Consider the following 57,671-nt stretch of genomic DNA (forward strand, 5'->3'; position numbering starts at 1 on the left):
TCATCTCGATCGAGGACGGCATGGCGGAAGACGACTGGGAAGGCTGGAAGGCGCTGACCGACGCCATCGGCAACAAGGTTCAGCTGGTCGGCGACGACCTGTTCGTCACCAACCCCAAGCGTCTGGCCCAGGGCATCCGCCAAGGCGTCGCCAACTCGATCCTGGTGAAGGTGAACCAGATCGGCACGCTGTCGGAGACGCTGGAAGCGGTCGATATGGCGCACAAGGCCGGCTACACCGCCGTGCTGTCGCACCGCTCGGGCGAGACCGAGGACAGCACCATCGCCGATCTGGCGGTCGCCACCAACTGCGGCCAGATCAAGACCGGCTCTCTCAGCCGTTCGGACCGTCTGGCCAAGTACAACCAGCTGATCCGCATCGAGGAGCAGCTCGGCGTCGCCGCCCGCTTTGCCGGCCGCGGCATCCTGAAGGCCTGATCGCCCCGAGGTAAGGGAGAGCCCCTCTCCGGTCCGCCGGAGAGGGGCTTTTTTATGGGAAGCGGACGGTCACTCCCCGGCAAGCGCCCCGATCATCTTGCGCACGGCGGTCATCTGGAAGCCGCTCTTGCGGGCGAAATCGTAGCCGGTGTAGCCGAACCAGTCCCAGCAGGCCTTCGGGTTGGAGGTCGGCTTGGCGGCGCCGTCGATCTGCGGATACAGCACGACGATGTTGTTGACGTCGGCCCAGCGGTTGTAGCCGGCATTCACGGCGAAATGGTCGCCGATCAGGTTGGACGCCATCTGGCAGCCGTGGAAGGCGACATGGATGCGGCAGGTCTGCGCGCCGCCCTCGCAGGCTTCCGGAACATAGATGTAGCCGGTCTTCGCCATGCCGCTGCGGCTGGTGTCGCCGACGAAGGGCGCCTGGTTGAACAGCTGCGGCTGGCGGGCCGCGGCGGGAGCGTTCGGGGTCCTGGCGTCGGCATAGAAGAAGCGGACGATGGCGCCGGCCTGATCGTACTGGCAGTTGTTGATGTATTCGCTCTTCTCACCCTCCTTCGGGATGAAATCGCAGGCTGCGCCATAGCCGTCGGTGATATAGGCATGGGCCGCCTTCGGCAGCTTCACGTAGGACAGGTTGGCTTCCGCCACCCCCAGCGCCCGGTAGAACCCGTCTGTGGCGTCGGCGACCGGCCGCTTCACCGTCACGTCGCCGTCACCGTTGAACAGGTAGATCTTCGACTGCGCCATGTTGGACAGCGGGTCGATCTCCTTCGCCTTTTCGCGCGCCTTGGCGTTGGCGACCAGGGCATCGACATCGGGCGCGCCCATCGCCACGTCCATACAGCGCTTCAGCGCCACGATCGCCGTGGCGACGCCGCCCGTCGACACCTCGGCGCAGTCGTAAGGACCGCCGGCGACGAGCCCGGCCGCCTTGACCAGCCCCGAATAGGCGACCTGGAACTGCCCGGCCATGTAGGCGCCCGACGAAATGCCCGACACCGTGGTCTGGGCCGGGTCGATCTTCAGCTTCAGGTCGGACAGCCTGATCTGGGCGCTGCTTTGGGCAGCCATGGGAAGCGGCGCCAGGACGAGGAGCGCCGCAAACGCGGTCTTGAGAATCGCTTTGTTTGAAATGGTCATGAAAAGGGTCACCTTTGCCCTGAAAGGGTTGTCAACATTGCGTGGACAGCGGCGATCTGCACCCCGCCCTTCGTCGCGTATTCCGTCCCGGTCCTGCCGACCCAGTCCCAGCAGGCAATCGGGTCCGCGGAATTGCGCGGCGACAGCTGCGGGTAGAGCACGATCAGATTGTTGTTGGCCGCCCAGCGGTTGAAACCGGCGCCGGTGGTCACGGCATCGCCGACCTCGGCCGCGGACTGTCGGCATCCGTGAAAGACGATGTGCACGGCACAGGCCGCTCCGCGCCCGCAGGCGGGCGGCACATAGACATAGCCGGCAGGGGCCAGCCCCGTGCGGTCCGGATCGCCGAACGGCGTCTGGTCGAAAGGAACGGCCGCTGGCATGTCGGGAGCCGGCGGGTTCAACCCGCCATAGATGTGCGACAGGATCCGGCCGGCCTGGTCATAGTCGCCGCAGGCATTGACATAAGGGCTGCGGTTGGCGTTGCAGTCGTTGACCCCGCCCGGCGCAATGAAGCCGTTGCCGGCATCCAGCCCGGTTTCCACCCGGATCTGGTTCGCCGGCACATGGGCGGCACGATAGAAGGCCTCCGCCTCCTCCACCGCCTTGCGGTTCACCACCATGTCGGCGCGGCCGCTGAACAGGTAGACCTGTGCCTGCGCCAGCCGGTCGAGCGGGTCGATGGCCCCGGCCGCCGCCAGCGGCTGGGCCGCTTCGTACAGCGGCTGGCCACGCGGCCAGAGCGGATTGCCCTGCATGCAGGCCGCCGCCAGAAGCGGATTCTCGGCTGCGCAGAGATAGGGACCGCCGGCCACCAGACCGACACCGGCCATCTCGCCCGAATGGGCGACGTGGAACTGGAGCGCCATGAAGGCGCCGGCCGCCAGCCCCGACACCGAACTCTTGGCGAGCACCACATTGTGCGGAGCGAGCGGAGGCGCTGTGGCATCGGCACTGGCCGGAGCGGCACCGAAGGGCGACACCAGCGCCAGCACCGCCACGAAACATGCAACCAGAAAACACCGGAGCGGCCGATTCTCTGCCACCTGCTGCACCCCATCCGCCAGAACCTCTGCGGAAGGTAGCAAGAGAACGGTGATTGTCTAACAAAAAGCCCTAATAGATTTCTGATACACGCACATGCACGACCATGCGCAACCCAACCCCGGCGGCGGGCGCCGGCGGGGCTTCGGGCAGCCATGGAAAAGGCCGGCGGAGCCGCCGCTCCGCCGGCCTTGCGCCGTCAGTCCGAGATCATCCCGGCGGCCGGGCCGGCCGGGCGCCGAATCGGGCCGCTCAGCTCCGCAGGAAAGCGAGCACGTTCTCCGGCGAGGATTCGCCGTAGGGATCGCCGTTCTCGCCTTCGTCGTTGATGCCCGGCTCCTCGAACCACTTCTCGACGACACCGTCCTTCACGACCATGGCATAGCGCCAGGAGCGGAAGCCGAAGCCCAGGCTGTCCTTGTCGATCAGCATGCCCATGCGGCGGGTGAAATGGCCCGACCCGTCGGGGATCAGCTTCACCTTCTGCAAATTCAGACTCTTGCCCCACTGGTACATGACGAAGGCATCGTTGACGCTGATGCAATAGACCTCGTCGATGCCGAGAGCCTTGAAGTCGTCATGGAGACGCTCGAAGGCCGGGCACTGCTCGTTGGAGCAGGTCGGCGTGAAGGCGCCGGGCAGGGAGAACACCACCACCCGCTTGCCCTTGAACAGCTCGTCGCTTTGCACGTCCTGCCAGCGGAACGGGTTGGGTCCGCCGACGCTCTCGTCGCGCACGCGGGTCTTGAAAACCACCGAGGGGACCTTGCGCCCTTCCATCGTCATCTCCGGCTTTCGTTGGGAATGGACCGGCGGAATCGCCGCGGGGGAACGATAGCGGTAATGCCTGCCCCCTCCAACCGGCCATAGGTCATGCCCCCTCCGCCAGGCACCGGCACTAAGTCACCCCCGAAGGAACAAACAATACCGAGGTAATTCTGCGCAAAAGTGGTGGCATCCGGTGGCAATCCTGTGACGTCCCCGAATGTTAAGGTCCCATTTACCAAGATCGCGTTCTCTGGTCTCGCCTGCATCCAGTGGGCACTGCGCCGACCGGTGACAATTGGAGGGCTGTTTTATGCCTGTTTCGACCAAGTCCAACTCTATGCGACAGCCCGGCAATGATAAGCCGGAAGCCTCATTCAATCGCGGTTATTTTACCAGGATACTTGTTAGTACATTTATCTTCAGCGCCACCATCAACGCGCTGATGCTGGCCATGCCGCTTTATTCGCTTCAGGTGTTCAGCCGCGCCATCCCGTCCGGCAATTACGATACCCTGGCCATGCTGACGGTCATCGTGGTGATGGCGCTGACGCTGAGCGGTCTTCTGGAGATGGTGCGCTCGCGCCTGCTGGCCCGTGCCGGCAACGCGCTGGAGGTGCGGTGGCGCCGCCGGCTGACCGCCGACGCGCTGGACGCCGCCGGCCGCGGCCGTCCGGACAACGGTCCGCTCGCCGACCTGATCGAGCTGAAGGGCGCCTTCTCGCGTCCGTCGCTGCCGGCGCTGATGGACCTGCCCTGGGCTCCGCTCTACGTCATCGGCATCTACGTCATCCACCCGATGCTGGCGCTGGTGCTGGTCGTGTCGATGCTGATCATGGCGGTGATGGGCTGGATCGGCTATGTGGCCGTCAAGGACATCAACGACGAGAGCAAGCTGCCGGCCGGCCGCGCCCAGAAGCTGTTCGAAGCGCTGGCGTCGCGCTCCGACACCGTGCGCGGCCTGCGCATGGGCAACGCCTCGCTCGACGCCGTCAACCGCGACTTCCTGACCGCCAGCGCCATGCAGGGCCAGGGCTATGAGCGCAGCGCCGCCATCGGCGCCGCGACCAAGTGGGTCCGCATGGTCCTGCAGATCGCCGTGACGGGCATCGGCGCCTGGCTGGTGATCGAGCAGCACCTGTCCTTCGGCGGCATGATCGCCACCTCGATGCTGGTCGGCCGCGGCCTCGCCCCGATCGAGCAGACCGCCGGCGCCTGGGGCGGGCTGGTCCGCTCCGCCCAGGCCGTCCGCCGCCTGCTGCCGCTGCTGAAGCGCCTGTCGCGTGAGCCGGAGCGTCCCTCCGTGCCCGTCGAGAGCGAGCGCCTGACCGTCGAGAACCTGCTGTTCGTCTCTCCCCGCGACCAGAAGCCGATCCTGCGCAGCGTCACCCTGTCGGTCGAGCCCGGCGAGACCGTCTGCATCGCCGGCCCCAACCGGTCGGGCAAGTCGGTCCTGGCCCGCCTGCTGGCCGGCGTCGCCCTTCCCTCGGCCGGCACGGTTCGCCTGGGCGGCCTGTCCGTCGCCACCCTGACCCCCGACAGCCCCGACCAGGGCATCGGCTACCTGCCGCAGCAGGTCGACCTCCTGCCCGGCAGCATCGCCGACAACATCGCCCGTTTCACCACCGCCACCCGCGAACAGGTGGAAGAGGCTGCCAAGGCCGTCGGCCTCCACGAGTGGATCGAAAGCCTCCCCATGGGCTACGAGACCGAGGTCAACGACCCGCTGTCCCCGATCACCGGCGCCAGCGCCCGCCTGATCGGCCTTGCCCGCGCCGCCTTCGGCCAGCCGCCGCTGCTGGTGCTGGACGAGCCGACCGCCGGCCTGGACGAGCTGGGCATCAAGGCGGTCCGCGCCTTCGTCGCGGCCAGCAAGGAGCGCGGGGCGACCACCATCGTCATGACCCACGCCCCGATCTTCGTCGATATGTCCGACCACACCTACGTCCTGAAGAACGGCATGGCGATGGAGCTGCCGCGTCCGGAGCAGCAGCAGGCCCAGCCCGGCGCCGTCAACCTCGCCCGCCTCCGCAATCTCGGCCCTCAGGGTCCGTCCGCCGCCACGGCGGGGGCCGCCGGCTGACCGCCGGCACCGCCCTCCAGTCCTGAGCACCCGGCACGACCCGACAGAGCCAAGGAAGTCCCATGACCACGATGACCACGACCTTCCCCGCCCCGCTCTCCAGCGACAACGGCCCCGAGACCCCCGCTGGCAAGCCGTCGCGCAAGACGGCGACCATCACCTCGATCCATGCGCTGCGGGCGGCGATGCCGGAAACCAATGCCCGCGGCCTGCTGCTGGGCGGCTTCCTGGTCCTGGCGGTCGGCTTCGGCGGCATGACCGGCTGGGCGGCGGTGGCCCCCCTGCACAGCGCGATCAGCGCCTCGGGCTCGCTGGCGCCGGAGACCGGCCGCAAGGTGGTGAAGAACACCGAAGGCGGCGTGATCAGCGCCATCATGGTCAACGAGGGCGACCGGGTCGAGGCCGGCCAGGTCCTGATGCGGCTGGACAGCACCGAGGCGCAGACCCGGCTCGAGATGCTGAACGCCGCCCTGTTCGACACGCTGGCCTCCGAAGCGCGCCTGTCGGCCGAGCTGTTCGAGAAGCCGGCCATCGAATGGCCGGACGCTCTCGCCGCCCGCCGCGCCAGGGAGCCGGCGGTCGAGAACGCCATGGTGAACCAGGAGAAGCTGTTCCAGGTCCGCCGCACCCAGCTGGACACCGAAGCCAAGCTGACCAAGGACCGCATCGCCACGCTGGGCGACGAGGTGCAGAGCCTGGAGAAGCAGCGCGCCTTCCTGGCCCGCGAGATCAAGCTGTCGGACGAGGACATCCAGATCACCCAGGGCCTGCTGGACCGCGGCAACTCCACCCGCACCAAGCTGGTGGCGGCGCAGAAGGAGAACGCGCAGCTCCACGCCCAGGACCATGAGCTGGAAGCCCGCATGTCGCAGTCGCGCCAGCAGGCCGTCGATGCCCAAGGCGATCTGGTCCGCCGCCGCAGCGACTTCCGCGAGAAGGTGCTGGTCGAGCTGGACAAGGCCCGCGGCGACGCCCAGAAGCTGGCCGAGCAGATCCGCGACGCCAAGAACCGCCTGGACAACCGCACCGTCAAGGCGCCGGACGCCGGCAACGTCGTGATGTACGGCCACCCGGCCGTCGGCGGCAGCATCACCGCCAACGAGCCGGTGCTGGACATCGTCCCCGACGACAAGGCCCTGCTGGCCGAGGTCCGCATCCAGCCGAAGGACATCAAGTCGATGGCCGTCGACCTGCCGGTGAAGGTGCAGCTGACCGCCTATGACAGCCGCGTCGTCGGCACCATCGACGGCACCGTGTCCTACGTGTCGGCCGACCGCCTGACCGACAATGCGACCCGCCAGGAATATTACCTGGCCCGCATCCGCCTGAAGGATGCCGACAGCCATGAAGTCCGCCACATGAAGATCAAGGCCGGCATGCCGGTGGAGGCCCGCATCGTGCTGTCCGCCCGCACCCCGCTGGACTACCTGATCCAGCCGCTGCGCCAGTCCTACGTGAAGGCCTTCATCCAGGAGTGACGAGCAGAGGGTGAGGCAGCCCCTCACCCCCGGCAGCCCGTATACAGACAAAAGCCCCCGACCGTCCGGCCGGAGGCTTTTTCTTTGTCCGAAAAGCTCAGCTCCTGCCGGGGCGCAGGTCCGGCTTCGGCGGAACCGCCATCGGCGTTGGCAGCGGCTCCGGCACCTGGATCGCCTCCGTCTGCTCGCGGGTGCGGCGGGATGCCGCGCGGTCCTGGGCCAGACGGTCCATCGCCTGCTGGCGCTGCGCCTCGGTGGTCAGGTCGGTCGGGCGCGGCGGGACGGTGCCCAGGTTGGGGTACTCGCTCCGCTCCCCGCTCATGCTGCGGATGGGCGACGAATTGTCGCTGACCGGCGAAGGCTCGCCGGTGATGGCCCCCAGCGGGCCGGTGTCGAGCATGCGGTCGCTGCAGGCCGACAGCCCGAAAACCATTGGTATCGCTACGATTAGCAGGCTGAACGCCGGCCCGGCCGCCGCGATGCCCCGACCGTTACCCTGACTGCCCGTCACCATCATCCTTCCCCGTGTCTGGCCGATACGCCACACTTGTGCGACGATCCTTGAAATGAAATGTTCACATCTGCGGTGTATGAGAGGTTTCGGATTTCTCCTGCACCGCACCATAAAGCCGGACCGCCGCACGCAACCCACAGCGACGCCAACCACAGCGACATGGTGCAGACCACTCCCAGAGACCGCCCCCAGACACCGCTTCCTGAAGACCATCGCCTGCAAGCCTGTATAGCCGTCCGTCCGCAAGGCCCAAAGCCCAATCTGGCGCAAGCCCGATCCCGCGGGACCACGGTGACACAGGCGACGTGACCGAGACGACGCGACACCCGCCCAAAGAAGAAGGACCGTGCTCATGGCCGAGACCAAGGCCCCCCCTCAGGCTTCCAACCCGGCTTCCCCCCAGGTGCCCGACGTCAAGCTGCCCGATCCGGTCGAAATGTCGCGGGCGATGACCCGCATCGCCGAGCAGAGCCAGCGGCTGGTCTCCGAGTTCCTCGCCCGTCAGGCCGCCGACGGCGCCGGCCCGAAGAGCCCGGACCCGATGGGCGTCGGCCATGCCTTCCTTGAGATGACCACCCGCATGATGGCCGACCCGGCCAAGCTGATGCAGGCGCAGATGTCGCTGTGGCAGGACTACCTGACCCTGTGGCAGCGCACCACCCAGCGCTTCTTCGGGCAGGAAACCCAGCCGGTCATCGCGCCGGCCAAGGACGACCGCCGCTTCAAGGACGCCGCCTGGGACGAGAACACGCTGTTCGACTTCATCAAGCAGTCCTACCTGCTGAGCGCCCGGTGGATGCAGTCGACCGTCAATCAGGTCGAGGGGCTGGACGACCACACCGCCAAGAAGGTCGATTTCTACACCCGCCAGTTCGTCGACGCGATGGCGCCCTCCAACTTCGTCATGACGAACCCGGAGGTGCTGCGCGCGACCATCGAGAGCGGCGGCGAGAATCTGGTCAAGGGCCTGGAGCATCTGCTGAAGGATCTGGAGCGCGGCAAGGGCGAGCTGCGCATCTCGATGACCGACTACGATGCCTTCCAGCTGGGCAAGAACATCGCGGTCACGCCGGGCAAGGTCGTCTTCCAGACCAGCCTGATGCAGCTGATCCAGTACACCCCGACCACGCCGGACGTGAACAAGCGTCCGCTGATGATCGTGCCGCCCTGGATCAACAAGTTCTACATCCTCGACCTGCGCGAGAAGAACAGCTTCATCAAGTGGGCGGTCGACCAGGGCCACACCGTCTTCGTCCTGTCCTGGGTCAACCCGGACGAGACGCTGGCGGCCAAGGGCTTCGAGGACTACATGGTCGAAGGCCCGCTGGCCGCCCTCGACGCCATCGAGAAGGCGACCGGCGAGAAGGACGTGAACGCCATCGGCTATTGCCTGGGCGGCACGCTGCTGGCCTCCACGCTCGCCTACATGGCGGTCAAGAAGGACGACCGCATCAAGTCGGCGACCTTCTTCACCACCATGCTGGACTTCGCCGAGGCCGGCGAGCTGTCGATCTTCATCGACGAGGAACAGCTGACCTTCATCGAAGGGCAGATGGCCGAGCAGGGCTATCTCGACGGCGCCAAGATGGCGACCACCTTCAACATGCTGCGCGCCAACGACCTGATCTGGTCGTTCGTCGTCAACAACTACCTGCTGGGCAAGGATCCCTTCCCCTTCGACCTGCTGTACTGGAACAGCGACAGCACCCGCATGCCGGCGGCGATGCACAGCTTCTATCTGCGCAACATGTACCAGAAGAACATGCTGGCGCAGCCGGGGGCCGTGACGCTGAAGGGCGTTCCGGTCGACCTCGGCAAGGTCAAGGTGCCGGCGCTGTTCCTGTCGGCCCGCGAAGACCACATCGCGCCGTGGAAGAGCACCTACAGCGGTGCCCAGCTGTTCAGCGGCCCGGTCAAGTTCGTGCTGGGTGCGTCCGGCCACATCGCCGGCGTCGTCAACCCGCCGGCGGCCAACAAGTACTGCTACTGGACCAGCGACAAGCTGGCCAAGACCTCCGACGAGTGGCTGGAGAAGGCGACCCAGACCCCCGGCTCCTGGTGGCCGGAATGGAACAAGTGGGTCGGCCAGTACGCCAACGGCAAGGTTCCCGCCCGCCAGCCCGGCGACGGCGCCCTGCCCGCCCTGGAAGACGCACCGGGGTCCTATGTCGCGGTCAAGAACGGGTAACCGAGGCGTCTTGGAGACACCCCCCTCTTCCCTTGCGGACGAGGGGGGACTGATGAAGGGGTCGCTGAAAGGCGACCCTTTCTCTTTTGGATCTTCCGGCCGCGCTGGCAAGATTTACACGGATGTCACGGATTTGGACACGGATTACACGGATTTTCTTGATCTCGGCGACGCTCCGGCTTTTCCCGAAAGCCACCGCCTCGCGACTCCACATCCGTGAAATCCGTGCTTCAATCCGTGAAATCCGTGTAAATCTTGCCACCCGTCCCCGCCCCCTCGCAAAGCTTCAGCGCTCGTCCCGGCGGGGGTTTTCCTTTTCCGTCCAATCCGATAGTGTTACGCACGCGCACGTTAAGGGTTTGTTTGCCCTTTTGACGCCACCTAAGGCCTGCGCACATTCGCACGCCCCGGGGATCCGCCGTTCATGCCATCCGACGCCCAGACAGGTATGATGGGAGCCGCCACGGCAGCGATGGCGAACGCCGAACCGGTCAAGCTCGCCGAACGCTACGAGATCCAGCCGGGCGCGCCGATCCCGCTGCTGAACGCCGTCGGCGGCAATGCCTTCACCGCCAAGGCGCTGCGCGAAAAGCGGATCGAGCCCTTCGCCATCATCTGCCATGCGTCGGTGCTGCCGCGGATGGACATCTGCTCCACCGTCGGCAGCCTCGACAACGCCACCAACATGCGGCTGCTCGACTGGGGGCTGGTGGACTGGCCGCAGGACCGCGGGCGGCGCTTCTGTCTGGTGTTCGAACGGCCGGGCGGCAAGCGGCTGATGGGGTCGCTGACCGACACACTGGATCCGATGCCGGAAGACCAGCTGACCCGGCAGATCGTTCACCCGCTGGTGTCGGCGCTGAAGGAGCTGTCGAGCCGCGGCGTCGTCCATGGCGCGATCCGCCCGACCAACCTGTTCTACCGCGATCTCGCGTCCGGCACGCTGATGCTGGGCGACTGCGTGTCGACCCAGCCCGGCTACGGCCAGCCGGTGCTGCTGGAAACCATCGAGCGGGGCATGGCCAGCCCGGCCGGGCGCGGCACCGGCACCATGGCCGACGACCTCTATTCGCTGGGCGTCACCCTGCTGATCCTGGCGCTCGGCCGCAACCCGCTGGCCGGGCTGGACGACGAGGCGGTGCTGCAGGCGAAGATGGAGCGCGGCTCCTACCCGGCGCTGGTCCAGCAGCAACGGCTGCCGCTGGCGATCAACGAGGTGGTGCGCGGCCTGCTGGTCGACGACCCCAAGCAGCGCTGGACCCTGAACGACCTCGATCTGTGGGTGGCCGGCCGCCGGCTCAGCCCGAAGCAGCCGCAGATTTCCCGCCGCGCCGCCCGTCCGCTGGAATTCCAGGGGTCGGAATACTGGCATTGCCGCACGCTGGCCCGCGCCTTCGCCCGCCATGCCCCCGCCGCCGCCTCCGTCATCGAAAGCGGGGAGCTGGACAAGTGGCTGCGCCGGTCGATGGGCGACGACGTGCGGGCGGAGGCGGTGGGCCACGCCATCCAGACCGCCTCCAGCGGCAAGGGCGGCACGCAGGGCGACCGGCTGGTGGCCCGCGTCTGCATCGCGCTCGACCCTGCCGCCCCCATCCGCTACCGCGGCAGGGCGATGATGCCGGACGGCATCGCCACCATGCTGGCCGACGCCTTCCTGCGCGGCGAATCCCCCCAGGCGGTGGCCGAGGTGATCGCCAACCAGCTGCCGATGTTCTGGGTCAACGTCCAATCCGACTTCAAGCCGGAATTCGTGCCGCTGGTGCAGAGTTTCGACCAGCTGCGCGGCTATCTCGACCGCTCCAGCCATGGGCTGGGGGTCGAACGCCTGCTCTACGAGATGAACCCGACCATGCCCTGCATGAGCGGTCTGGTCGCCAAGCAGCTGCCCACCACCCCGGCCGAGCTGCTGCGGGCGCTCGACTGGATCGCCGCCGGGGGCGAGCGGCACAAGGACCCCATCGACCGGCATATCGCCGCCTTCCTCGGCGCCCGTCACAAGCGCGGGGACGAGCTGCTGTTCACCCAGCTCGGCAGCGGGGTGGAGCCGATGCGGCGCATCATCGCCATGCTGACCATCCTGTCGGACATCCAGGCCCGCACCGGCGTCGATGGGCTGACCCATCTGGCCAGCTGGGTGGTGGCGATGCTCGACCCCGCCTTCCGCCGCTTCCACAACCGGCCGCAGCAGCAGGAGGTGCGCAAGATGGCGGATGCCGCCGCGCACAACGGCCGGCTGACCGAACTGCTGAAGGTGGTCGACGATCCCGACGCGCTGCGCCGCGACCGGCTGGAATTCGAAGCGGCGCAGATCGCCTACCGCGAGGCCGACGCCGAGATGGACAAGATCCGCCACACCATCGCCGACCGCAATTCCATCATCGAGACATCGGGCCGGCAGGTCGCCGCCATCGTGTCCAGCCTGCTGTCGACCCTGCTGGTCGCCGGCATCATCCTGTTCTTCGCCTTCTGACCGGATAACGGGGGACCGCCATGGCGCGCAAGAAGAAGAAAAAGGGTGGCGCCCTCACGCTGATCCTGCTGATCGTGCCGGCGGCGCTGATCGTGCTGCCGACCACCATCCTGTTCGGCATCGGCATGATCCCGACCATCGTCGCCTATGTCGTCGACCGCGATCCCGACAAATCGGCGCCGATCACCGTCGGCGGGCTGAATTTCTGCGGCTGCATGCCCTTCGCCATCGATTTGTGGAAGCACCAGCACACCATCGGCGCCGCCGCGAAGATCTTCGCCGATCCGCTGGCCTGGATGGTGATGTACAGCGCCGCCGCCGTCGGCTGGGGCATTTATTACGGCATCCCGCCGATGGTCGCCGGGATGGAAGTCAGCCGAGCCGAAAAGCGGGTCGAGGTGCTGAAGCAGAAAAAGGTGGCGCTGGTCCAGGAATGGGGACCGGACGTGGCCGGCGATTACTTCGACGAGTCCGGCGGCATGGAGCCGGACGCCGAAATGGAAAATGCCTGATCGGGCGACGACTCCACTGCCGGACTTGCAACCGGACTCTCCGTCAGGGCATGATCCATGCCGAGGGCCGCCGGGTCGGCCATGAGGTTGGAATGTTCAGCGTCAGCGAGAATGAAGCCGCCGCGATCCAGAGGGCGTTTCACGAAAGCGGCGAATGGGCGGCCGTCGTCGAGCTGCGGCGGCATTTCCACATTCAGGACAATGTGAACGCCCTGAATGCCGTCCGCTCCATCGTCAGATGGGCGGGGGCGGTGCCACCGCATCCGCAGCCCACCTCCCCTCTCTGAGCCCCTTCTCTAAATCTGCCTCAGCCGATCATCCCGGCCACCGCCCGCGCCACATCGGCATGGATGGCGTCCTGCTGCTTGAAGTCCTTCGCGGTATGAGTCAGGTAGCTGGCGACCAGCAGCGGCGCGCGGCCCTCCGGCCACAGGATGGCGATGTCGTTGGCGGTGCCGTTGGTGCCGGTCCCCGTCTTGTCGCCGACCCGCCAGCCGGCCGGCAGCCCGGCGCGCAGACGCTTGTCGCCGGTCTTGTTGGCGACCATCCAGTCGGTCAGCTGCTTGCGCGAGTCCGGCCGCAGCACGTCGCCGACCAGCAGGCGTTCCATGCTGCGCACCATGGCTGCCGGCGTGGTGGTGTCGCGCGGGTCGCCGGGGATGGCGGTGTTCAGCGCAGGCTCGTTGCGGTCCAGCCGCGTGATCTTGTCACCGATGCCGCGCAGGAAGGCGGTGAGGCCGGCCGGGTTGCCGACGCCGGGCAGCAGCAGGTTCGCCGCGACATTGTCGCTGAGCGTCATCGCCGCCTCGCACAGTTCGGCCACCGTCGGCGGCGTGCCGTTCAGCCGGGTCTCCGAGAAGGGTGCGTAGGGGACCAGATCGGCCTTGGTCACCGGAATCCGCCGGTCCAGCCGGTCCTTGCCCTGGTCCACCGTCTTCAGGACGGCGGCAGCCAAAAGAAATTTGAAGGTGCTGCACATCGGGAACCGCTCGTCCCCGCGCCAGCCATGCAGCCGGCCGTTTGCGCTGTCGAGCACCGCAACGCCCAGACGGCCGCCGGTGCGCCCCTCCAGCTCGGTCATGCGCGATGCGAACGCATCGCTTCCCGTGGCTTTACCGCCTTTGTTCCTGCCGGTTTCCGCAGCCCGCGCCCCGGCCGCCGACAGCAGCAGAACCCCGCCCGTCGCCGCCAGGAACCCCCGCCTTCCGATCATTCCAACCTCCCTCTGCATCGTTGCGATGGCCGGACGATAGAAATCCCAGCGCGGGCCGGCAAACGAGCTTTCCTCGCGGAAGACCCAAATTAAACTTATGCCTCGCCGGGGCATCGCCATGGCAGGCTATGGGGCGCCGCGGCAAGAGGCGGACAGGGCGTGGACAGCGGAAGGAAGCAGGCCGATGCCGATGCGTCAGGAGATGGAGACGGACCGTTTCGAGGCGACGGCCGAGGATGGCAGCGTCCATGCCGTGGTCGAGACGACCAGCTTTATCCAGATGGTGACCTTCCGCGGCCCCGCCGGCTGGGTGCCGGAGGGCAAGAGCTATCGCCTGGACGGCGGCGACGCGGTGGAGCAGGCGGCGGACGGCGGGTTCCGCATCGCCGCGTCGGGGCTGGCGATCCGGCGGATGGCCTGAGTGCACCCTTGGGTGAGGCCGCCCGCGCTTTCCGCTGGCGTGGCCGGGGCGGTTGAGGCCATCCTCCCGGCAACACCGGTCCCGACCCGTTCGGGCCGGCAAATCAGGGAGACAGAGATCGTGACCGCGCCCTTCATCCTCTACGGCAACGTGAATTCCCAGCCCGCGACCCGCATCGCACTGTTCTTCCGGCTGGCCGGGGTTCCCTTCCAGTACCGTCACCTCGATCTGCGCGCCGGTCAGCAGAAGTCGCCGGAGTATCAGGCGATCAACCGCTTCGGCCGGGTGCCGACGCTGGTGCATGGCGACCATTCGATCTCGGAATCCAGCGTGATCCTGACCTATCTGGCCGAACAGACCGGCCAGTTCGGCGGCCGCGACGAGGCCGAGAAACTGCGCCTCGCCGAATGGCTGAGCTGGCTGGCCGACGTGCTGCTGCCGGTCCAGCGCGCCCGCGCCGTGCGCAAGTTCAACGGCGATGCCAACGCCCTGCCCTGGCTCGACGGCGCGGCGGCCAGCGGGTTGAAGCTGTTCGACCAGCATCTGGCCGGCCACAGCTACATCCAGAGCGAACGCCTGACCATCGCCGACATCTTCGCCTTCCCCTGGATCGACCTGCTGAGCGAATCCGGGATCGAGGAGAAGGACTATCCGAACGTCAAGGCCTGGGCCGACCGCATCCGCGCGCAGCCGGGCTACAAGCAGCAGTATGAGCTGGTGCCGCAGGCCGACGCGGAGTGCTGAGGTAGGAAGACGGATGGTTGCGGCGGTTCCCCGCCGCGACCGTTCAGCCCCGCGCAGTCACACCCGCACAGTCACACCCGCGTGTCGTCGATCACCTTGCCGTCGTTGGGCAGGCTTGCCGGCGCCACGAACTCCACCGCGCCCTTCAGCTTCGTCACCGACGCCAAGGTCTCGCGGATGGCGGCGGCGAGACCCTCTCCGCTCTCCTCCGCCTCGCAGCGCAGGGTCATGGTGTCGCTGGCGTCCTGGCGGCCGACGACCAGACGGGCGCGGGCGATCTGGGGATGGCGGCGCACCACCTCGGCCACCTGACTCGGGTGGACGAACATGCCCTTGACCTTGGTGGTCTGGTCGGCACGGCCCATCCAGCCCTTCAGCCGCATGTTGGTCCGGCCGCAGGGGCTGCTGCCCGGCAGCACCGCCGACAGGTCGCCGGTGGCGAAGCGGATCAGCGGATAGGCCGGGTTGAAGATGGTCACCACCACCTCGCCGACCTCGCCGTCGGGAACCGGGTCGCCGGTGCCGGGACGGACGATCTCGACGATGCAGCCCTCGTTCACCACCAGACCGGAGCGCGCCCGGGTTTCGTAGGCGACGATGCCGAGATCGGCGGTGCCGTAGCACTGGGTGACGTCCAGCCCGCGCGCCTCATAGAAGGCGCGGGCATCGGGCAGATAGGGGCCGCCCGACACGGCGGCGATGCGGATGGAGGAGACGTCCAGCCCCAGCGCGTCGCCCTTCTCCAGGATGATCTTCAGGAAGTCGGGCGTGCCGATGTAGCCGCGTGGCTTCAGGCTGGCGACGACCTGGGCCTGCATCTCGGTGTTGCCGGTGCCGGCGGGAATGACGGCGCAGCCGAGGGCATGCGCCCCCGTCTCGAACATCGAGCCGGCGGGGGTCAGGTGATAGGCGAAGCAGTTGTGGGCGAGGTCGCCGCCGCGAAAGCCGGCGGCGAACAGCGCGCGGGCGCTGCGCCAGGGATCGACGCCATGCGGCTCCGGATCGTGGATTGGGCCGGGAGAGGCGAAGACGCGGGCCAGCTGGCCGATCTCCACCGCCGCCAGACCGCCGAAGGGCGGGTTCGCCTGCTGCAACGCGATCAGGTCGGATTTCCGCGTCACCGGCAGGGTGGCCAGCGCGTTGCGGTCATGAATCGACGCCGGGTCGATCCCGGCCAGCAACTGGCGGAAATAGGGGGCCGCGTCCTTGGCGTGGTGCAGATGGGCAGGCAGCGCCGCGAACTGCTCGGCCTCGCGCCGGTCGGAGGAACGGGTTTCGAGGTCGTCGTAGAAATCGGTCATGGTCGTTCGTCCGTTCAGGGGTCGGCCGATCAGGTGGCGGGCATCGGCGGTGGGGCATCGGCACGCCGACGCCCCGCCACTCCCCTCAAATCCAGCGCTTGCGGCGCTTGAAGCTCTTCAGGTTCTTGAAGCTCTTGCGCTCTTCATTGCCGCCGCCGAGGTAGAATTCCTTCACGTCCTCGTTGTTGCGCAGCTCTTCGGCGGTGCCGTCCAGCACGACCTTGCCGTTCTCCATGATGTAGCCGCGGGTCGCGGCCTGGAGGGCCATGCGGGCGTTCTGCTCCACCAGCAGGATGGTGACGCCAAGGTCCTTGTTGATCTGCTGGACGATGCTGAACACCTCCTTCACCATCAGCGGCGACAGGCCCATGCTCGGCTCGTCCATCAGGATCAGCTTCGGCCGGGCCATCATCGCGCGGCCGATGGCCAGCATCTGCTGCTCGCCGCCGGACAGGTAGCCGGCGAGGCCGGTGCGCTCCTTCAGCCGGGGGAAATAGCTGAAGACCATGTCCAGGTCGTCCTTCACCCCGTTGTCGCGGCGGGTGTAGGCGCCCAGGCGCAGATTCTCCAGGCAGGTCATGTCGGCGATGATGCGCCGGCCCTCCATCACCTGGAAGATGCCCTTGCGGACGATCTGGTCGGGGTCGATGCCGTTGATGCGCTCGCCGTTGAAGGTGATGTCGCCACGGGTGACCTCGCCGTCCTCGGTCTTCAGCAGGCCGGAGATTGCCTTCAGCGTCGTCGATTTGCCGGCGCCGTTGGCGCCGAGCAGGGCCACGATCTCGCCCTCCGGCACCTCCAGGCTGAGGCCGCGGAGCACGAGGATCACGTCGTTGTAGACGACCTCGATGTTGTTGACGGACAGCATCAGCTTCTTCGCGGCCGTGACCGGCGGTGCGACTGGAGCGTTGGTCGAAGCGGCCGTGGCGGTGTTCAGCATGCGGCACCTGAACTGTTCATAAAGATCGGGGGCGCCCCCGCCCGAAGAGAGGCGGAGGCGCCGCTTGCTTATCGGCTTACCAGCCCAGCCATTCCGGCTTGCGCGGAACGTCGACGGTGGTCAGCTTCTCCAGCTTGATGGTGCCGGCCTTGACCAGATCGTCCACACCGGCGCCGGTGTCGCCGGTCACCTGGGCGCGGTAGATGTTGACCGCCGTCATGCCGCGATGATCGTTCTCCGCCCAGGTCGAGGGGACGCAGACGCCCTCCAGCCCGGCCGGGACCCAGTCTTTCTTCTGGTACATCGCCTTGCGGATGTTCGGGCCGGTGACGCCGCCGTTCTTCGACGCCCAGTCCATTGCTTCCTTCATGTAGAAGGCGGTGCAGACGCCGGCCATGTAATGCACCGGGCGGTAGGCGTTGCCCGACGCGTCGGAGATCTTGGAAATGTCCTTCAGCGTCTTCATGCCCGGCGCGTCGCCGTTCCAGGTCACCGCGGTGCGCATCGGGAACACCACGCCGTTGGCGGCCGAGCCGGCGGCCTTGGCGGCGTTCTCGTCCATGCCCCAGACGTTGCCCATGAACTGAACCTTGGCGCCGACCGTCTGGCAGGCCTTCAGCACCGAGATGTTGGAGCCGGCGGTGTTGCCGAGATAGGCGTAGTTGGCGCCGGCCTCCTTCAGGGTCAGGCACTGGGCGGTGTAGTCGCCGGGGGTCAGGGCGAACTGCACGGCCGGCAGCACGTCGAAGCCCAGCTCCTTGGCCAGCTGTTCGCCGGCATCCTTGGGCGCGTTGGGATAGGGGTGGTTGGCGCCCATGTGGACGTATTTCGGCTTGCCCTGGCCGCCCTGCTTCTTCCAGTCATCCGCCGCCCACATCAGCATGCCGCGCAGCGCGTCGGAGTAGGAGGGACCGTAGAAGAAGTTGTAGGGCGCCGGCTTGGAGCCGTGCGGACCCTTGCCGGTCGGATCGGTCAGGTGACCGGAGTAGGAACCGGAATAGGCCGGGATCTCGTCCTTGCCGACGAAGCCGGTCAGCGCCTCGGTGTCGGCGGTGCCCCAGCCCTGGAGCGCGGCGATCTTGTCGCTGCCCGACGACCACTTCTTGTACTGGCTGATGGCGCGCGGCGCCTGATAACCGTAGTCGACGGTGTCGACCGCCAGCTTGGTGCCGTTGATGCCGCCCTTGGCGTTGATGTAGGCCAGCGCGTCCGCGACGCCCTGCGCATAGGGCACGCCGACGTCCGACGTGGCGCCGGACTGGTCCGCCAGATGGCCGACCGGGATGTCAGCATAAGCGGTGGCCGAGGTCGCCAGCAGGAGCGCCGAAGTGGCGAAGAGCGCGGTCTTGATCGACATGGTGCGTTGACTCCCCAGTCTGTTCTGTTTGTTGATCGGCAAAAGCGTACGCATCAGTGCGAGAAGGGATAGAGCTTCCAGTAGGCCTTGATCTGCTTCCAGCGGTGGGCCAGCCCGTCGGGCTCGAACACCAGAAACAGGATGATGACGAGGCCGATGGACATCTCGCGCAGGAAGGCGATGTTGTCCTTCAGGTTCAGCGCGGTATCGAGCGCGGTGCCGCTCACCAGCTTGGTCAGCGCCTGCATCGCTTCGGGCAGGAAGACCATGAAGGCGGTGCCCATCAGCGTGCCCATGATCGAGCCCAGCCCGCCGATGATGATCATCCCCAGGAACTGGATCGAGAAGAGGATGGTGAAGCCCTCGACAGACACGAACTGGAGGTAATGGGCGTAGAGGGCGCCGCCGATGCCGGCATAGAAGGCGGAGATGCCGAAGGACATCGTCCGGTACTTCGTCAGGTTGATGCCCATGATCTCGGCGGAGAGATAATGGTCGCGCACCGCCACCAGGGCACGGCCGTCGCGGGTCCGCATCAGGTTGGTGGCGAGGATGTACATCACCACCAGGGCCACCAGCGCGACGTAGAAGAAGCGCTCGTCGGTATCGAAGGCGAAGCCGAAGATGGTCAGCGGCTCGGCGATGGTGCCGGCGGTGCCGCCGGTGAACCAGTCGGCCCGCGCGAAGAAGTCCTGCAGGATGTACTGCGCCGCCAGCGTGGCGATGGCGAGATACAGCCCCTTCAGCCGCGCCGCCGGCATGCCGAACAGCAGGCCGACCAACGTGGTGATCACGCCCGCCAGCGGAATGGCCAGCGCCACCGGGACGCCGACGCTGTTGCTGAGCCAGGCCGAGGCGAAGGCGCCGAAGCCGAAGAAGGCGGAATGGCCGATGGAGATCTGGCCGGTGAAGCCGACCAGGATGTTCAGGCCGAGCGCCGCGATGCCGAGATAGCTGATCTGGATCAGCAGGCTGAGCCAGTAGCGGTCCATGAAGGCCGGGCAGGCCAGCAGCAGGACCACGCCCAGGATCGCGAAGTTGCGGCTGGTTCTGGTCGGGAAGATGGTGGTGTCGGACCCGTAGGACGTCTTGTAATCGCCGCTCGGGATGATGCTGACAGATGCCATGGGGGCCTCACACGCGCTCGATGTCTTTGGTGCCGAACAGGCCGTAGGGCTTGATCATCAGGATGGCGATCAGGACGTAGAAGGGTGCGATCTCGTACATGTTGCCCCAGTTCAGCCACTGGCTGTCCAGGTAGTGCGCCATGTTCTCCAGCACGCCGACGATCAGCCCGCCGACCACAGCGCCGATGACGCTGTCCAGCCCGCCGAGGATCACCGCCGGGAACACCTTGATGCCGAAGAAGGACAGTGCCGACGACACGCCGTTGACCACGCCCACCGTGACGCCGGCCACCGCCGACACCATGGCGGAGATCGCCCAGCTCATCGCGAACATGTGGCGGACCGAGATGCCCAGCGACTGCGCCACCTGCTGGTCGAAGGCGGTGGCCCGCATGGCGAGACCGGTCCGCGAGTATTTGAAGAACCAGCCGAAGCCCGCCATGATCAGGATCGAGATGAGCAGCGACATGACGTAGACGGTCTGCACCTCCAGCCCGAACAGGTTGACGGTGGGGCTGGCGAAGATCTGCGGGAAGGGTTTGGCGAAGACGCCGAACATCCACTTCATCGCCGCCTGGAAGACGATGGACAGGCCGATCGTCACCATGATGACGGAGATGATCGGCTCGCCGATCATCGGCCGCAGCACGACGATCTGCAGGATGACGCCGAAGGCCAGCATGAAGGCCAGCGTGATCGGGAAGCCGATCCAGAAGGGCAGTTGCCAGTGGGTCAGCAGCCACCAGCAGGTCCAGGCGCCGATCAGCAGGAATTCGCCCTGCGCGAAGTTGACGATGCGGCTGGCCTTGTAGATCAGCACGAAGGACATGGCGACCACGCCATACAGCGCGCCGACGATCAGGCCGTTGACGAGAAGCTGAAACAGAAGGGTCATGGCGTTTCCCCTCAGGCGGCCTGCCGCTGCGCGCCCTTCGGCGGCAGCAGGTCGATGACGGTCAGGGTGGTGCGGATGCGCTGCTTGGTGCCGTCCTGGAAGGCAATCGTGGTGTCCACGTCGATCTTCGGCTGGCCGGTATAGATGCTGTCGATGATGGTGCCGTACTTCTCGCCGATGACGCCGCGGCGCACCTTGCGGGTGCGGGTCAGCTCGCCGTCGTCGGCGTCCAGCTCCTTGTAGAGCAGCAGGAACTTCGAGATGCGCTGATACTCAGGCAACGTCTGGTTCACCCGCTCCACCTCCGCCCGCAGCAGGTCGTAGACCTCCTGCTTCGACGACAGGTCAGAGTATGTGGTGAAGGCGATGCGGTTCTTCTCCGCCCACTTCGACACGATGGGGAAGCGGATGCAGATGATCGCCGACAGATAGTCGCGCTTGTCGCCCAGGATCACCGCCTCGGCGACATAGGGCGAGAATTTCAGCTTGTTCTCGATGTATTGCGGGCTGAAGCGGTCGCCCTGGGCGGTGGTGGCGATGTCCTTGATGCGGTCGATGATGACCAGATGGCCCTTCTTGTCGAAGAAGCCGGCATCACCCGTGTGCATCCAGCCGTCGCGCATGTCGGCGACGGTCGCCTTCTCGTTCCGGTAATAGCCGGCGAACATGTTGGGGTGGCGGGTGACGATCTCGCCGACGCCGTTGTGGTCGGGCTCGATCACCTTCACCTCGATGCCGCCGTCGAACGGCACGCCGACCGTGTCGAAATCCACGTCGGTGCCGCGATGGACGGTGTAGGCGCCCATCGTCTCGGTCTGGCCATAGATCTGGCGCAGCGGCACGCCCAGCGCCTGGAAGAACTTGAAGGTGTCGGGGCCGAGCGCCGCGCCGCCGGTCGCCGCCGATTTCAGGTTGGTGAAACCCAGCCGGTCGCGCAGCGCCTTGAACAGGATGGCGTCGGCCATCGCCGAGCGCTGCCCCTTCGCCAGAGCCTCCAGCCCCAGCTTCATGCCGAGATCGTACATCTTCTGCTTGAAGGGCGAGGCGTCCATCATGCGGGCGCGCACGTCGGCGGCGATCTGCTCCCACAGGCGCGGGGCGAACAGCACGAAGCTCGGCCCGATCTCGCGGAAGTCGTGCATCATCGTCTCGGCTTCCTCGACGAAGTTCACGCGCATCCGCGACACCATGCCCATGCCGACCGCATAGACCTGCTCCATGATCCAGGACAGCGGCAGGACGGAGACGTAATCGTCCTCCGGCCCCTTGGGATCGGCGGACAGGTAGCTGGCGACATGGCGGATCAGCCGGCCGGCCGGCAGCATCGCCATCTTCGGGTTCGACGTGGTGCCCGAGGTGGTGCAGAGGATGGCGACCTCCTCACCCTTGGTCGCGGCGACCATGCGGTCGTACAGGTCCGGCTGCTGCGCATGCAGCTCCTCGCCCATCGCCACCAGATCGGTGACCGGCATCAGGCGGGGGTCGTGGTATTTGCGCATGCCGCGCGGGTCGGAATAGATGATGTGCTGAAGCGTCGGCAGCCGCTCGGCGAGGTTCAGCAGCTTGTCGACCTGCTCCTCGTCCTCGGCGAACACCACCTTCACGTCGGCATAGGTGATGAGGTAGGCGACCTCCTCGTCCAGCGCGTCGCGGTAGATGCCCAGGCTGTAGCCGCGCACCGCATGGGTGGCGATCTCGCCCATCACCCAGTCGGGACGGTTGTCGCCGAGAAGACCGACCACCTCGCCCGGCACGACGCCGAGCTTGGTCATGCCCAGCGCGAAGGCGCGGACACGGGCATGGACCTGGCTCCAGGTGAAGGTGCGCCAGATGCCGAAATCCTTCTCGCGCATGGCGATGTCATTGCCATGCTCGCGGGCGTGCAGGGCCAGCAGCTTCGGCAGGGTGTCGTTGACGGCCAGATCGGGCAAACCCGGATTGGGCAAACCCGGATTGGGAAGAGCGGTGCTGGACATCACGCGACCTCCTTGCGCGGCTGGACCGCCGTCGCCGGCGCCTCTTCCTCGTCGTCCTCGCCCAGATAGGCGCGGCGGACGCGGGGATCGGCCAGGACCTCCTCCGGCTTGCCTTCGGCGATCTTCTTGCCGAATTCCAGCACCATTACCCGGTGCGAGATGTCCATGACCACGCCCATGTCGTGTTCGATCATGACCACGGTCATGCCGAACTCCTCGTTGAGGTCGACGATATAGCGGGCCATGTCCTCCTTCTCTTCGAGGTTCATGCCGGCCATCGGCTCGTCCAGCAGGATGAGGTCCGGCTTCAGCGCGATGGCGCGGGCCAGTTCCACCCGCTTGCGCAGGCCGTAGGACAGCGTGCCGGCGGTCGCCTTGCGCACATGCTGAATTTCGAGGAAGTCGATGATCTCCTCCACCTCGCGGCGGTGGGACAGTTCCTCCTTCCTGGCGCCGGTCAGCCAGTAGAGCGACCCGGTCAGGAAGTTGTTCTTCAGCAGGTGGTGGCGACCGACCATGATGTTGTCGAGCACGGTCATGTGCCCGAACAGCGCCAGGTTCTGGAAGGTACGGCCGATGCCGAGCGCGGCGCGGTGGTTCGGGGTCATCCCCGTCACGTCGCGGCCCTTGAAATAGACCTTGCCGTCGGTCGGACGGTAGCGGCCGGAGATGCAGTTGACCATCGAGGTCTTGCCGGCCCCGTTGGGACCGATGATCGAGAACAACTCGCCCTTACGGATGCCGAAACTGACGTCGGTCAGCGCATGGACGCCCCCGAAGCGCAGATTGACGCCCCGAGCCTCGAAAATGGTCTCCGCCTGGGTGGTGGGCGACTTTTGGCCAGGGGAATTTTGGCCAGGGCCGGGGTGTGGTGCGACGGGCGCGCCTGACATTTCCTCCTCCGTTGCTGTTGGTACCGCTTCTTCGGGTCACGATCCGGCTCTTTGGCGGCCGGCGGGGTCCATATTGTGGACCGTTTCATGAGCAACTTCCGCACTATATACCGGGCTGCGGTCTGTTTTCAACACTGACATTCCGCCAGTGCATGTTTTTTGTTGCGATGGATGGCTGCACGGTCCATATGATGGACCTCATGAGCAGTAACGCCGACATCGTCCCCACCCCGGCCGCTTCGCCCTCCACTCCGGGCGCGGCGGGTGGCACGCAAAGCCTGGAACGCGCCATCGCGCTGCTGCGCGCGGTCGCCGAGGCCGAAACCGACGGCGCGCGGCTGGCCGATTTGATGACCGGGGTCGGGCTGTCGAAGGCCACCGCGCACCGGCTGCTGATGGCGCTGGCGCGCGACGGGCTGGTCGAGCAGGACAGCCGCAGCAAGCGCTATCACCTGGGTCCCGATCTGGTGGCGCTGGGCGATCTGGCGGCCCTGCGCCACCGCCCGCCGGCACCGCCGCCGCCACCTCCCCCTGCCCCGCCCCAGCCGCCGGAGGCCGCGGCGCCTGCAGCCGTGCAGCCCTCGCCGCCCGTCCTGATGGTGAGGCCGTCGGCCTTCCTGCGGCCGGAATACCGCGGCGAGTCCATCGCGCTGGCGGCGTTGCTGTGCGACCGCCATGTCCGCGCCGCCGACGGCGCGCGGGCGGCGTTGCTGCATGAAAGCGTGGCCGGACAGACGACGGAGCTGAGCTTCGCCCGGCTGGCCCGCGATTCTGCGCGCTTCGCCGCCGTGCTGGCCGGCATGGGGGTGGGACCGGGCGACCGGGTGGCGGTCCTGCTGCCGAAGGGGCCGGAGCTGCTGATCACCGCGCTGGCGATCTGGCGGCTGGGCGGCGTCTACATGCCGCTGTTCACCACCTACACCGCCTCGGCCGTCGCCTACCGGCTGGCCGACAGCGACGCGCGGGCCATCGTCACCAACGGCTTCCTGCGCCGCAAGGTGCCGCGCGACAACACCCGCCCGGTGGTGACGGTGGAGGGCGACGAGGCCTTCGGTCCCGACGCCGTGCCCTTCTGGTCGTCGCTGCACGAGGCCACGCCGCTGGCCGAGGTGGCGCGCTACCGCGAGGGCGACGCCTTCGCCCTGATCTACACCTCGGAATCCGAGCCGACGCCGCTCGGCGTCTCGCTGCCGGTCAAGGCGCTGTCGGGGATCGAACAGTACATGCGCATCGGCCTCGACCTGCGCGACGACGACATCTACTGGAACATGGCCGATCCCGGCTGGGCCTATGGCGCCTATTACGGGCTGGTCGGGCCGCTGCTGCTGGGACGGACGACGATCTTCTGCGACGGGCCCTACGACGTGCGGCAGGGCTACCGCATGCTGACCAAGTTCGGCGTCACCAACCTGACCGCCGCGCCGTCGCAGATCCGCGCCTGGCACGGCGCCGATCCCGGCGTGTCGCACCAGTTCGCGCTCCGCATCCTGTCGGTGGTGGGCGAACCGCTGCCGCCCGATTTGATCGCCTGGGCCAACCGGACGGTGAAGGTTCCCCTGCTCGACCAGTATGGCCAGCGCGAGACCGGCATCTTCATCGTGAACCGGTACGATCCCGACGGCATCGGCCGCCACGAGTCCGAAGGGCCGGACGGCGGGGATGCGATCCAGCCGGCAAGCGGCTCGCTCGGCCGGCCGATGCCGGGCTTCCGCGTTGTCATCCTCGACCCCGACGGGCGGGAGGCGCCGGTGGGCGGCGCCGGTGAGATCGCCATCGACGTCGACCACTCGCCGCTGTTCTGGTTCGAATCCTACGCCAACAACCCGGACCGCACCGCCCAGCGTTTCCGCCACGGCCGGCGCTATTACCTGACCGGCGACCGGGCTTTCCTGGACGGCGACGGCAACATCCATTACCGCGGCCGGGCGTCCGACGCGATCCAGATGCAGCAGGGCGAATAGTCACGGCCCCCCCTTTTCGGGTATAGAACGCGTTCGGGACTGCGGCTGCGGCAACGGGAAGAGCGCGAAGGACGGGTATGGAATCCAAAACGAAGAACCGCGAATCCTGGCTGGCCGCCGCCTTCGCGGCGCTGGCCGAAGGCGGCGTCGACAAGGTGCGGGTGGAGGTGCTGGCGAAGGCCCTGAAGGTCACCAAGGGCAGCTTCTACTGGCATTTCCGCGACCGCACCGAGCTGATGAGCGCCCTGCTGGACAGCTGGAAGCTGGGCCGCATCGCCGCCATCAAGGAACAGACCCGGCTGGACAGGCGCGAACCGGCGCAGCAACTGCGCGACATGCTGGCGCTCTATGGCGGCAGCAAGCCGCGCGGCATGGCCATCGAACTGGCGGTGCGCGACTGGGCCCGGCGCGCGCCGGAGGCGGAAAGCGTCATCGCCGAGGTCGACCGCGAACGCCTGCACAGCGTCGCCGGCCTGTTCGTCGCGCTCGGGCTGCCCGCCGACCAGGCCTTCGCCCGCGCCTACCTGTTCTACGCCTTCGCCTTCGGCCAGGGCCTGCTCGCCCCCGGCGCCGCGGCCGACCGGGCCGACGTGGTGCGGGCGATCTGCGCCGATGTGCTGGTGCCGGCGGCGCAGCCGCAGTCCTGAGCCGCAGTCCTGAGCCGTCAGGGCATGTAGGCCAGCCGCAGATTGCCCCAGTGGCGGCCGCGCACCATGATCGGCGCATCGACCTCCTTCAGGCGGACCATCTGGCCGCCGCCCATGTCGCGGCGATAGGCCTGCAACAGGAACGACCGGGTGTTGCGCGCCGCGGCGAGGCCGGAGCGGTCGGCGAAGACACGGCGGTTGCGGCAGTGGGCGGCATTCCAGACCGCGTCGCCCGGCCGTTGCGGGTCGGAATAGCGGCTGTTGTGGGTCGGCAGATAGCCGACGGCGTTGACCGCCGCACAGAACTGGATGCGCGGGTTGGAGGCCAGGATCGGCTCCTGGATCACCGGGAACAGGCGGTCGGTCAGGTCGGTGAAGGGGGCGAGGCACTGTTCCGGCTCCGTGCCGGGAATGCTGGACAGCTCGGTCGAGAACAGGGCCTCCTCGCCGATGCCGCCGCTGGCGAGCGCACCCTCCAATGCCTTGCCCAGGGCCGCCGCAGCGTCCTGTGCGGTGGCGATGATGGCGGAATCGGCCTCGACCATCGCATTGTAGACGCTTTCCAGACGGCGGTTCTGGGCATCCGACAGCTCGTCCAACGCCAGATGCAGGCCGAGATCGCTGGTTCCCGCGACGATGGCCGGCAAATCGCCGACCTCGCGCAGGGTCACCGTCAGTTTCGTCTGCTCGGGCAGCTCCGGCAGCCCCTTGCTGTCGATCAGCAGCCCGTCCAGCGACAGGTCGAGCATGGTGACGGTGCGGCGGTCGCCCGCCACGGTCATGGCAATCGGCTCCTCGCAGGGGATGCGGTTGGAGACGCGGCGGTCGCCCGCCACCGACTGGCGCAGCGCGATGACCAGCCGGCGCTTCAGGTCGGCCACCGCGCCCTGGGTGTCGGTCATGCGGCGGCTGACGTCGGTGGCGATGCCGGTGATCTCGTCGGTCTGGTCGCGGATCCGCAGCACGCTGCCCGACACCTGGGAGGCGCCGCCGGCGGAGTTGGTGGCGCTGCGCCCGATCTCGGCATTGGCGGCGGACTGTTCCTCCACCGCGGCGGCGGTGGCGGTGGCCGCCTCGTCGATCTCCTCGATCACCGAGATGACGGTCTGGATGGCCGAGACGCTGCCGCCGACCGCATGCTTCAGCTGCTCGATCTGGCGGGCGATGTCCTCCGTCGCACGCGAGGTCTGGTTGGCGAGCTGCTTGACCTCGCCGGCGACGACGGCGAAGCCCTTGCCGGCCTCCCCCGCCCTGGCGGCTTCGATGGTGGCGTTGAGCGCCAGCAGGTTGGTCTGGCCGGCGATCTCGTTGATGAGGGTGGCGACCTTGGCGATCTCCTCCGTCGCGATCTCCATCCGGCCGATGGCGGAGGCGGAGCCACGGGCGCTGTCCACCGCACGCCGTGCCACCTCGCTGGAGCGCGCCGCCTGCCGGGCGATTTCCTGCCCGGAGGAATTCAGCTCCTCCGTCGCGGCGGCGACCGACTGGGCGTTGGAGCTGGCCTGCTCCGACGCGGCCGACACCACCACGGTGTTCTCGCGCACAACGCCGAGCGCCTCCATCAGGTGCTCGATGCCGTCGCCGGCTCGCCGGCTCGCCAGTTCCACGCCCATCCAGGTGGAGTCCAGGTCACCTTCGATGGATTTGCAGGTTTCCAGCAGGGCCTGGCGGGTCAGCGCCTTCTGGCGCAGCTCGGTCTCATGCTTCTCGTGGATGCCATAGGCCAGCTTCGCCTTCATCGCGTTCAGCTCCGACGCCACGCGCCGGAATTCCGGCACGCCGATGGCCTCCGCCGGGCTGAGGAAATCTCCACGTGAAATGCGGGCGAAGGTTTTTTCAAAGGATTTCAGCGGTCTCCGGAAGGTCAGAAGCAGTCCCCAGGAGATCAGCCCGGACATGATCGCCAGAGCGGACACGATTGCCACCGTCTCCATGAACCGGGCGGAGAAGTCGCCCTGCGCCTCCGAAACCTCTTGCCCGGCGCTTTTCATCTGGAAGTTCAGCAGGTCACGGTTCGCTTCGAAGGCCGTTGCGAACAGCGGCGTGACGACCGTCCGGACATCCCGTTCGACCGCAAGCGAATCGCCGTCCTTGATGTGCTCCATCGTCGGCCGCAATCCGTCCTTCACGTATTTCGAGCGCAATTCGAAGAAACGGTCGGCCAACACCCGTTCTTCGGGCAGTTTCGGCAAGGCGCTGTATTCGGCCCAGACCGCCGTGATGGCCGCGACGTTGCCTTCGATCCGGGACAGCAGCTCCTTGATCGCCGCCGGCTCGGCGCCATCCCGAACCTCGACGATCAGGCTGGTTATGATCTGCCGGTTGTCCGCCATGCGGGTCAGGATATCGTTGCTGATCCGGGCGGCAGCCAGCCGTTGGCTGTAGACGCGCGTCAGGGCGTCGTTCGATGCCGACATGCCCTCCAGCCCCAAGCCACCCACGAAGACCATCGCCGCGATCAGCAGAACGAAGGCACCGAGCAGCCGCCCGGTCATGCTCGTCCATGCAGCATCCAGCCAGCGACGCGGCCCCTTCCGGTACAGTTCGCCACCGCGGAGGTCCACAGCCGCCCGGTTGTCGCGCATCTCCGCATAGAGCCTGTCGGCCGCCGCGATCTCGTCCCGCGACGGCTTGGAGCGGATGGAGATGTAGCCGGTGACGGCACCGTCCTCCATCACCGGCGTGACGTTGGCGCGCACCCAATAGAAATCGCCGCTCTTGGTGCGATTCTTCACCAGCCCTTCCCAGGGCTGCCCCGCCTTCGCCGTCGCCCACAGATCGGCGAAGGCCTCCTTCGGCATGTGGGGGTGGCGGACGATGTTGTGCGGAGCGCCGATCAGCTCATGCTCGTCAAAGCCGCTGATCTCGACGAAAGCCTGGTTCACAAAGGTGATGCGCCCGCCGGTGTCGGTGCGCGACACCAGCGGAATCCCGTCGGTCAGATGAACTTCTCGGTCGGTGATCGGTGTGTTGACGCGCATGTCGCGGTTCCGCTCCAGCCATAGCCTCGAACAAGTTGGTCGGGCATGGTGGCGAACCGATAGCAGCAGCATGAAAGCATCGGTCGGCCTCCAGGACCGGAGCTTGCGCTGCAAGCGGCATGCCGCATTATTTTGTCGGTAAGCGAACAAACCCCGCGTTCGGGCGCAACGGCAACGCGAAACCGGCGGTTATCGCCCGTCGCAAAATGCCTCCGGAAAAGCGGACCGGTCCCAAAGTATTATGCAATTTGGAAAAAGCTATATTGTCTGACCGTTCAGCCGCGCAACGGCCCGTTGGACAGCCCGTCCAGTGGGATGGCGGTGACGCTCTTCACCTCTTCCATCACGGCGTAGGTGTGGGTTTCCCGCACGCCGCGGGCGGTGGACAGCAGTTCGCCCAGGAACAGGCGGTATTCGTTCATGTCGCGCACACGGGCCTTGACCAGATAATCGAAGCCGCCCGCCACCATATGGCATTCCATGATCTGCGGCATGCGCAGGACGGTGGCCTTGAAATCGTCGAAATTGTCCGGCGTCGTGCGGTCCAGCACCACCTCGACGAAGACCAGCATCCCCGCCTCCAGCCGATGCGGGTCGAGCAGCGCGACATAGCGCTGGATGATGCCCTCGGATTGCAGGCGCTTCACCCGCTCCAGGCAGGCGGCCGGGCTGAGGTTGATGCGGCGGGCCAGTTCCACATTGCTGAGGCGTCCGTCATCCTGCAACTCGCGCAGGATCTTGATGTCGGTGGAATCGAGGCTGCGGTCCATCGGCGGCTCGGAATGCTGTTCGGCTGGCGGCCCCGATCCTAGCGGAAAAATTGGCGCCAAGCCATGCCGGACCGTAGCCGCAGCGGTTGGAACGATGCGGCTCCGAAGCCTGTTTGCCGCCGGTGGGTTCTTTCAGGCCGCCAGCGGCAGGGTCACCGTCATGCGCAGGCCGCCGGTCGGCCGGTTTTCGGCCCGCACACGGCCGCCGAAGGCTTCGATGTTGCGCCGGACGATCCACAGGCCGATGCCGAAATGCGCCGCCCCGGCCTGATGCGCCGCCGCCTCGTCCTCCGGCATGCCGCGGCCGGGCTCGCGGTGGGAGAAGTAGCGCTCGAAGATGCGTTCCAGATTGGCGGGATCGACCCCCGGCCCCTCGTCGTCCACCACAAGCTCGGCGCAGGATCCGACACGGGTCAGGCGGACGCTGACCGTCCCGTCGGCGGGCGAGAAGCTGACGGCGTTCTCCACCAGATTCTCGACGATGGTCTCCAGCGTCTCCTCGCTGGCCCGCACCACCAGCCCGGCGTCGATGCGCGAGCGCATGTGCAGGCGGCGTTCAGCCAGCAGCCCGGTGTAGCCGCCGGCCATCCGTTCCACCAGCGACGACAGATCGACGCGGCGCCGGGCCGGGGCCAGCAGGTCGGCAGCCGCCTCGTCCATCCGGCGGGCGAAGGAGACGAGGCCGTCCAGCTTGTCCAACGACTTCTCGATCATCGTCAGGGCGCGCTGGCTGCGGGCGTTCTCCGCCGGCAGGGCGCGGCGCAGCGGTTCCACCGACTGGCGGATCACGGCGATCGGCGTCTTGAAGGCGTGGGCGTTGTCCTCCGCCGCGCGGCGCAGCGACTGGGCGCTGTCGCGCAGGGTGGAGACCAGCCGGTCGAAATCCTCCGCCACGCCGGCCAGTTCCGGCACGGTGTTGCGGGCGGCGAAGGAGGCGTTGCCGCTCTCCTGGTCGGGCACATCCTCGCCGCCGACGATGCGGCGGGCCAGATCGCCGAAGCGGTTCAGGTTGCGCCAGATGCCGGCCAGCACGGCCAGCACCAGGGCGGCCATCGCCAGATAGATCGCCGCGGCGGCCTGCACCGCCGGCGTGCTCCAATAGGGGCGGCCGATGGAAGAGGAGATGTAGGCTTCGGTCGCGTGGCTGGTCACCAGCGCCCAGCAGCCGAAGCTGGTCTTGATCGGGGTGATGGAGGACAGCACCTCCTCCCCGCCTTCGGCATGGGGGACGCGCATCGCCAGCGTCGCGTTGCCGGCGCAGCTCGATCCCAGACGGTCCAGCACGCCCTGTTCGAGCAGCAGGCGCCGTTCGGCGTCGATGTCGGCGGTCGACAGGCTGGGCGCCGCGGCGACGTAGAAGAAGGGTTCCGGCCCGGCCTTGGCGCCGGACGCGCTGGCCGCCACCCGCGGGCGCACCAGCAGCTTCAGCCGCGTGCGGTCGTCGCCGTAGCGGGCAAGGGCGATGCTCAGGCTGGGAAGGGCCGTGCGGTCGACGCCCAGCAGTTCGGGCTCCAGCGCGCGGGCGATCAGTTCGCCCTGGCGCTGGGCGCTTTTCAGCAGAAGCTGCTGCGACGCCTCGTCGGCCCGCTGGAACTGGTCGTAGAGCAGGACCGGCACGGCGACGAAGACGAGGGTGAGCAGCACCAGGCGGCTCGCCATCGAGCGCCAGAGCCAGAGCAGGCGGGCGGACGCCCGTCGGGGCGCCCGCATCGCAAGGTCAATCGGCAGCAGCGCCATCGATCAGCATATCCTCGCCCATACCATCCTCGTCACGGCCCTGGTTGGCCGCGTTCTCACCCTTGCCCCAGCGGTAGCCGAAGCCCGGATAGTTCTCGATGCAGGCGAAGCTGGCGTCGACCGAGCGGAACTTCTGACGGATGCGCTTGATGAAGGCACGGACGTTGGCGCGGTAGCCCGACGGGCCATAGCCGGCGACGAAGCCCTTGCCGTGGACGAGGTCGTAGATCTCGCGGTAGGAGACGTCCTCTTCCGGGCGGGTCGACATCAGCTTGACGATGTTGAACTCGGTCAGCGTCAGGTCGATGCGCTTACCCTTCCAGAAGGCGCGGCTGTTGTCCAGGCGCAGCTCCAGCTCGCCCAGGCGGTGGCTGGTGGCGCTGCCGCCGGCCTCCCCGTCCTCCGAGCCCTTGGCGCCGTCGCCCTTGATGCCGTCCAGGATCAGGCGCATACGCTTCAGCAGGATCGACAGGCTGCGCGACTTCTCCACGAAGTCCAGCGCACCGCCGGCCAGCGCCGCCTCTTCATAAATCTGGTCGGACAGCACGGTCAGGAAGATGACCGGCGTGGCGATGCCGCGGGCGCGCATCTGGCGCAGCACGTCGATGCCGTCCAGCTTGGGCATGCGCCAGTCCAGCAGGACGATGTCGACCGACCCGCCCTCGGCGAAGAAATCGAGCGCCGGTTCGCCGCGGTCGAAGGTGATGACCTCGTAGCCCTCGTCGCCGAGGTTGAGGCTGAGCGACTCACGGAACAGATCGTCGTCGTCCACCAGAGCGATGCGGGCAATGGTCGGATCGGTCATCGCGGACATTCCCTTGTTCGACTCCGGCTTACTGAAACCCGGGGCGGACAGGGCGCCCTGCGTCAGCTTGAGCGAGGAGTTGGGCGAAGCATCGGTGGTCGGCGTCAGGGACATTTTGGCTGCTCTTCATGTCGTAGGAGAGGGCGCGGAAGTCCTGGGACGAGGTCATATCCATGAAGAAGAAGACCTTGAGGGTACAATCGCCCTTGGCATACCGCCAGATCTTGGCGGGAGGCGCCTCTTCCCGTGCAACGGGGGACCCCAGGAGTTTGAGAGTCTGGACTTCGTCCAGCCCGACAAGGCTGTCGGGGTCGGCGTTGGGGGTTGCGGGTGGGGTGGACATGCCCCCCATGGCCGGCACCGTCGTCGGCACCGCAGCGGCGTTCGCCGCCTGGGGAGTTGTATCGGGTGCGATGGCCGCCAGCTGGGTGGAGGCCTGGGTGGATGACTGGGCGGACGCCGCGGCGGTCGCCACGTCGCCGGTGGTCACCGGCGGGCCGGGCTGCGGCATCGGCAGGGCCGGCGCCAGCGCGGCGGCGTCGGGAACCTTGCGAGCCGGCTTCTGCCTGGGCACCGGCGGGGTTGCCGCGCGGGCGTTCGGGTTGGCCGACGTCACATCCGCCCCACCCCATCCCGGCCCGGCCGTGTTGGCCGGGCAGCCGGCCAGCAGCAGGACCGCGACCAGCAGGCCCGCATGTCGGCCCCGGCCGGCGGCGTAGGCGCCGAACTGCGCCACATCGCGGAGGACTGCCGGCACGGTCATGGGGGCGGGCCTTTCAAATCCAGGAGGAACGGACATAACGGGATTAACACGGGACGAACCATTTCCATCTAGCCTGGAAGTCAACTTCGCGTGCTGGTTGGAGTTGGCCGCGTCTGATGTCCCTAAACTCAATCCAGTCTGGTTAATGGCGCGTTAAAGCCACAGCCCTTACCCCCATTTTGCGAAAGCGCATCAATATTTTTCGAAGTTTCGTTTGATTTTCGAGCGAATCCAGGGGGGATCTCGCGGCTCTTTGCTCAAAAGTGGTATGAAAACCGGTCAAATCCATTGCTCGCCAGCCGCTTCGTTGAAGATTTGCGGGGCGATAGGACGTGACAGAAATGAGGCGGGAGGATGGCCGGAACGGGTCGGGACCGTGGCGATTGCCCAAAAAACAATCTGCACAAAAACAATCGGCGGCGGAGCCACCCGGGTATGGCTCCGCCGCCGTTCAGCCGGACGGGCAACAGGTCATGAAGCGGCGCGCGCGAAGCGGCCGTGGGTCGTTGCCACTAGAACTCCAGCCGTGGTTCCAGCCGGCCGTCAGGCCGGTCGGCGTCGTGGGAACGCTGCGTTTTCGGCACCATCCATCACGAAGATCATGATGCGCCGACCGGGTGGCAGCGTCAAGTTTGTAGCACGTACAATTTAGGATACCGCATATCCAGCCGATGGGGGAGGCGAGCGACCGGGACGGTTCCGGTCAAGGCGCATAGAGGTTGTTGATCTGCCGGGCATGGCCGACCGACACCAGGATGTCGAGCAGTTCCCGGACCCGCGGCGACTTGGCACCCTTGAACTGGCGGGCGAGGCTTTCGGCTTCGACGGCACGGCCGCAACGGCTCAGCGCCGCCATCAGGCTGTGGACCTGTTCGGTCGGCGCCTTCGGCCAGACGATCCGCTTCGCCGTGTCCGCCGCGATGTCGAGCGTCGCCGCGATCTGGACGGCAGCCCCCTGCCCCTTCGGGTTCTGGTAGTCCGGCCGCAGCCAGCGGACGAGCCCGTCGCGTTCCTCGCGGTGGCGCTCGGCGTTCAGCGCCACGAGGTTTTCCAGAATCCGCGCTTCCTCCAGATCGGCGGGCCAGCCATAGGCGTCGGCCACCGCATGGTCGATCCGGCCGTGGAGGTCCAGCATCACGCCGACCTGCCCCAGCTGGTAGATCTCCCTCTCGCGCGCGGTCAGTTCCTCCCGGCTCCGCCCCTTTTCCAAGACATTGTAAAGCTCGGTCAGCGTCAGCCGGTCGGGATGCTCGGCCAGCACCCGCTTGCGATGGGCGTCGAGTTCCTCGGCAAGCTGACCGATCACGCGCTTTTGATGCGGCGTGGCGTTGGGGAAGGGGAAGGTATCGAAGCAGCGGGTTTTGACATAGACAGGGTCGTTGCCCTGCCCGAGCCAACCTCCAGCAGATATCGACCATGTAAAATGAATTTTGCTCGACAGCACCCCAAGGATATATGTATCACTTACGCATATCAGTATGATCTTATTATCAGGCATTGTTAATTACGATAACATCTGAAATATTCTATGGCGGCTTGTCTCAACAGTTGCAAAATATCTATTCAAGCCGCTTGTTGCACTACGCATTTCGTTTCTAGGCTCTCCAAATATCCACCAATTATCACGGTATGATTTTCTATTGTTAATGTCCCGCTCCGGCTTCACACGATCCAACAGCCACTGATAAACATCGGGATACTTCTTCCTGACCTCGGCTTCCGTCATGCCGAACAGGTCGATCACCATCAGCCCGCGGGAGCGCCCGGTCAGGTCACGGCCGTTTCGGTATTCGCGTATCCTCTCTTCCAATCCGGCAATCCGCCCCAGACCGAGGGCGCGCGCCTGTGCCTGGGTGACGAGAAAGCCCGACCCATGCAGTTTCACGCCGGGAGAAGACAGCCCGTCATTTGCCTTGAGCGCTTTCGCTGCCGCCACGTCCGCTCCGGTGGTCAGGTTCGCGTGTATGCGCCCGTGCCGGACGGCAAGCACCACCGGCACCGCCCCATCCCGGTCCGTTGCCTGTCCCTCACGAACCACCGTCTTCAACAAGCCGGTCCGTTCGCCATGCTCGACGGGCGCACCCACCGTCATCGCCACCCGCACCGCCGCTGCACCCTGTCCGTCCGCCCAGGGATGGTCCGGGATGGCGAAGGTCAGATGCAGGGGCGTCTTCGCGTCCAGATGGCGTTGGATGACCCGGCGGCTGAAGGTCTGGGTGATGCTGTTGGTGGTGATGAAGCCGAAGCGCCGGGCCGTTCCTTTGCGCACCAGATCGGCCGCCTTGTCCCACCAGTAGGTGACGAAATCGGCACCGCCGGGCATGTGCGGATAGGCCTTCCACAACGCTTCGGCATAGCCGTCGCCCAGTTCGGCGCGCAGGTCCTTGCCGGCGATGAAGGGCGGGTTGCCGACGATGTAGTCGGCCTGCGGCCAGTCCGCGGGCCTGGCGCCGACATAGCGTTGCAGCGGAACCGTCCGGCTTTCGTCCGGCACCTCCTGGCCGGTGAAGGGGTCGGTCTTCCAACTGACACCGTCCCACTTCACCCGCGGCTGCCCAGCCTCGTCCAGCATCGGCTCCACCCGCTCCCAGCTCAGCACCGCGTCGCACTGCCGGATGTTGTCGTAGGAGTGGAGGATCGGCTCGCTCAGGCTTTCCGGCCCGCGCTGGCGCAGGTGGCATTGCAGATGACCGATCCAGATCACCAGTTCGGCAATCGGCACGGCGCGGGGATTCTTTTCCAGCCCAAGAAGTTGGTGCGGGCCGACGGTATGACCGGCAAGGTCGAGATTGGCCTGCGTCCCGCCGCCGATTTCCTCCAGCGTCGCGATCACCTCCCCTTCCAGGGCCTTCATCTTCTCCAGGGCGACGTAAAGAAAATTTCCGCTTCCGCAGGCGGGATCCAATATTTTCACCGAACAGAGATCCTGGTGAAATTCCTTGATCTGCCTGATCGCCTGCGCCTGATCGTTCTTTTGCCGCGCGTTCTCGGCGATCACCTGCGCGTTGCGCCATTTCGCCATCAGCGGTTCGATGACGGCCGCCACCACCAGCCTTTCCACATAGGCGCGCGGCGTGAAGAACGCGCCGTACTGGCTGCGCTCGCGCTTGCTCAGCGCGTTTTCCAGCAGGGTGCCGAAGATCGCCGGCTCCACATTCTTCCAGTCGCGTGAACAGGCGGCGATCAGTTCGCCGATCTCCTGTTCATCGAGCGCCAGCGCCTCGGCTTCGCGGAACAGGCCGCCGTTGAAATGGCGGACGCGGGCGCGGATGGTGGTGTCGTGGTCGCTGCCCCTGTCCATGCTGCGCCAGAAGGGTCCCAGATAGCGCGGCAGGAATTGCGGGTTCGGCCGGGCGTCGCTCAGCACGCCGGTGAAGGCGCCGTCCGGCAGCAGCCCGACATTCTGCGCGAAGGCGGTGAACAGGCAGCGCATCAGGAACAGCGCGACCGCTTTCGGTTCGTAGCGCTTTTCCAGGCTCTGCGCCAGCCGGGCGAGGCGTTGCGCGATGTCCCGCGTCACCTCGGCCCGCCGGGCGCTGGGGTCGAGGCTTTTCGGCATTTCCCAGATCGCCTTCAGCCGCGCCCGGATCTCCGGATCGGCGAGTTCCGCCAGCCTGATCCGGTGCGACCGGCTGTCGGGAAAGGGCATGTAGGCCTTGCCCAGCCCGGTGAAGTCGGCATAGGTCTCGATCACATGCCCGACATCGACGACGATCAGGAAGGGCGGCCAGCCGTGGTCGGTCGGCAGCGCCTTGGCATAGCGTTCAGCCTGGGCGCGAGCCTGCCGCATCAGCCGGTCCCATGACGGCCGTGTCCCGGCGGGCGGAGAACTGTGAGACAGCCCGCCGAACAGGTCGCTCCCCTCCTGCCCGCCGCGCTGGCGCTTGCGCGACTGCTTGGCCTCCAGAACAAAGCAATCCCGCTTGTAGCAGTCGAGATAGTTGTTCCGCCCGTCGTCACCCTCCAGGTCGAGCGCGCGAACCCTCTTCTCATAGACGTAGTTGTTGAGCGCGTCCCGTTCCGACGAGGCGTCCGGCTCCGCCGTACCGATCAGGGCGCAGAGCTGGTTGATGAACTTCTGGTAGTTGGCGCGCTCCGACCCGCCTTTGTCGCTCCAATATCTGATGAAGGCTTTGGGGGATCGCGACGGGTCCTGCTCAACGTGTTCGTCGCAGCTCTTCGAAGATAGCACGCTCATCACCCCGGTATTCCCTCATAACGAGAAAACACGGGTATTTTATAGGCTTTTCGGAGAGTCAAACGCGCCGATAGCAATTTTATGGAGGTTTATTTTCCTGTCATCATATTGTGGACTCTCACTTCAATCTCCGCAGCATTTTGAGACAGCAGAAGACGATTCATCAAAAATTCACCAACAACGCAAAGATTTTTACGGGCAACACATGTAATCATGCCCGACTCGGCGCCACATGATTGCATTTAAATGTATGATGCACGTCTAATTATAACAGAACATTCAGTTATCGTCAGTTTATTTCGTGCATATTGCAAGCGATTTGCCACCACCACCTTCTCGTCTATACCTGATGCTCGGGCATAAGGTGCCCCCCAAATACGAAAGGGCCGCGCCCCCTTTCGGAAGCGCGACCCTTCGTTGCCGAAGATTCCCTCACGCACAACCACGAGCGCGGGCCACCTTCGATGCGGTGGGGCGGCCGATGGCGTCGCTGATGAACGCCCCGGCCGCAATCAGCCTGTCCAGATCGACCCCGGTCTCGATCCCGAGGCCGTTCAGCATGTAGAGCACATCCTCGCTCGCCACATTGCCGCTGGCGCCCTTGGCGTAGGGGCAGCCGCCCAGCCCCGCGACGGAGCTGTCGACCACCGCCACGCCCATCTGAAGGGCCGCCAGGATGTTGGCCAGCGCCTGCCCGTAGGTGTCGTGGAAATGGACGGCGATCTTCTCCACCGGCACCCGCGCCGCCACCGCGGCGATCATCGCCTGCGCCTTGGTCGGGGTGCCGGTGCCGATGGTGTCGCCCAGCGAGATCTCGTAGCAGCCCATGGCGAACAGGCGTTCCGCCACGTCGGCCACCGCCTTGGGCTCAATCTCCCCTTCATAAGGGCAGCCGAGCACGCAGCTGACATAGCCGCGGACCGGCACGCCGGCCGCCTTGGCCTGCTCCATCACCGGGGCGAAGCGGTCCAGGCTCTCGGCGATGGAGCAGTTGATGTTCTTCTGGCTGAAGCTCTCCGAGGCGGCGCCGAACACCGCCACCTCGTCGGCCCTGGCCGCCAGCGCGCCCTCCAACCCCTTCAGGTTGGGGGTGAGGGCGGCATAGCGAACGCCGGGCTTGCGGGAGATGCCGGCCAGCACCTCGGCGCTGTCGCCCATCTGCGGCACCCATTTGGGCGAGACGAAGCTGGCTGCCTCCACCACGCCCAGACCGGCGTCGGACAGGCGGTCGACCAACTCCACCTTCACCGCGGTCGGCACCATGGATTTTTCGTTCTGGAGGCCGTCGCGCGGGCCGACCTCCACCATGCGGACGAATTTCGGCAGCTGCATCGTCAGGCCTCCGCGATGTCGAGAACCAGCAGGTCGACGCCTTCCGACACCTGATCGCCCGCCGCGAAATTCACGGCGCTGACGGTGCCCGCCGCCGGGGCCTTGATGGTGTGCTCCATCTTCATGGCTTCCAGCAGCATCAGCGGCGCGCCGGCCTCGACGCTCTGGCCCGGCTCGACCAGCACGCGGACCACGGTGCCGGGCATCGGCGCGGTCAGACGGCCGGAGCCGCCCTCCTGCTCCGCCGCGCGGGCGCTGGGGTCGTCCAGCGTCAGGCGGGACACCGCGCCGTCGATCAGGACGGTGAGGTCCAGCCCCTGCCGCACCACGGTGGCGCGGGTGCGCATGCCGTCCAGCGTCGCCGTCAGCAGGCCGTCCGACAGGCTGACGCCGGTCACCGGCATCGGCTTGCCGCCATCCACCGCGACCTCATAGCCATCAGCGCGGAAATGCAGAGTCACCTCGCGCGCGGTGTCGCCGTCCATCAGGCGCAGGTCGTAATGGTTCTCCTCGTTCAGCCGCCAGCCATTGGCGAGCAGCCATGGGGAATAGCGGTCTGAGCGGGCGCGCAGGGCGGCCTGGGCCTCCTCCCGGCGCGTCAGCAGCACCGACAGGGATGCTGCGGCCAGCGCCTTGTCGGCCACCGGGGCCGGCGGCGGCAGCAGGTCGGCGCGGTGGCGCTCGATGAAGCCGGTGTCGATCTCCACCGCCTTGAAGGCGGGATGGCCGGCGATGGCGCCGAGGAAGGCAACATTGGTGGTGACGCCGACCACCTCATACTCGGCCAGAGCCACGCGAAGGCGGCGCAACGCGCTGTCGCGGTCCTCGTCCCAGACGATCAGCTTGGCGATCATCGGGTCGTAATACATCGTCACCGAATCGCCTTCGCGGACGCCGGTGTCGACGCGGACATGGTCGCTCTCGGCCGGCGGACGCAGGCGGACCAGCTTGCCGATGGCGGGCAGGAAGTCGCGCTGCGGGTCTTCGGCATAGAGCCGCGCCTCGAAGGCATGGCCCTTGCGGGTCAGCTGGTCCTGGCGCAGCGGCAGCTCCGCCCCGGATGCCACGCGCAGCTGCCACTCGACCAGATCGAGGCCGGTGATCTTCTCGGTCACCGGATGCTCCACCTGCAACCGGGTGTTCATCTCGATGAAGTAGAAGCCGCCATCCTCATAGAGGAACTCGACGGTGCCGGCGCCGACATAGTTCACTGCCTTGGCGGCGGCGACCGCGGCCTCGCCCATGCGGCGGCGGAGGTCGTCGGGCAGGTTGGGGGCCGGCGCCTCCTCGATCACCTTCTGGTGGCGGCGCTGGACCGAGCAGTCGCGTTCGAACAGATAGACGCCGTTGCCGTGGGTGTCGCAGAAGACCTGGATTTCGACATGGCGCGGCCGGCCGAGATATTTCTCCAGCAGCAGGCTGTCGTCGCCGAAGGCGGCCTTGGCCTCGCGCTGGGCGCCTGCCACCGCATCGGCCAGCTCGTTGGCGGCACGGACCACGCGCATGCCCTTGCCGCCGCCGCCGGCCGACGCCTTGACCAGCACCGGATAGCCGATGCGGTCTGCCTCCGCCGACAGGGTGGCGAAGTCCTGGTCGGTGCCGTGATAGCCCGGCACCAGCGGCACGTCGGCGTTCGCCATCAGCCGCTTGGATTCCGCCTTGGAGCCCATGACGCGGATGGCGTCGATCGGCGGGCCGATGAAGACGACACCGGCCTCCGCACAGGCCGCGGCGAAGCCGGCATTCTCCGAGAGGAAGCCGTAGCCGGGATGGATGGCCTGGGCACCCGTGCGCTTCGCCACGTCGAGGATGACGTCGCCACGCAGATAGCTTTCGCCGACCGGAGCCGGGCCGATGCAGACGGCCTCGTCGGCCATCTGGACATGCATCGCCTTGGCATCGGCCTCCGAATGGACGGCGACGGTCTTGATGCCCAGGCGGCGGGCGGTGCGGATGACCCGGCAGGCGATTTCGCCGCGGTTGGCGATCAGGATCTTGTCGAACATGTGGATCAGCTCCGCCAGGACGGGGTGCGTTTGTCGAGGAAGGCGCCGACGCCCTCCTTGCCTTCGGCGCTGGCGCGCTGGCGGGCGATGCGCTCCGCCGTGTCGCGCACCACGTCGTCGGTCAGCGGCCGGCGGGCGACGGCGCGGATCAGCTCCTTGGCGGCGGTGACCGCCGTGGGGGCGCTGTCCATCAGGTTCTTGACCGTCTTCGCCACCGCCTCCTCCAGCCCGCCGGCATTGGTCAGCTCATGCAGCAGGCCGATGCGGTGGGCCTCCGCCGCGCTGAAGCGCTCGCCGGTCAGGAAATAACGGCGGCAGGCGCGCTCGCCGATGGCGGCGATGACATAGGGGCTGATGGCGGCGGGGATGATGCCCAGCCGCACCTCCGACAAAGCGAAAGTCGCGGTCTCGACGCCGATGGCGATGTCGCAGGCCGAGACCAGCCCGACGCCGCCACCGAAGGCCGGTCCCTGCACCACGGCGACCGTCGGCTTCGGGCATTCGTCCAGCGTGCGCAGCATGGTGGCGAGGCCCATGGCGTCGGCCAGATTCTCCTCGCGGGAGTAGCCGGCCATCTTCTTCATCCAGGACAGGTCAGCCCCGGCCGAGAAGCTCTTGCCCACCCCGCGCAGCAGGACGACGCGCACCGCCGGATCCTCGCCCACCCGCCGGAAGGCAGATGTCAAGTCGGCGATGACCTGCTCGTTGAAGGCGTTGTGCACGTCGCCGCGGTTCATGGTGACGGTGGCGACGCCGGTGTCGGCAACCTCGATCAGAATGTCGCTCATGCTCGCCTCCCTCACATCCGGAAGACGCCGAAGGGCGTCTTCGGCACCGGGGCGTTCAGCGAGGCCGACAGGCCGAGGCCCAGCACCATGCGGGTGTCGGCGGGGTCGATGATGCCGTCGTCCCACAGCCGGGCGCTGGCGTAATAGGCGTGGCTCTCGCGCTCGAACTGGGCGCGGATCGGCGCCTTCAGCGCCTCGTCGTCCTCGGCCGTCCACGGCTTGCCCTGGGCTTCCATGGCGTCGCGCTTGACCTGGGCCAGCACGCCGGCCGCCTGCTCGCCGCCCATGACCGAGATGCGGGCGTTCGGCCACATCCACATGAAGCGCGGGCTGTAGGCGCGGCCGCACATGCCGTAATTGCCGGCGCCGTAACTGCCGCCGATGATGACGGTGAATTTCGGCACCTTGGCGCAGGCGACCGCCGTGACCAGCTTGGCGCCGTCCTTGGCGATGCCGCCGGCCTCGTATTTGCGGCCGACCATGAAGCCGGTGATGTTCTGCAGGAACACCAGCGGGATGCGGCGCTGGCAGCACAGCTCGACGAAATGGGCGCCCTTCAGGGCGGATTCGCTGAACAGGATGCCGTTGTTGGCGATGATGCCGACGGGATAACCGAAGATGTGGGCGAACCCCGTCACCAGCGTCGTGCCGTAGAGCGGCTTGAACTCGTCGAAGCGCGATCCGTCGACCACCCGCGCGATCACCTCGCGCACGTCGAAGGGCTTGCGGGCGTCGCTGGGGATGACACCGTACAGTTCGCGCGGGTCGAAGGCGGGCTCCTCCGGCTCGCGCAGGTCGAGGTCGATGTGCTTGGCGCGGTTCAGGTTCGACACCACGCGGCGCGCCATCGCCAGGGCGTGGGCGTCGTTCATCGCGTAATGGTCGGTGACGCCCGAGGTGCGGGAATGGACGTCGGCGCCGCCGAGATCCTCCGCCGACACCACCTCGCCGGTCGCCGCCTTCACCAGCGGCGGGCCGCCGAGGAAGATGGTGCCCTGGTTGCGGACGATGATCGCCTCGTCCGACATCGCCGGGACATAGGCGCCGCCGGCGGTGCAGCTTCCCATCACCACGGCGATCTGCGGGATGCCCTCGGCCGACATGTTGGCCTGATTGTAGAAGATGCGGCCGAAATGGTCGCGGTCGGGGAAGACCTCGTCCTGGTTCGGCAGGTTGGCGCCGCCCGAATCCACCAGATAGATGCAGGGCAGGTTGTTCTGTTGCGCGATCTCCTGCGCCCGCAGGTGCTTCTTGACCGTCAGCGGGTAATAGGTGCCGCCCTTCACCGTCGCGTCGTTGGCGACGATCATGCATTCCTGCCCGGCGACGCTGCCGATGCCGGCGATGATGCCGGCGGACGGGATGTCCTCGGCATAGACGCCGTCGGCGGCCAGCTGCGACAGCTCAAGGAAGGGCGAGCCGACATCGAGCAGTTGGCGGATGCGCTCGCGCGGCAGCAGCTTGCCGCGGGCGAGGTGCTTGTCGCGCGCCTTCGCCCCGCCACCCTGCTGGATGGCGGCGACCTTCCGGCGCAGATCGTCGACCAGGGCCTGCATGGCGTCGGCGTTGGCCTGGAACTCGGCGGAGCGCGCGTTCAGGGCGCTCTTCAGGACGGTCATGCCGTCTTCCTCCCGGTTTGGCGGTCTTGATTGCAGACTGTGTTACTGAACGAGGGCACGGCTGATGACCAGCCGCTGGATGTCGCTGGTGCCCTCGTAGATCTGGCAGACCCGGACGTCGCGATAGATGCGCTCGACCGGGAAATCGTTGAGATAGCCATAGCCGCCATGAATCTGGATGGCGTCCGAGCAAACCTTCTCGGCAATCTCCGAGGCGAACAGCTTGGCCATCGCCGCCTCCTTCATGCAGGGCACCCCGGCATCGCGCAAGGATGCCGCATGCAGCACCATCTGGCGCGCCGCCTCCACGCGGGTCGCCATGTCGGCGAGGCGGAAGGCGATGGCCTGATGCTGGATGATCGGCACGCCCATGCTCTGGCGCTCCTGGGCATAGCGGATGGCGTGGTCGAGCGCGGCGCGCGCCATGCCGACCGACTGCGAGGCGATGCCGATGCGCCCGCCCTCAAGGTTCGCCAGCGCCACCTTGTAGCCGGCGCCTTCGGCCCCCAGCATCAGCTCGGCGGGGACCCGGCAGTCCTCGAAGACGATCTGGCAGGTGTCGGAGCAGTGCTGGCCCAGCTTCTCCTCGGTCCGCGCCACCTGATAGCCCGGCGTGCCCGTCGGCACGATGAAGGCGCTGAGGCCCTTCTTGCCGGCGGCCGGATCGGTCACCGCGAAGACGATGGCGACGTCGGCCTGCGAGCCGGAGGTGATGAACTGCTTGGTGCCGTTCAGCACCCAGTGATCGCCGTCGCGCCGGGCGCGGGTCTTGATCGCCGAGGCGTCGGAGCCCGCCTGCGGCTCGGTCAGGCAGAAGGCGCCCAGCATCTCGCCGCGCGCCATCGGCTTCAGGAAGCGGTCCTTCTGGGCCTCATTGCCGAACTTCAGGATCGGCATGCAGCCGACCGAGTTGTGCACGCTCATGATGGTGGAGACGGCGCCGTCGCCGGCGGCGATTTCCTCGATGGCGAGGGCGTAGGCGACATGGTCGGTGGCGGCGCCGCCGAACTCCTCCGGCACCAGCATGCCCATCAGGCCGAGTTCACCCATCTCGGCGAGTTCGGCCTTGGGGAAAGCGCCGCTGCGGTCGCGCTCGGCGGCGGTCGGGGCGAGCCGGTCCTGCGCGAAGGCGCGGGCCATGTCGCGGACCATGGTCTGTTCTTCGGTCAGGTGCATCGGGCGTTTCCTCACGATTTCTATAATCCCCTCTCCCCCCCGGGGAGAGGGTTAGGGTGAGGGGGACGCGTGGCGAGGATTCTCGGGATAGCCACGCGGTGCATCCCCCTCACCCCGCCCCTCTCCCCGGGGGGAGAGGGGGAATAAGCGCGGGAGTGTCTTACACCCGCTCAACCGCGATGGCCGTCGCCTCGCCGCCGCCGATGCACAAGCTGGCCACGCCGCGCTTCAGGTCGTACTTCTCCAGCGCCGACAACAGCGTGACGAGGATCCGTGCCCCCGAGGCGCCGATGGGGTGGCCGAGCGCGCAGGCGCCGCCATGGACGTTCACCTTGTCGTGCGGCAGGTCCAGATCCCGCATCGCCGCCATGGTGACCACGGCGAACGCCTCGTTGATCTCGAACAGGTCGACGTCGCGGGCCGACCAGCCCACCTTGTCGAACAGCTTCTGCATCGCGCCGACCGGTGCAGTGGTGAACAGCGCCGGCTGCTGGGCGTGGTTGGAATGGCCCTTGATCTCGGCGATCACGCGCAGACCGAGGCGGTCGGCCTCGCTACGGGTGGTGACGATCAGCGCCGCGCCGCCGTCGGAGATCGACGAGGCATTCGCCGCCGTCACCGTGCCGTCCTTGGCGAAGGCCGGCTTCAGCGTCGGGATCTTCTTGGGATCGCCCTTGCCCGGCTGCTCGTCGGTATCGACCAGCACGTCGCCCTTGCGGCCCTTGACCAGGACCGGCGCGATCTCCGCCTTGAAGGAGCCGTCCTCCACCGCCTTGCGGGCGCGGTTCAGGCTCTCGATGGCGAAATCGTCCTGCGCCTCGCGGGTGAAGTTGTAGCTGCTGGCGCATTCCTCGGCGAAGGTGCCCATCAGGCGGCCCTTCTCGTAGGCATCCTCCAGACCGTCGAAGAACATGTGGTCCAGCACCTTGCCGTGACCCATGCGGTAGCCGGCGCGGGCGCGGTCCAGCAGGTAGGGGGCGTTCGACATGCTCTCCATGCCGCCGGCCACCACCACCTTGGCCGAGCCGGCCTTGATCACGTCATGGGCGAACATCACCGCCCGCATGCCCGAGCCGCAGACCTTGGAGATGGTGGTGCAGCCGACGCCCTTCGGCAGCCCGGCGCCCAGCGCGGCCTGACGCGCCGGGGCCTGGCCCAGCCCGGCCGACAGCACGTTGCCCATGAACACCTCGTCCACCGCGTCCGCGGCGAGGCCCGAGCGCTCCAGCGCCGCCTGGATGGCGACGGCGCCCAGCTGCGGCCCGGTCAGGCCCATGAGGTCGCCCTGGAAGCCGCCCATCGGCGTGCGGACGGCGGCGGCGATGACGATGCTGTCGGTCATGGTGGTCGGTCCCTTTCCCTCTGTGTCTTGTTGCCGAACCGCTTCACGCGGTTTCTTTGAACAGTTCGCGCCCGATCAGCATGCGGCGGATCTCGCTGGTGCCGGCGCCGATCTCGTAGAGCTTGGCGTCGCGCAGCAGGCGGCCGGTCGGGTACTCATTGATGTAGCCGTTGCCCCCCAGCGTTTGAATGGCCTCCAGCGCCATCCAGGTCGCCTTTTCGGCGGAGAACAGGATGGCGGCGGCGGCGTCCTTGCGGGTGGTCTCGCCACGATCGCAGGCCTTGGCGACGGCGTACACATAGGCCTTGGCGGCGTTCATGATCGTGTACATGTCGGCCAGCTTGCCCTGCATCAGCTGGAACTCGCCGATGGACTGGCCGAACTGCTTGCGGTCGTGGACATAGGGGATCACCACGTCCATGCAGGCCTGCATGATGCCGAGCGGGCCGCCGGACAGCACCGCGCGCTCGTAGTCCAGCCCCGACATCAGCACGTTCACGCCGCGGCCGACGCCGCCCAGGATGTTCTCCTCCGGCACCTCGCAGTCCTCGAACACCAGCTCGCCGGTGTTGGAGCCGCGCATGCCCAGCTTGTCCAGCTTCTGCGCCACCGAGAAGCCCTTGAAGCCCTTCTCCACCAGGAAGGCGGTGATGCCGCGCGGACCGGCGTTGATGTCGGTCTTGGCGTAGATCACCAGCGTGTCGGCGTCGGGACCGTTGGTGATCCACATCTTGGTGCCGTTCAGGACGTAGCGGTCGCCCTTCTTCTCGGCCCGCAGCTTCATCGACACCACGTCGGACCCGGCGTTCGGCTCCGACATCGCCAGGGCACCGATATGCTCGCCGGAGATCAGCTTGGGCAGATAGCGGCGCTTCTGGTCCTCAGTGCCGTTCTTGCGGATCTGGTTGACGCAGAGGTTGGAGTGGGCGCCGTAGCTGAGGCCCACCGAGGCCGACGCGCGGGACACCTCCTCCATCGCCACGACATGCTCCAGATAGCCCATGCCGGCGCCGCCATACTCCTCCTCCACCGTCACGCCGAGGATGCCGAGGTCGCCCATCTTGCGCCACAGCTCGTTGGGGAACTCGTTGCTGCGGTCGATCTCGGCGGCGCGGGGGGCGATCTCGTTGGCGGCGAAGCTCCGCACCGAATCGCGCAGCATGTCGGCCGACTCACCGAGGTCGAAATTCAGGCTCGGGTACTGGTTGGACAGCATGGACGTATCGCTCCCCTGGGAAATCATCCGTTCTTTGACCATACGTTACCGTATGGCAAGGCGGCTGGCAAGGGGGTTGCCGAGCGGATCGAAAAGCCGTTCCGGGTCAGCAGCTTGGCCGGTCAAGACGGTGCATCAGCATTTCCACATCGTGGAACCCACAAGGGGGCAGCCCGATTTCCCCAATCGATTCAAGGCTGCCATGCATGTTGGATACTGTATTCCAGAGCGGTGAAGGCGATTATAACGGGAGACGACGCGTTATATCCGGCCAGTGATATCGATTTGGGGGACCAACGAATGATCCGCGTGCCTCGGCCCAACATGGACGGCTTCACCATGGCCCTGGTGGCGACCGTCGGGCTGGCGACCGTGCTTCCGGTGCAGGGACAGTTCGCCCAGGGGGTGCACTGGCTGGCGGAGGCGGCCATCGCGCTGCTGTTCTTCCTGCACGGCGCCCGCCTGCCGCGGGAAGAGGTGGTGGCGGGCATGGCGCACTGGCGCCTGCATCTGCTGATCTTCAGCCTGACCTTCGCCGCCTTCCCGCTGATCGGCTGGGCGGTGGTGGAAACGCTGCCGCACAGCCTGCTGCCGCCGGCCGTCGCCATCGGCGTGCAGTTCCTGTGCCTGCTGCCCTCCACCGTGCAGTCCTCCATCGCCTTCACCTCGATGGCGCGGGGCAACGTGGCGGCGGCGGTGTGCAGTTCCACCCTGTCCAACATCTCCGGCATCCTGATGACGCCGCTGCTGGTGGCGCTGTTCCTGAAGGTGCAGGGATCGGCGCTATCGCTCGACACCTTGCAGACCATCGCGGCGCAGTTGCTGCTGCCCTTCGTCGCCGGCCAGCTGCTGCGGCGCTGGATCGGCGCCTGGGCGGCCCGGCACAAGACGATGCTGCGCTTCACCGACCGCGGCTCGATCCTGCTGGTCGTCTATCTCGCCTTCAGCGAGGCGGTGGTGAACGGGCTGTGGCATCAGGTGCCGCCGGCGGCACTGGGCATGGTGGTGGTGATCGACTGCGCCATCCTGGCGGTCTTCCTGGTCGGCACGACGCTGCTGAGCCGCCGCCTGGGCTTTTCCCGTGCCGACGAGGCGGTGATCGTCTTCTGCGGGTCGAAGAAGTCGCTGGTCAGCGGCGTGCCGATGGCCGGCGTGCTGTTCGCCCCCGCCACCGCCGGGCTGGTGCTGCTGCCGGTCATGCTGTTCCACCAGATCCAGCTGATGGTCTGCGCCGTCCTGGCCCGCCGCTATGCCGAGGAGGGCGAGGCGCGGGACGCCCTGCCGGCAACCTCGTGAGGGCAACGTCGTGAGCGAGCGGGGCGCGGCCCTACTCCTCCGCGAATTCTCCCGTCGCGGCCATGATGGCGGTGCGGAGCCGGTCGGCCTTGGCGGGACCGGCGACCAGCTCCAGCAGGCGCAGGGCGTAGAACAGGTTCATCTCCGCCGTCTCGGCATCGTCCGGGTTGCCGGCCGCCTTGGGATAGTCCGCCAGCAGGGCGTGGGCCCGCGCCATCAGCCCCTTTTCCATCGACGCCAGCGTGTCCTTCAACGGCTCGTGCAGGCAGAGCGCGCCGGCCAGCCCCTCGCAGCGGCGCAGCGCGCGGGCGTGGTCCTCGGCGGCGGCCTGGGCATCCTCGTCCACCGGGGCGGTGCAACCGTTCCCGGCGGGGGCCGGAACGGCGGTCAGGATGCCGGCCGGTGCAGTGTCCAGGACGGTGCCGGCCACCATGGTCCGCACCGCCACCTTCACGGCGTCCAGCCGCTCGCGATAGGCCGGGTCGGCCAGGACATCCATGGCGGCGGAGGTGGTGTCGATGCTGGCGACCAGCCGCTCGGCAATGGCGATGGCCTCCTCCGGGGCGATGGCGGCAGCCCCGCCCGGCCCGGCGCTGCGGCCGGTGCCGCAGCCTTTGCTTTCGAGGCGGGCCGAGCGCTCCTCCAGATTGGTGACGACCAGACCGCTCAGCTGGGCGAAGATCGCCGGCTGCTCGCGCCGCGCCTTGCCGAAATCCAGATCGTTCAGCACCGTCAGCAGGTCGGCCGGGTTCGCCATGCGCGAGGCGGCGACCAGCAGCAGGTGATAGACCAGCCCGGCCGATTGCCGCGCCACCGCCTGGGCCGCCTGCTCGATGGCGTCCACATGCAGGTCGTCCAGCGCCGCCAGCGGCTTCGGGGCCAGCGCGTCCTTCAGCGATTCGATTGTCAGCCCGATTTCGAGGAAGGCGGCGACGTCCAGCATCTGCCGCCGCATCTCCTCGTCGCCCTGAAGGGCGCACCACGGCGGCTGGCCGCCGGCCTCCTGCTCCCCTGCCCTTCCGGCAGCACCCCGTAAAGCCTGGGCGGCCATCGGCCAAAGCCGGCGCCCGATGTTGCGCAGGGCGTTGAGATTGCCGGGTGCCGTCTCATGCACCTGCCGGTCGAGCTGGTCGATCAGGGCCCGGTCGCCGCACTCCGTCACCAGCCGCCACACCGGGTCGATCACCCGCCGTTCGATGCGGCCCACCGGCACGTCGAGGCCGTTGAAGCTTTCCAGCACATCCTCGAACGGCATGCAGAGCACGCGTTTCAGCGTCGGCCGGCGGTTCGGGCGCACCTGGACCAGCCGCGGGCGGATGGCGGCAAAGGTCTGGCGCACGTCGGGATGGTCGCGCACCCGCTCCAGCAGGCGGACCACCTCGATGAACTTGTCCTCGGGAATGTCGAACAGCCGGCTCTCCAGCCCCGGCAGGCGGTCGCCCCCGCCCCGTCCGTCCGCCGGTCCGCTCATGGGGCGCGGGCTTTCACCGCCTCGATCCGGCGGATGGCGTCGATGTCCATCTGGCCGGTGCGCCAGTCCTCCAGCATGCGGACGGAGCGGCGGTGGGCACTCTTGACCTGCTTGGAATCCTCGACGAAATCGCGGCTGGATTCCCGGCGCGGCAGCAGCGGCAGGATGCGGAACAAATCATTGACGGTGGCGGCCTGCTGGTGGCGGTCCTCGGCCTGCGCCACCTCCCACGCCCCGGTGATGTGGCTCCAGCCGTCGAGCAGCCAGGCCATGCGGGCGGCCTGGGTGCGGACGCGGATGAAGGCGTCATCCCAGTCGCGCATCAGCGGCCCGATGGCCTCGATCCGGCGGTGGAAATCGCCCAGCACCTTCTCGCCGATGGCGATGGTGTGCTGCGCCACCTCCGCGCAGAACTCGGCGACCGGGGCGGCATCGCCCGGCACGTCGCGCGCCCAGCCGGTCATGCCGTCGCGAAAGCCCTTCAGGTCGTTCAGCCCGCGCGTCAGCCGGCCCGGCCGGGGCGAGTGCGCCAGCCCCACCGGCGCGGTGACCATGGCAATGTCGGCCAGCCGGGCATAGAGCAGCGTCGCGTCCATGCGCAGGCTTTCGGCCGCGCGGGTCATCAGCTGCCGGGTCAGGCGCTGGCCCTCGTCGGTGTCGATGCCGGCCTTCAGCATCTCCGGCGATTCCAGCCCGACCGCCTTCAGGATCGACAGGATCAGCAGGTAATGGGTGAGGGTGCCCTGCTCCTCATCCTCGTCCAGCGCGCGGCGGGCGGCCTGCGCCGCCTTCGGCCCGGCAAGCCCGCGCCGCGCCGCCCTCAGCGTCGCCCGGCGGATCTCGTGCGGGGAGCAGGCCTCCTCCTTCACGATCAGGTCGTGCAGATAGCGGTCGTGCATGGTCATCGACACCATCTCCGGCACCGACTTCCAGGCGACGACATAGATGCCCATGCCCTGCGACAGGCTGGGGATCAGCACTTCGAGCTTCGACCGCTCACCGCGGCGCACGCGGGTCTGGGACAGCAGCGGCGTGGTGAAGGCCACCGCGGCCCCCCGCTCCTCGAAGGTCGACGGCGCGTATTCGATCGCACCTTTCAACATGATTGCCGTTCCGGATTCACCTGGTCACTCTGCCGGCACCATTACGGGTCCGTTCGCCGGCCCCCCGCAATTGCGCCATACCTGCATTATTACATGGCCGTAAGAAATGCCGCGGCGACCAATTTGTTCTGAATTGTAGCGCCATGCGACGGCCTGTCGCACTTGGAAACAACCCGCACGACGAGCGCGGGCCTGTCCATAGGGTTTGTCCCAGGTCTGCTTTCCGGACGCTTGGATATCGACGCAAAGCGGCGGGATTTACCCAGGCAACTTTATAAAGCCGGACGGAAATCTCCGTACCGGCGCTGCCCGGCCCGGAAGCCATGCGACGGCCCTTGCGCTTTGCACGGCGACGCGACAGTTTGGACGGACGTTACACCGCGACCATGGGAGAAGCAGAGGGTGAGCAACATCGGCATCGTGCTCGGACGGTTCCACCGCAAAGAGGTGGAAGAGATGCTGGACGAGGCGCGCACCGTCGCCGCCAGCCGCGGCCTCGGCATCGTGGCAGAGGTCTGGGTTCCCGGTTCGATGGAAAAACCGCTGGCGATCAAGCGCCTGCTGATGCGCGAGGATGTCGCCGGCGCGGTTGCGCTGGGCATCATCGAGCGGGGCGAGACCGAACATGGCAACGTCATGGGCCATGCGGTCATCAGCAGCCTGATCGACCTGCAGCTCCAGTTCATGAAGCCGGTCGGCGTCGGCATCCTCGGGCCGGGCATCAACCCGTCGCAGATCCTGCCGCGCATCCGCCCCTACGCCGCCGCCGCGGTGAATGCCTGCGCCGACCTGATCGAGCAGGGCTGAGGCCTCTCACGCTCCGGCGGGGCGCCACCGGTGCAGCACATGCATCGCCCCGCCGAACAGCAGGCCCCAGAAGGCCGATCCGACCCCGAAGAAGGACAGGCCGGACGCGGTCACCAGCAGCGTGACCAGGGCGGGGATGCGCTCCTCCTCCGCCTGGACCGCCGCCAGCAGCGAACCGCCGAAGGCGCCGATCAGCGCCAGCCCGGCCACCGCCTCGATCAGGATCGGCGGCGAGCGGGTGACCAGCGTGGCGGTGACCGCCGCCAGCGCCGTCAGCGCGATATAGCCGACACCGCCGGTGACGGCGGCCTGCCAGCGCCGCTCCGGCCTCGGGTCGGCATCGGGGCCGGCGCACATCGCCGCGGTGATCGCCGCCAGATTGACCGTCGGCGCTCCGAGCGGCGCCGTCAGGGCCGAGGCGAAGCCGGTCGCCAGGAAGGCCGGCGGCACCCGCGGCGTGTAGCCGAAGGTCGCCAGCACCGCCAGACCGGGGATGTTCTGCGACGCCATCGTGACGACGAACAGCGGCAAAGCCAGCCCGACCAGCGCCTCCCAGGTGAAGGCCGGGGCGACCAGCGACAGCGTGGGCCAGGGGTCGGCCGGCAGCGCGCCCGACACCGGCGGGTTCATCGCCATCGCCGCCAGCGCCACCGCGACCGCCGCCGGCACCGCATAGAGCCGGGCGAAGCGACCGACGATCGCCCAGGTCGCCAGCACCAGCAACCCCAGCCCCGGCGCCTGCCCGATCGCCATGAAGGGCGCCAGGCACAGCTTCAGCAGAAGCCCGGCCAGCATGCCGTTGGCGAGCGGCTTCGGGATCGCCGCGATCCAGCGGCCGAGCGGTCGCCACAGCCCCGCCACCATGATGAGCGCGCCGACCGTCAGGAAGGCCCCCACCGCCGCCGGAAAGCCGCCGGCCACCGGCCCGGTCGCCGCCAGCAGCGCCATGCCCGGCGTCGTCCAGGCGACGCTGATCGGCTTGCGCTGCGTCCAGGCCAGCCAGATCGCCGACAGCCCCATGGAAAAGCCGACGGCCACCAGCCCGGAGGTAATCTGCGCCGTGTCCGCCCCGACCGCCGCCAGCCCCTGGATCACCACCGCGACCGAACTGGCATAGCCGACCAGCGCCACCAGACCGCCGGTGGCGAGTGCCGAGGGCGACAGCCCGCGGCCCCCCGGGGCTGTGGGCGCGTCGGAAACGGTCTGGTCGGCGGATGACGAGCCGGTCATGGCCAGTCCTTTCGCATGCATGGACAGGAGAGGATCCGACAGGTAAATTGGATCCAATATCCAGGCAAGCGTTTTTCTCACCTTCCAGGTCTCCCGCATGTCCCAGCCTCCCGACGCCCGCCCTTCCGACTCCCGACCCTCCGATGCGCGCCTTGCCGATCTGGCCGTATTGATCGCGCGCAACCGGCCGCGCTTCCGCACCGCGACCGAGTTCGTCGAGGCGGCGATGCGCGAGGCGATCCTGGAGGGGGTTCTTCCGGCCGGCGCCCCGCTGCGCCAGGAGGATCTCGCCGCCGCCTTCGGCGTCAGCCGCATGCCGGTGCGCGAGGCCCTGCGCCAGCTGGAAGCCCGCGCGCTGGTCGAGTTCCATCCCCACCGCGGTGCGGTGGTGGCGGAGATCTCGGCGGAGGATTCGGCCGACATCGGCGCCATCCGGGCGGCGCTGGAGCCGGCGGCCCTGCGGCTGTCGCTGCCGCATCTGACGGCGGACGACCTTGCCCTGGCGGCGGAGCTGATCGCGGAGATGGATGCGGAGGCCGATCCCGGCCGCATGGGGGAGCTGAACCGGCGCTTCCACATGACGCTCTATTCCCGCGCCGGCCGGCCGCGCCTGCTGGCGCTGGTGGAGCAGCACCTCTCCGCCGCCGACCGCTATCTGCGCTTCCAGTTCTCGGCGCTGGGCTACCATCCCCGCTCACAGGACGAGCATCACGCCCTGCTGGCGGCCTGCCGTGCCGGCGATGCGGACGCCGCCTGCGGCATCGTCGTGCGCCACGTCATCCAGGCGGGCGAGCAGCTGAGCGCCTTTCTGGACGGGCGGGGGTGAGGGCGGCGGGGATGGCGCCCCGCCTCTCCTACGGCGTTCCCAGCAGTTCGCCCAGCGCGTGGCTGAGCTGGCGCGGGGTCACCGGCTTGTGGATGATGCCCAGCCCATGGGCGGCGGCGTCGCGCTCGCACTCCGGACCGGTCTCGCCGGTCAGGATCAGGCCGGGGACCGGCGCGCTGCCGGGATCGTCGTACAGCGCGCGGATGCGGGCGACCGCCTCGGTGCCGTAGCGCCCTTCGCGCAGCCGGTAATCGGCGACGATCAGGTCGGGGCGGCGGCCCATGCGGCTCAACCCCTCCACCGCCTTCTGGGCGGAGCCGGCAACCAGCACCTGATAGCCCCATTCGCGGAAGATCGTCTCCAGCCCCAGCAGCACGATGGCGTCGTCGTCGACCACCACGGCGAAACGGCCGCGGCCGGCGGTCGCCGCCTCCGCCGCGGTGACCGCCGTCTCGACCTTGCGGCCGAGCGGCAGGGCGATGACGAAGCTGGTCCCCTGCCCCGGCTTCGAGGTCACGTCCACCGGATGGTTCAGCAGCAGCGACAGCCGCCGCACGATGGCCAGCCCAAGCCCAAGCCCGCGGTTGCGGTCGCGCTCCGGGTTGCCGACCTGATGGAACTCCTCCCAGATGCGTTCGAGATGGTCGGGCGGGATGCCGATGCCGGTGTCGCGCACCTCGATCAGCAGCCGCGCGCCGGCCCGCCGGCATTCGATGTCGATCCGCCCGCTCTCGGTATAGCGCAGGGCATTTTCCACCAGATTGCGCACCATGCGGGTCAGCAGGGTGCGGTCGGTCCGGGCGGCGGCGTTGCAGGACAGGACGTGCAGTTCCAGCCCCTTGGCCGCCGCCACCGGCCGGTAGGAGGCGGCGATGTGGTCGAACAGCGGGGCGACAGACACGCTCTCGATGTTGGGCTGGACAACGCCGGCATCGAGCCGCGACATGTCCAGCAGGCTGTCGAGAAGCTCCTTCAGCGCGTCCAGCCCGCGGCCCAGATGCATCAGCGCGGTGGCGCCCTGGCTGCCCTGGACATGCGGCTTCAGCACATCGACGAACAGCAGCAACGCCTGCAGGGGCTGGCGCAGGTCGTGGCTGGCGGCGGCCAGGAACTTGCCCTTGGCGAGGTCGGCCGCCTCCGCCGTTTCCTTCGCCTGCAACAGCGCCTGCTGGGCCTGACGGCGGGCCGTGATGTCGCGGAAATAGACGGACAACCCATTGGCGTTGGGATAGATGCTGATCTCCACCCAGTCGCCCAGGATGGGGGAGAGAACCTCGATGGTCATCTCCCGCCCTTCGCGCACCGCCTGCTTCTGCGCCTCGAAGGCTTCACTACCCACCACCTTGGGGAAGGCTTCCCAGATACGGCGGCCGAGCAGAGTCTCACGCGACCGCCGCCACAACTGCTCGGCCTTTCGGTTGATGTAGGTGAATCGCCAGTCATGGTCGACGGCATAGAAGGCGTCGCTGATGCTCTCCAGGATCTTCACCGCCCGCTCGTGCGAGGCACGGGCCTCCTCCTCCGCCCGCTTGCGCATGGTGATGTCGCGGAAGAAGCAGCCCACCCCCTCCGCCGTCGGCAGAAAGCGGATCTCCAGCCACAGGGTGGTGCCTTCGCCGTCGAAGCGCTTTTCCATGCTGGTCGGCTGCCGCTCCGTCATCGTTTTACGGCACAGCGCCTCCAGGTCCGACCCGGCAAGCTGCGGCCACACCTCCCACAGCAGTCGGCCGCGCATCGCCGACAGCGACTGGTGGTCGAGCTGTTCGGCACGGCGGTTCTGGTAGATCACGCGGTAATCGCCGTCCAGCGCCACCAGCGCCTCGTCGATGCTGTCCAGAATGTCGGTCGCGCGCCGGCGGACGTCGGCAATCGCCTCCTCCATCCGCCGCTCGTCGGACCGGTCGTGCAGGATCCACAAGAATCCCTCCTCGTCGCCCTGGAGCGGCAGGATGGTCAGCGCGCCCCAGACGGCAAAGCCGTCCCGGTGGCAGAAGGGACGCTCCTCCTGGATGCGACCCTCGGCCAGTGCGCGGACCCGCAGGGCGTCGGGCACGCCGACGGCGACCTCTTCCGGCGGAAACAGGATGTCGACCGGCTGTCCCCTCGCCTCCTCCTCGGTCCAGCCCAGGATGCGGACGGCGCCCGGGTTCCAGCTGGTTATCCGGCCGTCCGGCGCCAGCGTCAGGATGGCGTGGCCGATGGCGCTGTCGAGGATCGCGCGCAGCCGCCTCTCGCTGTCGGCATGGGCGGCGCGGCTGCGCTCCAGCGCGTTGAAGGCGCTGCGCAAGTCCTCGTTCAGCGCCGTGACCGTCAGCAGGTCGTCGTGGCCGCTGGAGGCGGTGGACAAAGCCGACTGGAGCCGGGCGTTTTCCCGCTCAAGCTCCTCCAGCCTTGCCAGCAGCTCCGCGTTCGATAGAGCAGGCAAATCCGGCTCGGCTCCCGTTCGGTGATCGGCGGGCTCGTTCGGGACGGACGGCTGTTTGGTCATAGGCGCCCAAAGGAAAACAAAACGCTCATTCGTCGAGAGTGCGCAATGCCGAAAGCTAATGTAAACCTTCCAAAAGCAATATTCCGGATGATTGCGACATCCCGAAATGTAATTGATGTCGTTACCGTATATCGGTGATTGCTTTCACCATTGCCCGCACGCCGGCATTAAGTACTTTGTCACGCCGCAACACCAACCCAAGGGTGCGGATCAATGGCGGCGTCAGAGTTTGAACTGCGAACCGGTCGCAATCCTGTGGCCCTGCCACGGTGACCGACGGCAGGATCGACCGGCCGAGCCCGGCGGCGACGAGGTTCTTGATCGCCTCCACATTGCCCAGCTCCATTGATGGGCGAGGCTGGATGCCGCCGGCCATGAACCAGCCGTCGATCACCGCCCGCATGGTCCCGCCGCGCTCGTAAAGGATCAGCGTTTCATCCGCCAGCGCCGCCGGGGCGACGGTCCGATCCGGCGGTGGCGCCTCGCCGCGGGGGCCGACACAGACCAGTTCCTCGGCACAGACCGGTTCGATGGACAGGCCGGGGCGGCCGGCCGGCAGGGTGACCAGCGCCAGATCCAGCGTTCCGCCCTCCACCGCATCCAGGATGTCCGGCGTGTTGCCGGTGACGACGATGATCTCCAGCCCGGGATGGGCGCTGCGCAGGGCGGTCAGGATCGGCGGCAGGCGGTAGATACAGGCGGTGGCCCCGGTGCCGATGCGCACGCGCCCGACCTGCCCGGCACGGTGGCGCCCCATGGCGGCCGATGCCGCCTCCATCTCCTCGCGCAGGCGGCGGATGAAGGGCAGCAGGTCGCGGCCGGCCGCGGTCGGCAGGGCGCGCTTGCCCACCCGCTCCACCAGCCGCACGCCGAAGCGCTCCTCCAGATTGCGGATCTGCATGCTGACCGCCGGCTGGGTCAGGCCGAGCCGCCCGGCGGCTTCGGTGAAACCTCCATGTTCGACGACGGTCGCGAAGGTGATGAGCTGGTCGAGGTTGAGGCCACGCATACCCCCAGTCTTCCTTATGATTTCGATCAGATCAATAAATTTGCCTTTTCCCCGGCGGTCCGCGACGGTGTGGGCATGACGACCGCCGCCATCGCCACTCCCGCCCCTGCCCCTGCTGAAGCGCCCCGGCCGATCTGGTTCGTGCTGCTCTGCGCCAGCCGCTTCGCCACCTCGCTGTCCTTCATGGTCTATGCCGGCGCGCTCGTGCCCGCGATGCAGGCCTGGGGCATGTCGGCGGGAGAGGCCGGGTCGATCCAGACCGCCTTCAACGTCGGCTACGCCCTGTCGCTGGTGGGCTCCTCCTGGTTCGCCGACAGCCTTGGCGCCAGGCGCGTCTTCCTGTGGGCGAGCTGGGCGACGGCCCTGACTGGCATCGCCTTCGCCTTCTTCGCCCGCTCGGCGGAAAGCGGACTGCTGCTGTTCGCGCTGATGGGACTGACCCAGGGCGGCACCTATGCCCCCTCCATCATGCTGGTGGCGCAAGGCGTGCCGGCCGAACGGCGCGGTGCTGCGGTGGGCTGGCTGCTGGCGGCGGGGTCGCTCGGCTATTTCGCCTCCATCGCGCTCGCCGCCGGGCTGGCCGAGCGGTTCGGCTA

The 57,671-nt window shown here is 67.4% G+C and carries 46 protein-coding genes and 1 pseudogene (1 of these 47 running past the window's edge); 16 read left to right on the forward strand and 31 right to left on the reverse strand.

What is annotated here, in order from left to right; translation table 11 throughout:
* Nucleotides 1-437 (forward strand): annotated as a pseudogene (eno, locus tag VH569_RS12310) (phosphopyruvate hydratase); the annotation flags it as partial.
* Nucleotides 438-506: 69 nt separating this feature from the next.
* On the opposite strand, the gene VH569_RS12315 reads toward eno, so the two are convergent.
* The 3 genes from VH569_RS12315 to VH569_RS12325 all read right to left on the reverse strand — a co-directional run bounded on the left by VH569_RS12315 (nucleotide 507) and on the right by VH569_RS12325 (nucleotide 3,407).
* Entirely contained in the window at nucleotides 507-1,514 is a 1,008-nt protein-coding gene (locus VH569_RS12315) for a plasmid partitioning protein (protein ID WP_423315590.1), read from the reverse strand.
* A gap of 77 nt (nucleotides 1,515-1,591) precedes the next feature.
* Nucleotides 1,592-2,584 (reverse strand): polyhydroxybutyrate depolymerase, encoded by a 993-nt coding sequence (locus VH569_RS12320; RefSeq protein ID WP_423315591.1) that lies wholly within the window; start codon nucleotides 2,582-2,584, stop codon nucleotides 1,592-1,594.
* A gap of 295 nt (nucleotides 2,585-2,879) precedes the next feature.
* Nucleotides 2,880-3,407, reverse strand: coding sequence for a peroxiredoxin (locus tag VH569_RS12325; RefSeq protein ID WP_423315592.1), 528 nt, complete (start codon nucleotides 3,405-3,407; stop codon nucleotides 2,880-2,882).
* Nucleotides 3,408-3,846: 439 nt separating this feature from the next.
* On the opposite strand from VH569_RS12325, the gene VH569_RS12330 reads away from it, so the two are divergent.
* Nucleotides 3,847-5,475: a type I secretion system permease/ATPase gene (locus VH569_RS12330; RefSeq protein ID WP_395454449.1), complete on the forward strand. Its 1,629-nt coding sequence runs from the start codon at nucleotides 3,847-3,849 to the stop codon at nucleotides 5,473-5,475.
* A 62-nt stretch (nucleotides 5,476-5,537) separates the two neighbouring features.
* The gene (locus tag VH569_RS12335) at nucleotides 5,538-6,953 is read left to right on the forward strand and encodes an HlyD family type I secretion periplasmic adaptor subunit (RefSeq protein WP_423315593.1); all 1,416 of its coding nucleotides are present in this window, start codon (nucleotides 5,538-5,540) and stop codon (nucleotides 6,951-6,953) included.
* Nucleotides 6,954-7,050: 97 nt separating this feature from the next.
* Here VH569_RS12335 and VH569_RS12340 read toward each other — a convergent pair whose 3' ends face one another.
* Entirely contained in the window at nucleotides 7,051-7,386 is a 336-nt protein-coding gene (locus VH569_RS12340) for a hypothetical protein (protein ID WP_423315594.1), read from the reverse strand.
* A 433-nt stretch (nucleotides 7,387-7,819) separates the two neighbouring features.
* Between VH569_RS12340 and VH569_RS12345 the strand changes: the two genes are divergently transcribed.
* The 5 genes from VH569_RS12345 (at nucleotide 7,820) to VH569_RS12365 (ending at nucleotide 12,924) form a co-directional block, all read left to right on the forward strand.
* The gene (locus tag VH569_RS12345) at nucleotides 7,820-9,655 is read left to right on the forward strand and encodes a PHA/PHB synthase family protein (RefSeq protein WP_395454447.1); all 1,836 of its coding nucleotides are present in this window, start codon (nucleotides 7,820-7,822) and stop codon (nucleotides 9,653-9,655) included.
* Between the two features lie 52 nt (nucleotides 9,656-9,707).
* A complete protein-coding gene (locus VH569_RS12350) occupies nucleotides 9,708-9,875 on the forward strand; it encodes a hypothetical protein (protein WP_423315595.1) in 168 nt (55 codons plus the stop codon).
* Between the two features lie 204 nt (nucleotides 9,876-10,079).
* Nucleotides 10,080-12,125 (forward strand): protein kinase domain-containing protein, encoded by a 2,046-nt coding sequence (locus VH569_RS12355; protein WP_423315596.1) that lies wholly within the window; start codon nucleotides 10,080-10,082, stop codon nucleotides 12,123-12,125.
* Nucleotides 12,126-12,145: 20 nt separating this feature from the next.
* A complete protein-coding gene (locus tag VH569_RS12360; protein ID WP_423315597.1) occupies nucleotides 12,146-12,637 on the forward strand; it encodes a hypothetical protein in 492 nt (163 codons plus the stop codon).
* A 92-nt stretch (nucleotides 12,638-12,729) separates the two neighbouring features.
* On the forward strand, nucleotides 12,730-12,924 hold the full coding sequence (locus VH569_RS12365; RefSeq protein WP_377810496.1) for a hypothetical protein: 195 nt from the start codon (nucleotides 12,730-12,732) through the stop codon (nucleotides 12,922-12,924).
* A gap of 20 nt (nucleotides 12,925-12,944) precedes the next feature.
* On the opposite strand, the gene bla is transcribed toward VH569_RS12365, so the two are convergent.
* Complete coding sequence (bla, locus tag VH569_RS12370; protein WP_423315598.1) at nucleotides 12,945-13,850, reverse strand: class A beta-lactamase; 906 nt, start codon at nucleotides 13,848-13,850, stop codon at nucleotides 12,945-12,947.
* A 184-nt stretch (nucleotides 13,851-14,034) separates the two neighbouring features.
* Here bla and VH569_RS12375 point away from each other — a divergent pair, with 184 nt between their 5' ends.
* Together VH569_RS12375 and VH569_RS12380 are read left to right on the forward strand one after the other, a co-directional pair.
* Nucleotides 14,035-14,271: a hypothetical protein gene (locus VH569_RS12375; protein WP_423315599.1), complete on the forward strand. Its 237-nt coding sequence runs from the start codon at nucleotides 14,035-14,037 to the stop codon at nucleotides 14,269-14,271.
* A gap of 120 nt (nucleotides 14,272-14,391) precedes the next feature.
* Nucleotides 14,392-15,015 (forward strand): glutathione S-transferase family protein, encoded by a 624-nt coding sequence (locus VH569_RS12380; RefSeq protein WP_423315600.1) that lies wholly within the window; start codon nucleotides 14,392-14,394, stop codon nucleotides 15,013-15,015.
* A gap of 71 nt (nucleotides 15,016-15,086) precedes the next feature.
* Here the strand turns inward: VH569_RS12380 and VH569_RS12385 are convergent, their stop codons facing one another.
* From VH569_RS12385 to VH569_RS12415, 7 genes are all read right to left on the reverse strand, one after another.
* Entirely contained in the window at nucleotides 15,087-16,316 is a 1,230-nt protein-coding gene (locus VH569_RS12385) for a phenylacetate--CoA ligase family protein (RefSeq protein WP_423315601.1), read from the reverse strand.
* 85 nt (nucleotides 16,317-16,401) lie between these two features.
* Nucleotides 16,402-17,256, reverse strand: a complete 855-nt coding sequence (locus VH569_RS12390; protein WP_174470311.1) for an ABC transporter ATP-binding protein — start codon at nucleotides 17,254-17,256, stop codon at nucleotides 16,402-16,404.
* Nucleotides 17,257-17,332: 76 nt separating this feature from the next.
* The gene (locus tag VH569_RS12395; protein WP_423315602.1) at nucleotides 17,333-18,613 is read right to left on the reverse strand and encodes an ABC transporter substrate-binding protein; all 1,281 of its coding nucleotides are present in this window, start codon (nucleotides 18,611-18,613) and stop codon (nucleotides 17,333-17,335) included.
* 53 nt (nucleotides 18,614-18,666) lie between these two features.
* Entirely contained in the window at nucleotides 18,667-19,740 is a 1,074-nt protein-coding gene (locus tag VH569_RS12400; protein WP_109447554.1) for a branched-chain amino acid ABC transporter permease, read from the reverse strand.
* A gap of 7 nt (nucleotides 19,741-19,747) precedes the next feature.
* Nucleotides 19,748-20,635: a branched-chain amino acid ABC transporter permease gene (locus VH569_RS12405; protein ID WP_109051444.1), complete on the reverse strand. Its 888-nt coding sequence runs from the start codon at nucleotides 20,633-20,635 to the stop codon at nucleotides 19,748-19,750.
* An 11-nt stretch (nucleotides 20,636-20,646) separates the two neighbouring features.
* Complete coding sequence (locus tag VH569_RS12410; protein WP_423315603.1) at nucleotides 20,647-22,611, reverse strand: long-chain fatty acid--CoA ligase; 1,965 nt, start codon at nucleotides 22,609-22,611, stop codon at nucleotides 20,647-20,649.
* Nucleotides 22,611-23,504, reverse strand: coding sequence for an ABC transporter ATP-binding protein (locus tag VH569_RS12415; protein ID WP_423315604.1), 894 nt, complete (start codon nucleotides 23,502-23,504; stop codon nucleotides 22,611-22,613). Before VH569_RS12415 ends, VH569_RS12410 begins: the two co-directional genes overlap by 1 nt.
* A 200-nt stretch (nucleotides 23,505-23,704) precedes the next feature.
* On the opposite strand from VH569_RS12415, the gene VH569_RS12420 reads away from it, so the two are divergent.
* Both VH569_RS12420 and VH569_RS12425 read left to right on the forward strand, forming a co-directional pair.
* Nucleotides 23,705-25,465, forward strand: a complete 1,761-nt coding sequence (locus VH569_RS12420) for an AMP-binding protein (RefSeq protein WP_423315605.1) — start codon at nucleotides 23,705-23,707, stop codon at nucleotides 25,463-25,465.
* Between the two features lie 77 nt (nucleotides 25,466-25,542).
* On the forward strand, nucleotides 25,543-26,112 hold the full coding sequence (locus tag VH569_RS12425) for a TetR/AcrR family transcriptional regulator (RefSeq protein WP_423315606.1): 570 nt from the start codon (nucleotides 25,543-25,545) through the stop codon (nucleotides 26,110-26,112).
* A 17-nt stretch (nucleotides 26,113-26,129) separates the two neighbouring features.
* On the opposite strand, the gene VH569_RS12430 is transcribed toward VH569_RS12425, so the two are convergent.
* The 14 genes from VH569_RS12430 to VH569_RS12495 form a co-directional block, all read right to left on the reverse strand.
* Complete coding sequence (locus VH569_RS12430; RefSeq protein ID WP_423315607.1) at nucleotides 26,130-29,093, reverse strand: methyl-accepting chemotaxis protein; 2,964 nt, start codon at nucleotides 29,091-29,093, stop codon at nucleotides 26,130-26,132.
* Nucleotides 29,094-29,368: 275 nt separating this feature from the next.
* The gene (locus tag VH569_RS12435) at nucleotides 29,369-29,863 is read right to left on the reverse strand and encodes an Lrp/AsnC ligand binding domain-containing protein (RefSeq protein WP_098737064.1); all 495 of its coding nucleotides are present in this window, start codon (nucleotides 29,861-29,863) and stop codon (nucleotides 29,369-29,371) included.
* A 132-nt stretch (nucleotides 29,864-29,995) separates the two neighbouring features.
* Nucleotides 29,996-31,600 (reverse strand): sensor histidine kinase, encoded by a 1,605-nt coding sequence (locus VH569_RS12440; RefSeq protein ID WP_423315608.1) that lies wholly within the window; start codon nucleotides 31,598-31,600, stop codon nucleotides 29,996-29,998.
* Nucleotides 31,581-32,405, reverse strand: a complete 825-nt coding sequence (locus tag VH569_RS12445; protein ID WP_377810486.1) for a response regulator transcription factor — start codon at nucleotides 32,403-32,405, stop codon at nucleotides 31,581-31,583. The genes VH569_RS12440 and VH569_RS12445 overlap by 20 nt, the downstream gene beginning before the upstream one ends.
* A 28-nt stretch (nucleotides 32,406-32,433) precedes the next feature.
* A complete protein-coding gene (locus tag VH569_RS12450) occupies nucleotides 32,434-33,168 on the reverse strand; it encodes a hypothetical protein (protein ID WP_423315609.1) in 735 nt (244 codons plus the stop codon).
* A gap of 703 nt (nucleotides 33,169-33,871) precedes the next feature.
* Nucleotides 33,872-34,474, reverse strand: coding sequence for a hypothetical protein (locus tag VH569_RS12455; RefSeq protein ID WP_423315610.1), 603 nt, complete (start codon nucleotides 34,472-34,474; stop codon nucleotides 33,872-33,874).
* Between the two features lie 198 nt (nucleotides 34,475-34,672).
* Nucleotides 34,673-37,366, reverse strand: coding sequence for a class I SAM-dependent DNA methyltransferase (locus VH569_RS12460; protein WP_423315611.1), 2,694 nt, complete (start codon nucleotides 37,364-37,366; stop codon nucleotides 34,673-34,675).
* Nucleotides 37,367-37,798: 432 nt separating this feature from the next.
* Complete coding sequence (locus VH569_RS12465) at nucleotides 37,799-38,698, reverse strand: hydroxymethylglutaryl-CoA lyase (protein ID WP_423315612.1); 900 nt, start codon at nucleotides 38,696-38,698, stop codon at nucleotides 37,799-37,801.
* Between the two features lie 2 nt (nucleotides 38,699-38,700).
* Nucleotides 38,701-40,704: an acetyl-CoA carboxylase biotin carboxylase subunit gene (locus tag VH569_RS12470; RefSeq protein ID WP_423315613.1), complete on the reverse strand. Its 2,004-nt coding sequence runs from the start codon at nucleotides 40,702-40,704 to the stop codon at nucleotides 38,701-38,703.
* A 5-nt stretch (nucleotides 40,705-40,709) separates the two neighbouring features.
* The gene (locus VH569_RS12475) at nucleotides 40,710-41,492 is read right to left on the reverse strand and encodes an enoyl-CoA hydratase/isomerase family protein (RefSeq protein WP_423315614.1); all 783 of its coding nucleotides are present in this window, start codon (nucleotides 41,490-41,492) and stop codon (nucleotides 40,710-40,712) included.
* Between the two features lie 11 nt (nucleotides 41,493-41,503).
* A complete protein-coding gene (locus VH569_RS12480; protein WP_423315615.1) occupies nucleotides 41,504-43,111 on the reverse strand; it encodes a carboxyl transferase domain-containing protein in 1,608 nt (535 codons plus the stop codon).
* Between the two features lie 42 nt (nucleotides 43,112-43,153).
* Complete coding sequence (locus tag VH569_RS12485; RefSeq protein ID WP_423315616.1) at nucleotides 43,154-44,287, reverse strand: acyl-CoA dehydrogenase; 1,134 nt, start codon at nucleotides 44,285-44,287, stop codon at nucleotides 43,154-43,156.
* A gap of 160 nt (nucleotides 44,288-44,447) precedes the next feature.
* Complete coding sequence (locus VH569_RS12490) at nucleotides 44,448-45,629, reverse strand: acetyl-CoA C-acyltransferase (RefSeq protein WP_423315617.1); 1,182 nt, start codon at nucleotides 45,627-45,629, stop codon at nucleotides 44,448-44,450.
* A 43-nt stretch (nucleotides 45,630-45,672) separates the two neighbouring features.
* Complete coding sequence (locus VH569_RS12495) at nucleotides 45,673-46,845, reverse strand: isovaleryl-CoA dehydrogenase (RefSeq protein WP_423315618.1); 1,173 nt, start codon at nucleotides 46,843-46,845, stop codon at nucleotides 45,673-45,675.
* Between the two features lie 300 nt (nucleotides 46,846-47,145).
* Here VH569_RS12495 and VH569_RS12500 point away from each other — a divergent pair, with 300 nt between their 5' ends.
* A complete protein-coding gene (locus VH569_RS12500; protein WP_377810476.1) occupies nucleotides 47,146-48,141 on the forward strand; it encodes a bile acid:sodium symporter family protein in 996 nt (331 codons plus the stop codon).
* 31 nt (nucleotides 48,142-48,172) lie between these two features.
* On the opposite strand, the gene VH569_RS12505 is transcribed toward VH569_RS12500, so the two are convergent.
* Both VH569_RS12505 and VH569_RS12510 read right to left on the reverse strand, forming a co-directional pair.
* On the reverse strand, nucleotides 48,173-49,612 hold the full coding sequence (locus VH569_RS12505; RefSeq protein WP_423315619.1) for a hypothetical protein: 1,440 nt from the start codon (nucleotides 49,610-49,612) through the stop codon (nucleotides 48,173-48,175).
* Entirely contained in the window at nucleotides 49,609-50,715 is a 1,107-nt protein-coding gene (locus VH569_RS12510; RefSeq protein ID WP_423315620.1) for a hypothetical protein, read from the reverse strand. The genes VH569_RS12505 and VH569_RS12510 overlap by 4 nt, the downstream gene beginning before the upstream one ends.
* Nucleotides 50,716-51,117: 402 nt before the next feature.
* On the opposite strand from VH569_RS12510, the gene VH569_RS12515 reads away from it, so the two are divergent.
* A complete protein-coding gene (locus tag VH569_RS12515; RefSeq protein WP_423315621.1) occupies nucleotides 51,118-51,522 on the forward strand; it encodes a 6,7-dimethyl-8-ribityllumazine synthase in 405 nt (134 codons plus the stop codon).
* Between the two features lie 6 nt (nucleotides 51,523-51,528).
* On the opposite strand, the gene VH569_RS12520 is transcribed toward VH569_RS12515, so the two are convergent.
* Nucleotides 51,529-52,752: a benzoate/H(+) symporter BenE family transporter gene (locus VH569_RS12520; RefSeq protein ID WP_423315622.1), complete on the reverse strand. Its 1,224-nt coding sequence runs from the start codon at nucleotides 52,750-52,752 to the stop codon at nucleotides 51,529-51,531.
* A 97-nt stretch (nucleotides 52,753-52,849) separates the two neighbouring features.
* On the opposite strand from VH569_RS12520, the gene VH569_RS12525 reads away from it, so the two are divergent.
* Nucleotides 52,850-53,578, forward strand: coding sequence for a GntR family transcriptional regulator (locus VH569_RS12525; protein WP_423315623.1), 729 nt, complete (start codon nucleotides 52,850-52,852; stop codon nucleotides 53,576-53,578).
* A gap of 28 nt (nucleotides 53,579-53,606) precedes the next feature.
* Here the strand turns inward: VH569_RS12525 and VH569_RS12530 are convergent, their stop codons facing one another.
* A complete protein-coding gene (locus tag VH569_RS12530) occupies nucleotides 53,607-56,003 on the reverse strand; it encodes a PAS domain-containing hybrid sensor histidine kinase/response regulator (protein ID WP_423315624.1) in 2,397 nt (798 codons plus the stop codon).
* Nucleotides 56,004-56,187: 184 nt separating this feature from the next.
* A complete protein-coding gene (locus VH569_RS12535) occupies nucleotides 56,188-57,075 on the reverse strand; it encodes a LysR family transcriptional regulator (RefSeq protein WP_423315625.1) in 888 nt (295 codons plus the stop codon).
* A gap of 75 nt (nucleotides 57,076-57,150) precedes the next feature.
* Between VH569_RS12535 and VH569_RS12540 the strand changes: the two genes are divergently transcribed.
* Nucleotides 57,151-57,671, forward strand: the beginning of a protein-coding gene (locus VH569_RS12540) for an MFS transporter (RefSeq protein ID WP_423315626.1). Its footprint extends 733 nt past the window's final position; only the first 521 of its 1,254 coding nucleotides appear in the window; it begins with the start codon at nucleotides 57,151-57,153; its stop codon lies off the right edge, out of view.

Source organism: Azospirillum sp. 11R-A (assembly GCF_049472615.1).
In the GTDB taxonomy this organism is placed as follows: domain Bacteria; phylum Pseudomonadota; class Alphaproteobacteria; order Azospirillales; family Azospirillaceae; genus Azospirillum; species Azospirillum palustre.

Bases quoted from the DNA above. Each gene is read 5' to 3' on its own strand.
- VH569_RS12420 (WP_423315605.1), top strand. From the start codon at position 23,705: ATGAGCAGTAACGCCGACATCGTCCCCACCCCGGCCGCTTCGCCCTCC.
- VH569_RS12425 (WP_423315606.1), top strand. From the start codon at position 25,543: ATGGAATCCAAAACGAAGAACCGCGAATCCTGGCTGGCCGCCGCCTTC.
- VH569_RS12330 (WP_395454449.1), top strand. From the start codon at position 3,847: ATGCCGCTTTATTCGCTTCAGGTGTTCAGCCGCGCCATCCCGTCCGGC.
- VH569_RS12360 (WP_423315597.1), top strand. From the start codon at position 12,146: ATGGCGCGCAAGAAGAAGAAAAAGGGTGGCGCCCTCACGCTGATCCTG.
- VH569_RS12485 (WP_423315616.1), bottom strand. From the start codon at position 44,287: ATGCACCTGACCGAAGAACAGACCATGGTCCGCGACATGGCCCGCGCC.
- VH569_RS12495 (WP_423315618.1), bottom strand. From the start codon at position 46,845: ATGCTGTCCAACCAGTACCCGAGCCTGAATTTCGACCTCGGTGAGTCG.
- VH569_RS12460 (WP_423315611.1), bottom strand. From the start codon at position 37,366: ATGAGCGTGCTATCTTCGAAGAGCTGCGACGAACACGTTGAGCAGGAC.
- bla (WP_423315598.1), bottom strand. From the start codon at position 13,850: ATGATCGGAAGGCGGGGGTTCCTGGCGGCGACGGGCGGGGTTCTGCTG.
- VH569_RS12475 (WP_423315614.1), bottom strand. From the start codon at position 41,492: ATGAGCGACATTCTGATCGAGGTTGCCGACACCGGCGTCGCCACCGTC.
- VH569_RS12340 (WP_423315594.1), bottom strand. From the start codon at position 7,386: ATGGTTTTCGGGCTGTCGGCCTGCAGCGACCGCATGCTCGACACCGGC.
- VH569_RS12350 (WP_423315595.1), top strand. From the start codon at position 9,708: ATGAAGGGGTCGCTGAAAGGCGACCCTTTCTCTTTTGGATCTTCCGGC.
- VH569_RS12395 (WP_423315602.1), bottom strand. From the start codon at position 18,613: ATGTCGATCAAGACCGCGCTCTTCGCCACTTCGGCGCTCCTGCTGGCG.
- VH569_RS12335 (WP_423315593.1), top strand. From the start codon at position 5,538: ATGACCACGATGACCACGACCTTCCCCGCCCCGCTCTCCAGCGACAAC.
- VH569_RS12385 (WP_423315601.1), bottom strand. From the start codon at position 16,316: ATGACCGATTTCTACGACGACCTCGAAACCCGTTCCTCCGACCGGCGC.
- VH569_RS12525 (WP_423315623.1), top strand. From the start codon at position 52,850: ATGTCCCAGCCTCCCGACGCCCGCCCTTCCGACTCCCGACCCTCCGAT.
- VH569_RS12435 (WP_098737064.1), bottom strand. From the start codon at position 29,863: ATGGACCGCAGCCTCGATTCCACCGACATCAAGATCCTGCGCGAGTTG.
- VH569_RS12535 (WP_423315625.1), bottom strand. From the start codon at position 57,075: ATGCGTGGCCTCAACCTCGACCAGCTCATCACCTTCGCGACCGTCGTC.
- VH569_RS12445 (WP_377810486.1), bottom strand. From the start codon at position 32,405: ATGACCGATCCGACCATTGCCCGCATCGCTCTGGTGGACGACGACGAT.
- VH569_RS12480 (WP_423315615.1), bottom strand. From the start codon at position 43,111: ATGACCGTCCTGAAGAGCGCCCTGAACGCGCGCTCCGCCGAGTTCCAG.
- VH569_RS12520 (WP_423315622.1), bottom strand. From the start codon at position 52,752: ATGACCGGCTCGTCATCCGCCGACCAGACCGTTTCCGACGCGCCCACA.
- VH569_RS12390 (WP_174470311.1), bottom strand. From the start codon at position 17,256: ATGCTGAACACCGCCACGGCCGCTTCGACCAACGCTCCAGTCGCACCG.
- VH569_RS12405 (WP_109051444.1), bottom strand. From the start codon at position 20,635: ATGACCCTTCTGTTTCAGCTTCTCGTCAACGGCCTGATCGTCGGCGCG.
- VH569_RS12400 (WP_109447554.1), bottom strand. From the start codon at position 19,740: ATGGCATCTGTCAGCATCATCCCGAGCGGCGATTACAAGACGTCCTAC.
- VH569_RS12470 (WP_423315613.1), bottom strand. From the start codon at position 40,704: ATGTTCGACAAGATCCTGATCGCCAACCGCGGCGAAATCGCCTGCCGG.
- VH569_RS12450 (WP_423315609.1), bottom strand. From the start codon at position 33,168: ATGACCGTGCCGGCAGTCCTCCGCGATGTGGCGCAGTTCGGCGCCTAC.
- VH569_RS12415 (WP_423315604.1), bottom strand. From the start codon at position 23,504: ATGTCAGGCGCGCCCGTCGCACCACACCCCGGCCCTGGCCAAAATTCC.
- VH569_RS12375 (WP_423315599.1), top strand. From the start codon at position 14,035: ATGCCGATGCGTCAGGAGATGGAGACGGACCGTTTCGAGGCGACGGCC.
- VH569_RS12500 (WP_377810476.1), top strand. From the start codon at position 47,146: ATGATCCGCGTGCCTCGGCCCAACATGGACGGCTTCACCATGGCCCTG.
- VH569_RS12440 (WP_423315608.1), bottom strand. From the start codon at position 31,600: ATGGCGCTGCTGCCGATTGACCTTGCGATGCGGGCGCCCCGACGGGCG.
- VH569_RS12325 (WP_423315592.1), bottom strand. From the start codon at position 3,407: ATGGAAGGGCGCAAGGTCCCCTCGGTGGTTTTCAAGACCCGCGTGCGC.
- VH569_RS12465 (WP_423315612.1), bottom strand. From the start codon at position 38,698: ATGCAGCTGCCGAAATTCGTCCGCATGGTGGAGGTCGGCCCGCGCGAC.
- VH569_RS12490 (WP_423315617.1), bottom strand. From the start codon at position 45,629: ATGACCGACAGCATCGTCATCGCCGCCGCCGTCCGCACGCCGATGGGC.
- VH569_RS12430 (WP_423315607.1), bottom strand. From the start codon at position 29,093: ATGCGCGTCAACACACCGATCACCGACCGAGAAGTTCATCTGACCGAC.
- VH569_RS12505 (WP_423315619.1), bottom strand. From the start codon at position 49,612: ATGAGCGGACCGGCGGACGGACGGGGCGGGGGCGACCGCCTGCCGGGG.
- VH569_RS12345 (WP_395454447.1), top strand. From the start codon at position 7,820: ATGGCCGAGACCAAGGCCCCCCCTCAGGCTTCCAACCCGGCTTCCCCC.
- VH569_RS12410 (WP_423315603.1), bottom strand. From the start codon at position 22,611: ATGTCCAGCACCGCTCTTCCCAATCCGGGTTTGCCCAATCCGGGTTTG.
- VH569_RS12365 (WP_377810496.1), top strand. From the start codon at position 12,730: ATGTTCAGCGTCAGCGAGAATGAAGCCGCCGCGATCCAGAGGGCGTTT.
- VH569_RS12315 (WP_423315590.1), bottom strand. From the start codon at position 1,514: ATGGCTGCCCAAAGCAGCGCCCAGATCAGGCTGTCCGACCTGAAGCTG.
- VH569_RS12510 (WP_423315620.1), bottom strand. From the start codon at position 50,715: ATGTTGAAAGGTGCGATCGAATACGCGCCGTCGACCTTCGAGGAGCGG.
- VH569_RS12355 (WP_423315596.1), top strand. From the start codon at position 10,080: ATGCCATCCGACGCCCAGACAGGTATGATGGGAGCCGCCACGGCAGCG.